The following is a 45167-nucleotide window of genomic DNA, read 5'->3' on the forward strand; positions in this document are numbered from 1 at the left end:
CCGCGCCGCCGCGCGGGACCCCACCCTACACAACGACCACCACCCCCCCGCGGCGGGCGTCGGCCGAGACGCCGCGGGGGGGGGGCCCCCCCCGCCCCCCCCGGGGGGCCCGGCCGCCCCCCGCCCCTCGGGCGGCGGCCGGTGCGGTCAGCTCACCCGGCCGCCCGGCTCTTGGTGTCCTTGGCGACCGGGGCCAGCTGGTCGACCAGGCCCGGGTGCGCGCGCAGCCAGGCGCGGACGGCGTCCTGCTCCTTGCCCTTGCCTGCCCCCTGGATCTGCGACTCCAGGCTCGTGAGCTGCTTCTCGGTCATGGAGAAGTTCTTCAGCCACCTGCCCACCTGGGGGTTGTCCTGGGCGAATCCCTTGCGGGTCAGGGTGTGCACGCCGTCGCCCTTGCCCCAGGCGCCCTGCGGGTCCTTCAGCTTCTTCAGGTCGTAGTCGCTGTAGGCCCAGTGCGGGGACCACAGGGTGACGACGACCGGCTGCTTCTTGGCGTAGGCGCGCTTCAGCTCGGCCAGCATGGCCGGGGTGGAGCCGTCGATCACCTGATAGGTGCCGTCGAGGCCGTACGCCCTGAGGACCTTGCTCTTGAGCAGGCCCATCTCGCCCGCGCTGGGCTCGATGCCGACGATCTTCCCGCCGAACTCGGAGGCGTGCGCCTTGAGGTCGGCCAGCGAGTTCACGTCCTTCACGTACGAGGGCACGGTCAGCTCAAGGGAGGTGGGGCCGAACCAGGAGCCGAGGTCGTCGAGCTGCTTGCCGTACTTCTTCCAGTACTCGGCGTGCGTGGTGGGCAGCCAGGAGTCGGTCTCGACGTCGAGCTGGCCGGTGGCGAGGCCGGTGTAGAGGGGGCCGGCGGCGTACTGGGTGGCGGTGACCTTGAAGCCGCGTTCCTCCAGCATCTCCTTCCAGAGGAAGGTGGAGGCGACGCCCTCGTCCCAGGGGATGTAGCCGATCTTGATCTGCTTGCCCTTGCCGACGTCGGTGCCCGAGGCCTCCGCGGAGCCGGCGGAGGAGCCGAAGATCCCGAGGCCGCCCGCGACGAGGGCGAGCACGACCACCCCGGCGACCGCGACGACCGGCCGCGGGCGGTACGACCACGCGCGCGTGGGGGCCTTGGCGAGTACCCGGCGGCCCTGGGGGGAGAGCTGGGTGCCGAGGGCGCCGGTGATCCGGTCCAGGTAGATGGCGAGGACGACGATGCCGACGCCCGCCTCGAAGCCGTAGCCGATGTCGAGCTGGCCGATGGCCTCGTTCACGGCGCCGCCGAGGCCCCCGGTGCCGACCATGCCGGCGATGACGACCATGGACAGGCCCAGCATGATCACCTGGTTGACGCCGGCCATGATGGTCGGCAGGGCGAGCGGCAGCTGGACGCGGAAGAGGATGTCGCGCGGGGTGGTGCCGAACGCCTCGGCGGCCTCGACCAGGTCGGCGTCGACCTGGCGGATGCCCAGCTCGGTCATGCGGACGCCGGGCGCGAGCGCGAAGATCAGCGTGGCGACGACACCGGCGGCGGTGCCGAGGCCGAAGAAGAGCATGGCCGGGATCAGCAGGACCATCGAGGGCATGGTCTGCAGCAGGTCCAGGACGGGCCGTACGGCGGCGCCCACCGCCTTGGAGCGGGCGGCCCAGATGCCCAGCGGGACGGAGATCACCAGCGCGAGCACGGTCGCCACGAGGACCAGGGCGAGCGTGGACATGGCCTGGTCCCACAGCTGGAGCGAGTCGACCAGCGCGAAACCGGCGAGGGCGAGGACGCCGGCGGCGAGGCCTCGCAGCCACCAGGCGAGGACGGCGAGGATGCCGGCCGTCAGCAGCGGCTGGGGGGCGCCGAGGACGGCGTCGATGCCGTTGTACATGCCCTCCATGACGGCCTTGACGGCGTCGAAGAGCCAGGAGAGGTGGTCGACCAGCCAGTTGACGCCGGAGTCGACCCAGTCGCCGAGGTGGATCCTAGGCACGGCCGGCCACCTTCCCGTCCGGGTTGTCGCAGGGCACGGGATGGTCCGTCTCCTCACCGAGGAAGCCGATCAGCCGCTGCCTGGGCACGACACCGATCACCCGGTTCGACTCGTCCACGACGCTGACGCGGTGGGACAGCCGGGCGCTGATCGCGCACAGCCGTGTGAAGGACGTCCCGCGGGTGGCGGTCTCGCAGCCGCACAGCGGGGCGTCGGCGGTGACGGAGGTGTCCATGAGGGCGCCCGCCGTCAGCACGCGGGAGCGGTCGACGTCCTGGATGAAGGAGGCGACGTAGTCGTTCGCGGGCCGCAGCAGGATGTCCTCGGCGGTGCCGGTCTGCACGATCCGGCCGTCGCGCATCACCGCGATGCGGTCGCCCAGACGCATGGCCTCGTTGAGGTCGTGGGTGATGAAGACGATCGTCTTCTTCAGGGTCTTCTGGAGTTCGAGCAGCTGGTCCTGCATGTCGCGGCGGATCAGCGGGTCCAGGGCGCTGAAGGACTCGTCCATCAGCAGCAGGTCCGCGTCGGTGGCGAGGGCGCGGGCGAGGCCGACGCGCTGCTGCATGCCGCCGGACAGCTCGTCGGGCCAGGACTTCTCCCAGCCGGCCAGGCCGCACAGGGCGAGCGCCTCGTCGGCGCGGCGCTCGCGCTCGGCGCGGGGCACGCCCTGCACGTCCAGGCCGTAGGCGGCGTTGTCACGCACGCTGCGGTGCGGGAAGAGCGCGAAGTGCTGGAAGACCATGCTGATCTTGCGGGAGCGGACCTCGCGCAGTGCGCGGTCGGTGAGTGCGGTCAGGTCCTGGCCGTCGAACCGCACGCTGCCCGCGGTCGGCTCCAGCAGCCCGTTGAGCATGCGCAGCAGGGTGGACTTCCCGGAGCCCGACAGGCCCATGACGACGAAGATCTCGCCCTCGCCGACGCTGAAGGAGGCGTCGATCACAGCGGCGGTGGTGCCGTCGGCCCGTAGTTCCTCCCGGTCGGCGCCCTGTCGCAGGCGCTCCACCGCCTCGTCCGGTCGTCTGCCGAACACCTTGAACAGGTGCTCCGCCTCAAGCCTGGCTGACACGCGTGCCTCTCGGATCGGGGGACAGGGCAGAAGCCGCGCCTCCCCGGTATGAAGATGGTCAAACTTTTAAGTGTTCCACCTCACATGTCCCGTGGGTCACCGGCGTCGCGGCTCGGCCGCGCTGTCAGTGGGGTGCGGCATGATGCGAGCGTGACCGGACGACTCATGCTGCTCGACACCGCATCGCTGTACTTCCGCGCCTACTTCGGCGTCCCGGACTCCGTGAAGGCCCCCGACGGCACGCCGGTGAACGCCGTGCGCGGGCTGCTGGACTTCATCGACCGGCTGGTCAAGGACCACCGGCCGGAGCACCTGGTGGCGTGCATGGACGCCGACTGGCGCCCGCAGTGGCGGGTGGACCTCATCCCCACCTACAAGGCGCACCGGGTCGCCGAGGAGCGCGCGGCCGGGCCGGACGAGGAGGAGGTGCCGGACACCCTGGCCCCGCAGGTGCCGGTCATCGAGGAGGTGCTGGACGCGATCGGGATCGCGCGGGTCGGCGTCGCGGAGTACGAGGCGGACGACGTGATCGGCACGTTCACCGCGCACGCCGAGGGCCCGGTGGACATCGTCACCGGTGACCGCGATCTGTACCAGCTGGTGGACGACGCGCGCGGGATCCGAGTGCTGTACCCGCTGAAGGGCGTCGGCACGCTCCAGCTGACCGACGAGGCGGTGCTGCGCGAGAAGTACGGTGTCGACGGGCGGGGGTACGCGGACCTGGCGCTGCTGCGCGGCGACCCGAGCGACGGCCTGCCGGGCGTGGCCGGGATCGGCGAGAAGACGGCCGCCAAGCTGCTCGCCGAGTTCGGCGACCTGGACGGGATCATGGCCGCGCTGGACGACCCGGCGGCGAGGCTCACGCCGTCGCAGCGCAAGCGGCTCGACGAGGCCCGGCCGTACGTCGCGGTCGCCCCGACGGTGGTGCGGGTGGCCGCCGACGTGCCGCTGCCGGCCGTCGACACGGCGCTGCCGCACGCCCCGCGCGACCCGGCGGCGCTGGAGCGGCTGGCCGTCCGCTGGGGGCTCGGCGGCTCCCTGCAGCGGCTGCTGACGACGCTGGCCGCATGACCTTGACCGGAAATTCCCGGCAAAGGGCGGCCCGTGCGGTCAATCATGAATCACGTGACCCGTGGGTGAGGTGCTAACTTAGGTAAACCTAACCCCTTTGCAGGAGGTCCGTGATGGCAGAGCGCCCGGGACGCAAGCCGCGCAAGACCCGTACCGCCCAGGTGGTCCGCACCGAGCGGCTCACCCCGCACATGCAGCGCGTGGTGCTCGGCGGTGAAGGCCTCGCCGACTTCGCCGCGGACACCTGCACCGACCACTACGTGAAGCTGCTTTTCGGCCCCGCGGGCGTGAGCTATCCGGAGCCGTTCGACCTGGAGCGCATCCGCGAGGAGTTCCCCCGCGAGCAGTGGCCGGTGACCCGGACGTACACCGTGCGCGCCTGGGACCCCGGACTGCGCGAGATGACACTGGACTTCGTCATCCACGGCGACGAGGGCCTGGCCGGTCCCTGGGCCACCCGGGTGCGGCCCGGCGAGACCGTGCGCTTCATGGGTCCCGGCGGTGCCTACGCCCCCGATCCGACGGCCGACTGGCATCTGCTCGCCGGTGACGAGAGCGCGCTGCCGGCGATCGCCCGGGCGCTGGAGTCGCTGCCCGACGGCGCCCGCGCGCACGCCTTCGTGGAGGTGGCCGGCCCGCGGGAGGAGCAGAAGATCGACTCCGCTGCCGCCGTCGTCTGGCTGCACCGCGGGGACCGCCCGGTCGGCGAGGCCCTGCTGGAGGCCGTACGGGGGCTGGACTTCCCCACGGGCCGGCTGCAGGCGTTCGTGCACGGCGAGGCGGGTTTCGTGAAGGAGCTGCGCCGGCTGCTGCGGGTGGAGAAGCAGGTCCCGCGCGAGGACCTGTCGATCTCCGGATACTGGCGCCTGGGCCACGACGAGGACGGCTGGCAGGCCTCCAAGCGGGAGTGGAACGCCCGTGTCGAGGCCGAGCAGGAGAACGGCGCGGCGGCGGCCTGAGTCAGTCCCCGGGCCGAGCCTCGTTGAGCTTGCCGAAGGGGATGTGCACGCTGGGTGTGGTCCGGGACGTGCTGTCCAGGTGGGTCACCTGGTCGTCGAAGAAGACGTGCGGCCGGAGCACCTTCAGCACCGCGCCCTTCTCGATGCCGCCGGGGAAGAAGGCGTCGTTGACCCGCACACCCCACTGCTTCAGGCTCCGTACGGCCCGCTCGTGCGCCGGTGCGTTGCGCGCGGTCACGAGCGAGACGTGCACCCGGCTCGGGTAGTCCGGGTCGCTCCGGCGCCGCTCCTCCTCCCGGCGCTGTATCCGGTTCACCCCGGCGAGGAAGTCGCGCAGCGGGCCGGGGTCGTGCGGGGTCGCCGCGTTGCGGGCCTCGTGCGCGCGGAACTCCTCCAGGCCGCCGGACTGGTACACCTGCTCGGCGGCGTCGCCCGCGAGCACCCCGTCGAAGTCGAAGGCGATGCGCAGTTCCGGGTCGGCGGGGTCGTCCGCGTACGACGAGCCGAGCACATGCCCGGCCGGCAGCCCGGCGGCGACCGCCTCGCGCACGTCGGCGCCGTTCGCGGACAGGAACAGGGACATGTTCAAGGCGGTGACGAACGCGTACGGCGCCCTGCCCTGCATGAACACCGCCCGGCTGATGGGCAGTTGGTGGGCCTGGATCGAGCGCATGACCCTGAGCCCGGTGTCGGGGTCGTTGCGGGAGAGGATGATGACCTCGACGAGCGGGTCGCCCGGCTCGCCGAGGTCGTTCAGCGACAGCAGCCTGCGCAGGAAGGCGAACGCGACCCCCGGCCGGAGCGTGTCGTCGACGTGCGCCTCCTGGTAGGCCCGGTAGGCCTCCTCGCCCTGCTCGCGGAAGACGGCGTCCGACTCCCGCAGGTCGAACAGGGCGCTGGAGGCGACACCGACGACGAGTCGGCCGGCGAGATCGTAGGGCGGCATGCCCCCCATCTTCACACCGGCCGGCGCGCTACGGCCGTCACACCGACCGCTGGTAGGAGCGGAAGGTGCGGATCGACAGCCACACCGCCGCGACCGCGAGCGCGAGCAGCGCCCCGCCCCGGCCGAGCACGGCACCCCAGTCGGGGTGTTCGGACATCGATGAACGGCCCGCGACCATCGCCCAGTTGACGGGGTTGAAGTCGGCGATGTGCCGCATCCAGCCCGGCATCTGCGACGGCGCCATGAAGGCGCTGGAGAGGAAGGTCAGCGGCAGCAGCAGGAAGGTGTTGATGCCGATGATGGACTCCCGTTCACGCACGATCATGCCCAGCGCGTTGGACAGCGCCCCGAAGACCGTGCCGAGCAGGACGGAGGCCAGCACGAGGATCGCGACACCGCCCGCGCCACCGGGGTAGTCCGCACCGCCGGCGAGCCCCAGCAGCACGATGACCACCGACTGGAACGCGGTGACCAGACCGTTGTTGACGACGTTTCCGTTCATCAGCGCGGCCCGGCTGACCGGGGTGGTCAGGAAGCGGTCGAGGGTGCCGCGCTGGATCTCCTCCAGCGTGGTCATCCCGGCCCACATGTTGGAGCTGAGCGCGCTCATCACCACCACGCCCGGCACCAGGTAGCCCAGGTACGAGGTGGTCCCGAAGCCGCCCAGCTGGACGATCTTCTTGAAGAGGCTGCCGAACAGGAACAGCCAGATCACCGGCTGGATCAGGGTGATCACCGCGAAGGCGGGCTGCCGGGTGAAGACCCGCAGCTGACGCTGGGTCATGTACCAGGTCTGGGTGACGGCGGCGCTCATCGCACACCTCCCGCGAGTCCCGCGAGCGCCGTGTCGGCCTCGGCTTCGGCGTAGCGGCGGCCGGCGTGCCGGAGGTAGACGTCGTCCAGCGAGGGCCGGGCGACGGTGGCTGCCGCGACGGTGACCCCGGCCCGGTCCAGCGCGGCGAGCAGGGCGGGTACCGAAGCCGCTCCGTCGTCGGCGCGCACACTGATCCGGCGCTCCTCGTACAGCGCCTCGTGGATGCCGGGCAGTGCGGCGAGGGCGGAGGTGAGCAGCGTGCGGCCGGCCTCTGCGACCGGCTCGCGCAGCTCCATGTGGACGGCGTCGCCGCGCAGTTCGCCCTTGAGGGCGTCGGGGGTGCCCTCGACCACGATCCGGCCGCGGTCCACGATCGCGACGCGCTCGGCGAGCCGGTCGGCCTCCTCCAGATAGTGGGTGGTGAGCAGGATCGTCAGCCCCTCCTCGCCGGCCAGGCGGCCGATCTCCTCCCACATGGCGGTGCGTGCCTCGGGGTCCAGCCCGGTGGTCGGCTCGTCGAGGAAGAGCACCTCGGGCCGGTGCACCAGCCCGAGGGCCACGTCCAGCCGGCGGCGCATGCCGCCCGAGTAGCCCTTGACCGGGCGGCGGGCGGCGTCGGCGAGGGCGAACCGCTCCAGCAGTTCCTCCACCCGGCGGTCGAGCGCGCCGCCGCGCAGGCCGTGGAGCCTGCCCTGGAGTTGGAGGTTCTCCCGGCCCGTGGCGACCGGGTCGGCGCCGGAGTGCTGGGCGACCACGCCGATCGCGCGGCGCACCCGGTCGGGATGACGCAGCACGTCGTGCCCGGCGACCGTGGCGGTGCCGGAGTCGGGCCGGGCCAGGGTGGTGAGGATCTTGACGGTGGTGGACTTGCCGGCGCCGTTGGGGCCGAGGAGTCCGAATACGGTGCCCGGTGCCACGGTGATGTCCATGCCGCGCAGGGCGGTGACGTCACCGGGATAGGTCTTGATCAGTTGGCGCGCCGCGACCGCGGGCGCACGGGTGTCCATGGCGACTGCTCTCCTCTGTGAGCGCGAATGCGAAAGATCCGCGTGCAGAGCGCCGGGCTATCCTGGGTGTGCCGCACCTCGATGGCCCGGAAGCCGCCGCACGGCGGGTCCGTCTCGGGGTTCGAGACCCCGGCGGAGCTGCTGCAACAGCCCTGCCGGGGTCGTTCTTCGAAGCTGGATTCAGGTGAACTCGGCGGGTGCCTCCCCCGTTTCATGGAAGTGGCGCCACGCTTCGACGCCGGGCAGTGAGCCCTTCCTGATCTCGTCCAGGAAGCCGCGGACCCACTCCGCCTGCGCCAGGATCATGTGCAACTGGTACTCGGTCTCGACGAGGAAGAGCCTCGGCAGCGTCTCGTACAGCTTCTCCAGCCCGCCCCGCACGCTCGCGGCCTGGACCTCCAGGGCCCGGAGCCGCTCCTGGAGCAGCCGCACGGCCTCGTCGGGGTGCAGCGCGCCCAGGAGGGACAGGGCGGTCTCGAAGATCGGGTACTCCTTCGCCGGGACGGCGACGAGGTCCGACAACCACTCGGTCATCTCCTGACGGCCGGCCGCGGTGAGCCCGTACACGGTGCGCTCGGGGCGATTGCCCTGCCGCTCCACGTCGGTCACCTCGACGAAGCCGTGCTTCTCCAGGTTCTGCACCACGGTGTAGAGCGAGCCGTAGTTGATCTTCGTGCTGGTGTCCTTCCCCTGGCGGCGCAGGGTCTGGGCGATCTCGTACGGATGCATCGGCTGCTGCCAGAGGGTCACCAGGACGGCGAGCGCCAGCGGATTGCCGAGCCTGCGACGCTTCCCGGCCATGACGACCCCCCTCCTTCCCGAATATCCGCAACCGAACATATCGCGAATGCCTCGCGTCGGTCAACACACACGATGTATCGCGTTCTTCCTCAACCGCCCCGCACGACCGGGTGCGTACTCAGTCGCCCCGCACGCGCGCGTGCAGGTGCATGTCGTGCCAGCCGTCGCGGTGCAGGAGCGCACTGCGCCGGGTGCCCTCCGCGGCGAAGCCGGCCTTCGTCGCCACGCGGCAGGAGGCCTCGTTGGCCGTGGCGTGCGTGAGCTCCAGGCGGTGCAGGCCGATCTCCTCGAAGGCCCACCGGGTCAGGGCGGTGGTGGCCCGGGCCGCGACGCCCCGGCCGCGCGCCGCCGCCACCGTCCAGTAGGCGACCTCCGCCACACCGTCGCCGAGGAGGATCTCCCGCAGCGCGACCCGGCCGAGCAGTACGTCGCTGTCCGCGTCGACGACGGCCCACTGCGCCTCCCGCTCCTCCTCCCATCCCGCGTGCCACTGGGCGATCCAGCCGGCCGCCTCCTCCTCGGAGTCGCACGACTTGATGTGCCACTGGTGCATCACCGGGTCCTGGAAGGCGGCGTGCACGGCGGGGGCGTCCCGCGGCTGCCAGGGACGCAGGCGCAGGCCGTCACCTGCGGGGAGGGCGGGCTGGGGGATGCGGGCGAGGGTTCCGGCGGCTACGACCGGTTGCGTGAGGTACGGCATGATCGGCATCCTGCCGACCCGGCGCCCGTCGGCCCACCCCTTTTCCCCGCGGCCCGCGCGGTGCGCCACCTCGTACCCTTGACCCCGATGAGACGCCGTACCCCGCTCCCGCCCGCCCCGCTCCCCCAGCGCGACGGAATCGATCCCGTACGGGTCCGGCTGCCGTACGGCGGGGCATGGGCCACCGTGCGCGAGCACCTGGTCCAGCGGCTGACCGGCGCCGGGCCCGGGACCGTCGAGGGCATGTTCGCGGCGGGACTGATCGTCGGCGCCGACGGCCGGGCGGTGGCACCGGACGCGCCGTACGAGCCCGGCATGTTCGTGTGGTTCCACCGGGAGCCGCCCGCCGAGGTGCCGGTGCCGTTCCCGGTGGAGGTGGTGTACCGGGACGCGCACATCGTCGTCGCCGACAAGCCGCACTTCCTCGCCACGACCCCGCGCGGCACGCATGTCACCGAGACCGCGCTGGCGCGGCTGCGCCGCGAGCTGGGCCTCCCCGCCCTGACCGCCGCGCACCGCCTGGACCGGCTGACGGCGGGACTGGTGCTGTTCACCGTGCGGCCCGAGGAGCGCGGCGCCTATCAGAACCTGTTCCGGGACCGCCGGGTGCGCAAGGAGTACGAGGCGGTCGCACCGTACGACCCGGCACTGGAGCTGCCCCGGACCGTGCGCAGCCGGATCGTGAAGGAGCGCGGGGTGCAGGCCGCCCGCGAGGCCGAGGGCGAGCCGAACGCCGAGACGTACGTGGAACTGGCAGAGCGCCGGGGCGCCCTGGGCCGCTACCGGCTGGTCCCGGCCACCGGCCAGACCCATCAGCTGCGCGTCCACCTGAACGCCCTCGGCGTCCCCATCCTCCACGACCCGCTGTATCCCGAGGTCACCGCCCCGGTGCCGCCGGACGAGTTCCGGCGGCCCCTGCAACTGCTCGCCCGCCGACTGGAGTTCACGGACCCGGTGACGGGCGTGGAGCACAGGTTCGTGAGCGGGCGGTCACTTCACACCTGGAGCGCCGGAAACACCCCGTGAGGGGCGGGGCCCTGTCCGACCCGCGGCCGCCGCCGCACGGGCGCGAACAGCCACGGCGCGCCCGCAGACGCTGGACAGACGATTCCCGGCACCCTCTGAAGGGTCACTCCCCGCGCCACCACCGAAGCACCCGCCGCCACACACCCCGCGGCCGAACCGACTCAGGCGCCGCAGGCACACGCACAGGCGCGGATACAGACACGGGCTCGCCCTTCGAAGCCGGCGCCGGCTCCCTACGCGGCCTGACCGGCGGAGCCAGGTGCAGTCCGACGTCCTGCTGCGGCTTGGGCTCGAAGCGCACGGGCAGGGACACCAGGTGCCGGGACGCGATGGACGAGCGCCAGCTCAGGTCCTCCTCCGGGCAGTCGAGCTGGACGTCGGGCAGCCGCATCAGCAGCGCGTCCACGCCGACGTCGGCGACGGCGCGGCCGATGTCCTGGCCGGGGCACTCGTGCGGGCCGCCGCCGAAGGCGAGGTGGGAGCGGTTGCCCAGCATGCTCGCGGACAGGTCGGGGCGGATGCGCGGGTCGAGGTTGCCCGGCGCGGGCGCGAAGAGCAGCCCGTCGCCCTTGCGGATGCGCTGCCCGCCCAGCTCGGTGTCCTGCTTGGCGAAGTAGGCGAAGACGGTGCTGAACGGCGGCTCGTCCCACAGGGACTGCTCGATCGCCTCCGGCACGGTCATCTGACCGCCGCTGAGCTGGGCGCGGAAGCCCGGCTCGGTCAGGACCATGCGCAGCGCGTTGGCGAGGAGGTTCGCGGTGGTCTCGTAGGCCGCGAAGAGGACGAGCCGCAGGTGTTCGCGGACCTCGTCGTCGGTGAGGCGGGCCGGGTGGGTGACGAGGTGACTGGTGAAGTCGTCCTCGGGCCGGGCCCGGCGCCGGATGGTGAGCCGGCTCAGCGCCTCCATGACGTAGGTGTGGCTCTGGATCGCGGTCTCGGTGCCCTTCAGGGCGTCCCGCGCGGCCTGCACCATCCGGTCGTTGTACTCCTCGGACATGCCGAGGATCTCGCACATGACGGCCATCGGCAGATGCTCGGCGAACTGGGAGACCAGGTCGGCCCGGCCCCGTTCGCAGAACCTGTTGACCAGCTGCTGGGTGTAGCGGCCGATGTGCCGGCGCAGGCTGCGGTGCTCGATGGTGTCGATGGCCTCGGTGACGGCCGTGCGCAGCCGCTGGTGCTCGTCGCCCTCGGCGTGGGAGCAGATCGGCTGCCAGGCGATGTGCGGCATGAGCGGGTGGTCGGGCTTGACGGTGCCCTCCACGAGCGGGGTCCAGATCCGGCTGTCGCGGGTGAACACCGAGGAGCTGCGGACCATGTGGAGGTTCTCGGCGTGTCCGAGGACCACCCACATCGGCACGTCGTCGTGGAGCAGCGCGGGCGCCACGGGGCCGTGCTCCTCCCGCAGGCGCTCGTAGAGGTCGCCCAGGTCCTCCGCGTCGGGGCCGTAGAGCCGCTGCAGCGCGCCGGGGCCGCGGCCGTGCGCGGGACAGCCGGGCGGGGGGCCGAGGGTGGGATCGGTGCCGGTCAGGGACGGGGATTCAGACGTCACGGTGTCGCTCCGGAACGAAAGGGTGTGGGGGTCGGGGGTGGGATTGAGTCGGAGGTCAGGCAGGGGCGCCGGTCAGGGCCATGGAGTGCAGGAAGCGCATCAGGGTCATGAGCACGTCCTTGCTGGAGGCCCGGCGCCGTACGTCGCACTCGAGGATCGGGATCTCCGGGGCCAGGTCGAGCGCGGTGCGCAGCTCCTCGGTCGCGTAACGCGGCGCGTCCGGGAAGGAGTTGACAGCGACGACGAACGGCACCCCGCGCTCCTCCAGCCGGTCCATGACGTCGAAGCTGACCTCCAGACGCCGCGTGTCGACCAGGACGACCGCGCCCAGCGCGCCTTCGAACAGGCCGTTCCACAGGAACCAGAAGCGCTCCTGGCCGGGGGTGCCGAACAGGTAGAGCACCAGTTCCTCGGTGATGCCGATGCGGCCGAAGTCCATGGCCACGGTGGTGGCCGTCTTCGACTCGGAGCCGTAGTTGTCGTCCACGCCGATACCGGCCTGGGTCATGGTCTCCTCGGTGGTCAGCGGCCTGATCTCGCTGACGGAGCCGACCATGGTGGTCTTGCCGACACCGAAACCGCCCACGATGACGATCTTCACCGCCGCCTGGGTCGTGTGCGGCAGGTGATCCTCGGTGCGTGGGCCGGGGATCGTGTCAGAGCCGTTGAAGTCCATGCATCACCGCTTCGAGGAGTGAACGGTCGGGGAGCGCCTGACGGACGATCGGGGCGCGCACCTGCACCAGTTCGGCCGTGATCAGCTCGGTGATCAGTACGGTCATCGCGCTGAACGGCAGACTCAGATAGGCCGACAGCTCGGCCACGGACAAGGGGGCGGCACACAGCCGCAACACCGCCGCGTGCTCCGGTGAGGCGCCTGGCTGGGGTGCGGAGCGCGCCACGATTAACGTCACGAGGTCGAGTTCGGCACGCGCGCCGTCCTCGGCTTCGGCGAAGGCGTACAGCCGTTCCGGGTTCCTGGGCTCGGCCTGGCCGTCCGCCGCCTGGGGCGTGGGCGGCTTCGGCAGCGGGGGTGGCGGTTGCGGCTGTCGCCGCTTGCGTCGTGGAGGAGTCATACGGTCTGCCCGTTGCGCCGGGGCGGACTGGTGAGATGGGCACCGATCCGGACGACGAGGTCGCGCATCATGCCGCTCATCCGGCCGGGCTCGCAGGTCACGTCGGCGAGTACGGCGAGGTAGGCGTTGTCGCCGGCGTTCATGAGGTAGAAGTAGCCGCCCTCGATCTCGATGACGAGGACCTGCATCTCACCGGCGCCGGGCAGCTCCTGGATGATGGCACCGGCCAGGCTCTGCATGCCCGCGCAGGCGGCGGCCACGCGGTCGGCGGCGTCGGGGTCGCCGCCGTAGCGGGCGATGCGCAGTCCGTCGGCGGAGAGGACCACGATCATCTCGATGCCCGGCACGCCGTCGTTGAGCTGCTTGAGCATCCAGTCGATGTTGCCTCGCTGCTGGATCACTGGAGGTCTCCCTCGTCGTCGGCCGCGGCGCCCTCGGCCGAGCCGTCCGAATAGTCGTTGAGCAGGTGCAGGTACTTTTCCGGGTGGCGCGTGAAGTCGGTCAGCTCGGGCCCGGTGGCGCCCTCGGGCATGCCCTTGCGCAGGCCGTTCCAGAAGTCCTCGATCCCCTGGCCGATCGGCCGCTCCCTGAGCTTCCTGATCTCCGGATCCAGCTCGGGCTCGGGTTCCGCCCTGACCTGCGACCAGATGGTGGGCCTGCCCTCGCGCTCGGCGCGCTCGATCTCGGCCTGTTCGGCGTAGCGCTGGCTGAGCGGGGTCTTCACCTTGCTGCGGCGCTGCGGCAGTCCGCCCGCCGTCCACTCGGTGACGATGGGGACGTCGTCCTCCATGGAGATCCCGGCGGGGATCTTGGGGCTGGTGGGGCGGCGCTTCTTGGGCCTGCGCTTCGGGCCCTCCACCGCGCCGAGTTCGGGCTTGGGGATGCCGGTGGCACCGATGCCGTGGGCGGCGCCCACACCGGGCTCGGTGGTCGTCATGACCCGCGGCACGATGAGGATCGCGCGGACGCCGCCGTAGGCGGAGGCGCGCAGCGACACCTCCATGTCGAACATCTTGCACAGGCGGCCGACGACGGCGAGGCCGAGGCGCGGGTTCTCGCCGAGGTTGTGCGCGTCGTCGCCGTTCTTGGCGTCCTCGATCATCTGCTCGATGCGGATCCGGCCCTCCTCACTGAGGCTGACCCCCGCGTCCTCGATCTCGATGACCACGCCGGTCTGCACCTCGGTGGCGGTGACGTGCACCTTGGTGGCGGGCGGCGAGTAGCGGGTGGCGTTGTCGAGGAGTTCGGCGGCGGCGTGGATGACCGGCTCGACGGCGGTGCCCTTGATGTTGATGTTGACGATGGAGTTCAGCTGGATACGGCGGTACTCCAGGATGCGCGACATGGCGCCGCGCAGGGTGCTGTAGAGGGAGACCGGCAGCGGCCACTGGCGGCCCGGCCGGCCGCCGCCGAGGACGGAGATGGTGTCGGCGAGCCGGCCGATCAGCGAGGTGCCGTGGTCGATGCGCAGCAGGTCGTCGAAGACCTCGGGGCTGCGCCCGTGGTCCTCCTCCATCTCCCGGAGTTCCTTGGCCTGCTGGTGGACGATGGCCTGGACGCGGCGGGCGATGGTCACGAAGGAGCGCTCGGTCGCGTCACGCATCGAGATCTCGTGGTCGGCGCCGCGCAGCGCGACCCGGAACATCTCGCGGTACATGTCGGGCAGCGCCCGCAGCTCGGGGTCGGCGTCGTAGACCTTGGTCATGACGCCGCGCAGCGGTTCACCAGCGCGCAGGTGCAGCAGACCGGTGGGGATGACGTCCGTGGCGAACTTCTCGATCAGCTCGTCCTGCGCGGCGATCCGGTGTTCCAGATACGCGGAGTGACGGGCGTGCTCGGCCTGTTCCTCGCGGAGCCTGCGGCCGCGCCGGGCCGCCTCCGCACCGGTGGCGAGGACCAGGAGCAGGGCCAGGGCCCCCACCGCACCGGTGACGAGCCGGGCGGACTCCGGCGCCAGGGCGACGGCCGCCCCGGTCGCGGCGGCCATCAATATGGCCGGCGGCAACAGCACGCGCGCGTACGGACGTTCACGGCGACCGGGCGGCTTCTGAACACTCACCATGGATGCCTTCTGAGACGAATCGGCTGGGTGTCGGGGGTGCTTGTGGGGGGAAGGTACAGGGAACTGTCGGGATCTATCGCATGTTTGGGAACAAGCGCACGAATTGCCTCAACTCGGTGCGCCGCGGGCGAGCTTAGTCCGACCGGATCATCGCCGTGTCATATTCGGCAAGCACCTGAAATCGCCCCAGCGACAGGAGTACGCTCATCCTCATTTACACATACCGCGTCGATTCGAACACGTGCGGTAACGGAATCTGGGCGCGCGAAAGCAACTCACCGTAACGAGTGAAGGGGCCGCGGAACGCGACCCCTTCACACACCGAGCAAGCCCGGCTAGCCCACCGACGAGTAGGCCACCACTCCACGCAGCAACTGGTCCACCGCCTTGCGCGCGGCCTTCGCCACGGTCGAACCCTCCACGGGCGCCGCCGCAGAGATCTGCCCCAGGACGTCGATCACCTGCTTGCACCACCGCACGAAGTCACCGGCGGGCATCTCCGCCTCGCGCAGCACCTCGTCGAGGCCCTTGCCGGAGGCCCACATGTACGCCGCCCAGGCGAAGCCGAGATCCGGCTCGCGCTGGCCGACGCCCTCCGTCTGGTTGATCCGGAACTCCTCCTCCAGACCGTCCAGCCGGCCCCAGATCCGGACCATCTCGCCCAGCGCGGCCTTCGCCTTGCCCGACGGCAGCTTCGGCGCCAGCGCGTCGTCGCCGACCCGGGCCTCGTAGACCAACGCCGAGACACACGCGGCGAGTTCGGCCGGGGCGAGGCCCTCCCACACGCCCGCGCGCAGGCACTCGCTCGCCAGCAGGTCGAGTTCGCCGTACAGCCGGGCGAGCCGCTTGCCGTGCTCGGTGACCTCGTCGCCGCGCAGGTAGTCCAACTCGGTCAGCAGGGCCACGATCCGGTCGAAGGTCCGCGCGATGGTGTTGGTGCGTCCCTCGATCCGGCGTTCGAGCTGCGAGGTGTCACGGAGCAGCCGGTGGTACCGCTCGGCCCAACGGGCGTGGTCCTCACGGTCGTTGCAGCCGTGGCAGGGATGCGCGCGGATCGCCGTGCGCAGCCGGGCGATCTCGCGGTCGTCGGCGGCCTGCGAGCGCTTCTTGCGGGCCCGCTCCGGCGGGATGTGCCCGGCCTTCGTACGCAGCGCGGAGGCGAGGTCCCGACGGGACTGCGGGGAGCGCGGGTTGAAGCTCTTGGGGATCCGCATGCGGTCCAGCGGCTCGACCGGTACCGGGAAGTCCATCGACGCCAGCCGCTTGACCTGCCGTTCGGCGGTGAGCACCAGCGGGCGCGGACCGTCGTGGTGGTCGTAGTCGCGGTGGCCGTTGGCCCGGCCGGCCGGCAGCCCCGGATCCAGCACGAGAGCGAGACCGGCGTACTTGCCCGTGGGGACGTGGATGACGTCGCCCGGCTTCAGCCTCTCCAGCGCGCTCGCGGCCTCCGCGCGCCGCTGGTTCGCCCCCTGCCGGGCCAGCTCGGTCTCCCGGTCCTTCAGCTCGCGGCGCAGCCGCGCGTACTCCTCGAAGTCGCCGAGGTGGCAGGTCATCGACTCCTTGTAGCCCGCGAGTCCCTCCTCGTTGCGCTGCACCTGGCGGGAGATGCCGACGACCGACTTGTCGGCCTGGAACTGCGCGAAGGAGGTCTCCAGCAGCTCGCGCGAGCGATGCCGGCCGAACTGCTCGACCAGGTTGACCGCCATGTTGTACGACGGCTTGAAGCTGGAGCGCAGCGGGTACGTGCGGGTGCCCGCCAGACCGGCCAGGTGCTCGGGGCTCATGCCGCGCTGCCACAGCACGACGGCGTGGCCCTCGACGTCGATGCCCCGGCGGCCCGCGCGGCCGGTCAGCTGGGTGTACTCGCCCGGGGTGATGTCGGCGTGCTGCTCGCCGTTCCACTTGACGAGCTTCTCCAGCACCACCGAGCGGGCGGGCATGTTGATACCGAGGGCGAGGGTCTCGGTCGCGAAGACGGCCTTGACCAGGCCGCGTACGAACAGCTCCTCCACGACCTCCTTGAAGGTCGGCAGCATGCCCGCGTGGTGCGCGGCGATGCCCCGCTCCAGGCCCTCCAGCCACTCGTAGTAGCCCAGGACGTGCAGGTCCTCGGTCGGGATGGAGGCCGTGCGCTCCTCGACCAGGGCGCGCACCTGCTCCCGCGCCTCCTCGTCGTTGAGCCTCAGGCCCGCGTACAGGCACTGCTGGACGGCGGCCTCGCAGGCGGCGCGGCTGAAGATGAAGGTGATGGCCGGGAGCAGGCCCTCGGAGTCGAGGCGCTCGATGACCTCGGGGCGGCCCGGCGTCCACACCCGCGAGCGCTGCCGGCGCTCGCGCTCCCGGTCGGCCTCGCGCATCGCCCGGCCCCGGCGGCGGTCCTGGTACGACGGTCTCGTGGCCTCCATCCGGGCCAGGCGGACGAGGTCGGGGTTGACGGCCTTCTTGTGGCCCTCGCCCTCCTCGAACAGGTCGTACATCCGGCGCCCGGCGAGCACGTGCTGGAACAGCGGCACCGGCCGGTGCTCGGAGACGATCACCTCGGTGTCGCCGCGGACGGTGTCCAGCCAGTCGCCGAACTCCTCGGCGTTGGAGACGGTCGCCGACAGTGACACCAGCGTCACCGACTCGGGCAGGTGGATGATCACCTCCTCCCAGACGGCGCCGCGGAAGCGGTCGGAGAGGTAGTGCACCTCGTCCATGACCACGTAGCCGAGGCCGAGCAGGGTCTGGGAGCCGGCGTAGAGCATGTTCCGCAGGACCTCGGTGGTCATCACGACCACCGGGGCGTCGGAGTTCACGCTGTTGTCGCCGGTGAGGAGGCCGACCTTGCCAGTGCCGTAGCGACGGCACAGGTCGGCGTACTTCTGGTTCGACAGCGCCTTGATGGGCGTCGTGTAGAAGCACTTCTTGCCCTGCCCCAGGGCGAGGTGGACGGCGAACTCGCCCACGATCGTCTTGCCCGAGCCGGTGGGGGCGGCCACCAGCACGCCCTTCCCCGCTTCGAGCGCCTCGCAGGCCTCGATCTGGAAGGGGTCGAGGCCGAAGTCGTACATCTCGCGGAAGGACGCGAGCGCGGTGGCCTGCTCGGCTGCCCGCCTGCGGGCTGCCGCGTACCGCTCGGCCGGTGAGAGGTCCTCTGTCATCGTGCTTTCGAGCGTACCGGGCCCCGCTGACAACCGGACGATCATTATCCCGATCGTGTGCTCCACGACACGACGCTGCCCCCGTCCACCAGGACGGGGGCAGCGTACGCGGCTCGGTGCGGGTGCGGGATCAGGTCACGTCGTCGTAGCCGTTGACCCGGTCCGGGCCCGGCGGCTCGGGGGCGCGGCTGGCGGTCACGGCCTCGACGTCGCCGATGTCCTCGGGCGTGAGGTCCAGCTCGGAGGCCTCGTCGTCGGAGAGTCCGTCGTCCGCGCGGCGGGCCCGGCGCCGGTCGTTGAACAGCGAGAAGGCCACGGCGATGAAGAACAGCAGCCAGATCGGCGCTGCCAGCGCCAGCATCGAGATCGGGTCGGCGCCGGGCGTCGCCACGGCCGCGAAGGCGGCGATGCCGACGACCATGCCGCGCCACCAGCCGGCCATGCGCTTGCCGGACAGGATGCCGGTGAGGTTGAGCATGACGAGCAGCAGCGGCATCTCGAAGGCGAGGCCGAAGACCACCACCATGCGCGTGACCAGGTCGAGCATGCTGTCCAGCGGCAGCAGGTTCTCCGCGCCCTTGGGCGTGAGATCGATCATCACCTTCGCCGTGGTGGGCAGCACGTGGTACGCCAGGTAGCCGCCGCCGATGAAGAGCGGGAAGCCGAAGCCGACGAACGCGTAGGCGTACTTCTTCTCGTGCCGGTGCAGGCCCGGCGCGACGAACGCCCACAGCTGGTAGAGCCACACCGGTGAGGCCACCACGACACCGGCGGTCAGCGAGGCCTTCAGCGCCAGCGTGAAGGGGGTCAGCAGGCCGCTGACCGTCAGGTGCGCACAGTGGACGTTCTTCGACTTCGCCAACTGCCCGAAGGACTGCGTGCAGCCGACCGAGCGCAGGAGCGGCTCGGTGATGAAGTTGATGATGTCCTGGTAGAAGAAGGCGGACACGATCGTGACGACGACGATCGCCAGGACACCCTTCGCGAGCCGGTTGCGCAGCTCACGCAAGTGATCCGCGAGCGGCATGCGCCCCTCGGGATCCCTCTCCTGCTTGCGGGCAGACTTCAGCAACCCACATCCTCATCTCGTGCAGCGGACCGGGCGCTCCGGTCCTCGCGTCAGCGCTGGGTGGTCGTGTCCGTCGGCTCGTTGACCGGGCGGGAGCTGGTCACGTCACCGGGCGCGGCCTGGATGGTGCGCTGCGCCGCGGACGGCTCCTCGGCGGGCTGGGCGGAGGTGGTGGACGGCTTGCCCTCGTCCTTCATCGCCTTGGCCTCGCTCTTCAGGATGCGCGCGGACTTACCGAGCGAGCGCGCCATGTCCGGAAGCTTCTTGGAGCCGAACACGAGGACGATCACCAGAACCAGGAGCACCAGGTGCCACGGCTCAAGTGCGTTGCGGAACATAAGTCTTCACCTTCTCACTGAGGCGGGGCGGCTGGGCATGTCCGACTGGTCGGACAAGTGTCTGACCATCGTGCTGGCAGCGATCGTAACGCGCAGGGGTGAACGCAGGACAATCCCCGTGCATACTCCCGCTCTCTGCGGACCGCGCCTCGTTGTCCGGGCCGCGACCAGCAGCGTACCTGGCCGGACCGGCATGGTGACAGGGCGAAGTGACCCAAAGCGCACGAGTTGGGCGGTCAGAGCGCGTCCACGGCCCGTGCCGCGTCGGCGGTCGCCCGCTCCAGGTCCTCGGCCGCCCTGCTGATCCGGCGCGCGGAATCGGTGACCTGCTGCCCGAGGCGCCGCGCCGCCAGGAAGACCCGGACGGCGAGCACCCCCAGGACGGCGAGACCCAGGAAACCCAGCGCTACCGCGAACATCGGCCAGAACATGACGTCGAGACTAGACGGTGGAGTGCAGCCGCAGCGTCCTGACCCCACCGCCGGTGAGCAGTTCGACGATGCGCTCCCCCGCGGGCTTGCGCACGGCGGCGCCGCAGTCGGGGCAGGTGAAGGAGTAGAACGTGGTCCGGCTGGACGCCCCGATGGCGAGGCGCAGCGCGCCCGCGGCCAGCTCGAAGCGGCCCCGGCAGTCCGGGCAGCCCGCCTTGAACACCACGGGGGCGACTCTTCTCATCCCGGCGAAGGCGGTTGCCACCGTCATCTCACCAGCACCGGACGTCGGAGACTCGCTCATCGGCCTGCTCCTCTTCGTGGTCGCTCGGGGCGCGGGGGGCGCCGCTGGGGGTGTCCCGGTCTGCCTCTGCCGCGCCGTCGCGGCCGGCCGCCCACGCGGGCGGGGCCGTGTACCGGACCCGGCCCCGCGCCCCTGCGGGGCGCGTCTCACCGCCCCGTGTCGTACGCCGCCAGTGCCTCCGCCGCCGCCCGCCGGGCGCTGTCCGCCAGCTCCGGCGGGGAGACGATCCGGCCGTCGGCGCCGAGCCGCAGGGCGAGGCGGCGCAGGGAGGCCGGGTCGGGGGTGCGCAGAGTGATACGCAGCCCGCCGTCGGGAAGCTCATCGGCGCTGTCGTGCGGGTAGTACTCGGCGACCCAGCGGCCGCCGGGACCGACCTCGATCACGACCTCCGGGTCCTCGGCGGCCGGCTGCACCAGGGCCTCGGAGAGGTCCCGCAGCTCTATCTCGGGCGGCGCGGACGGCTCGTCGAGGATCCGGATCTCGGCGACCCGGTCGAGCCGGAAGGTGCGCCGGGCCTCGGAGCGGCGGCACCAGGCCTCCACGTAGGTGTGTCCGACGCTCACCAGGCGGATCGGGTCGATCTCGCGCTCGGTGACCTCGTCGCGGGCCGGGGAGTAGTAGCGGATCCACAGCCGGCGGCGTTCGGAGATGGCCCGGTCGACGTCGGCGAAGACGCCGCCTTCGGACTCGAAGGTCACCGACAGCCGGGAGCTGGCGCCGGCGGCCTCACCGGCGGCGGCCTCCACCTTGGCGGTGGCCCGCAGCAGGGCCTGGCGGTCGCTCTCGCGCAGGCCGGGCAGCGTGGCGACCGCGCGGGCGGCCACCAGCAGGGCGGTCGCCTCGTCGGCGGCGAGCCGGAGCGGCTCGGCGGCCTCCTCGCCGAGCGCGGCCGGATTGTGCCACCAGATGCGCTCGCCGTCGGTGTCGATGTCCAGCAGATCGCCGCCTCGGAAGCTGGTGCCGCACATGGGCAGAAGATCGAGGTCGGCGACCAGTTCGTCCTCGGTGATGCCGAAGGCGCGGGCGACGTCCGCGATGCGGGCGCCCGGGCGCTCCCGGAGATAGGTGACCAGGGAGAGCATCCGCCGGGTCTGGTCGATGGCGTTCACGGGCCTGACCGGTTTGCCTGCCACAGTCCTGCTCCCCCCTCAGCCCTTGGCCACGGCACGCAGCCGGTCCACGACGTCCGCGCGCAGCTCGGCCGGCTCCAGGACCACCACGTCCGGCCCGAACTCCACCAGCCAGGCGTCCAGCCCGTGCCCGTACGGAATCTCCAACTCGTCCCAGCCGTCGCCGAGTTCCCGGACCGCGGTGGCCTTCGCCCGAAGGGGGTAACCGGCGCCGGAGCGCAGCCGGATCAGGGCCGTGCGGTCGGCGATCTCGCCCGCCCAGCCGGCGACGGTCTCGCGCACGGTGACGACGTCGGGCACGGGAGCGGTGAAGCCCGTGCCGCGCGAGCGGACCCTGCCGGTGATCCGGGAGAGCCGGAAGACGCGCTCGGCCCCCCGGTCGCGGTCGAAGCCGGCCAGGTACCAGTGTCCGCGCCAGCACTCCAGCGCCCACGGCTCCACGGTGCGGACCTCGGGGCGGGCGGCGGAGGCCTTGCGGTACTCGAAGACGACGGGACGGCGGTCGCGGCAGGCCAGCATCAGCGGTTCGAAGGCGGCCTCGTGCACCGGGATGCGGGGTTCGAGCGCGCCGTGCGCCTCGTAGGGGTCGACATCCTCGGGGAGGCCCGCGGCGCGCAGCTTCTGCAGGGCGCCGCTCGCCGCACCGGCGAGGCGCGCCTGCTGCCACACCTTGGCGGCCAGGCCCAGGGCGGCGGCCTCCTCGGCGTCCAGGGTGATGGGCGGCAGGCGGTTGCTGTCGCGGCGGGCGAGGTAGCCGACCTCCCCGTCGAGGTTCTCGACGGTGTCGATGACGAGGCCCAGCTCGCGCAGGTCGTCCTTGTCCCGCTCGAACATGCGGTTGAAGGAGTCGTCGGTGCCCGCGGCGCCCTTGTCCGGCCGGGAGGCCGCGCCCCTCTCCGGCCTGGCGGCCTCGACGTACGCCTCGATGGAGTCGCGCAGCTCACGCTTGCTGAGCGGACGGCGCGCCCCCAGCAGGCACAGCGCGAGGTTCATCAGCCGCTCGGCCTTGGCAATGGCCATCGACGCCCTTCGCCTCCCCTTTTCATGCTTCCGACCGATGACCGTACCGCTCCTCGGTGCGGTGGCAAAAGCGAGGGCCCATGCCCGGGCAGGCATGGGCCCCGAGTGATCGGATCCGATCAGACGGCTCAGACGCCGAGGAGGTCCACCACGAAGATCAGGGTGGAGCCCGCCGGGATGGCGGGGGTCGGGCTCTGGTCGCCGTAGGCGAGGTGGGCCGGGATGGTCAGCTGGCGGCGGCCGCCGACCTTCATGCCCTGCACGCCCCGGTCCCAGCCCTGGATGACGCGGCCGGCGCCGAGCGGGAAGCGGAACGGGCTGTTGCGGTTCCAGCTCGCGTCGAACTCCTCACCCGTCTCGAAGGTCACGCCCACGTAGTGCACGGTGACGGTCTGGCCGGCCTGCGCGACCTCGCCGTCGCCCTCCCAGATGTCCTTGATCTCAAGGTCCTTCGGGGGCTCGCCGCCCGGGAAGTCGATCTCGGGCTTCTCGATGTTCACGTCAAACGCTCCTGCTGTGTACGACACGAATCGCCCCAGTCTTTCATCCCCGCGGCCCGCCCGCCGCGGGCGCCCCGGCGCTACATCGCCGCGAGGATGTCCACCGTGAACACGAGGGTGGAGCCCTTCTTGATGACACCGCCCCGCGGCGGGTTGTCGCCGTAGCCCAGCTCCGGCGGGACGACGACCAGCACCCGGCTGCCGACCTTCTTGCCGGTCAGCCCCTGGGACAGGCCCTTGACCACCTGCTGCATCCGCTGGAGGGAGAACTGGGCGAGCCGGCCCGAGTCGTACGTGCGCTCGAAGGTCTTGCCGCCGTCCCAGACCAGGCCCTGGAACTGGCACAGGACCGTCTGGTCGGCCTTCAGCTCGGCGCCGTCGCCCTCCAGGACGTAGGCGGACACCAGCTTCTTCGGCGGGGCGGTCTTCGGGACGGTGACCTTCGGGACGGCGCCGTCGGTGTTGGTGGCCACCTTCGGCAGGGCCGGGTCGGTCTGGGCGACCTCCTTGCCCTTGACGGAACTCTTGGAGTTGAAGGACTCGATCAGGTCGATGACGAAGACCAGGGTGTCGGTGCCCTTGATGCCCGCCTGCGCGTTGCCCTGCGGGCCGTAGCCCCAGGTGGGCGGGACGGCGATCTCGACGCGGCTGCCGGTCTTCTTGCCCGTGAGCGCGTACCGCCAGCCGTCGATGATGCTGCCCTGGGCCAGCTGCATCACCAGGGGGCTCCCCCGGTCGTAGGAGTTGTCGAAGACCTTGCCGGTGTCCCAGATCTGGCCCAGGTAGTTCGCCCGGATGAACTCGTTCTCGGCGACCGGGCGACCGGTGCCCGGGATCGCCGTCCTGACCGCGAGGTTCTTCGACGGCTCGCCCGTGCCCTTGGCCACGGTCGGCTTCTCGCCGAACTTCGTGCCCGCCGTGATCCCCGGCAGCGGTCCCTCCACGATCTTCGGCGGGGGTGCCGTGGTCGCCGTGGGCGTCGGCGAGGCACTCGCCTTGCTGGAGTCGGACTTGCCGTCACCGCACGCGGAGAGGGTGACCAGTCCCGCGGGTACGGCGGCGAGGAGGAGGGAGCGTCGGCGCACGGAAGGGCCTCGTAATCGGTCGATCTTGTGGATTGGCGTGCGCGCAACTCTACGACGCGAGAAGGGCGCCGTACGGAAAACGTACGGCGCCCGTGTGGCGTTCCTGCATTGCGGTGCGGTGCGGAAACGCTCGACTCTCCGCGCTTCGTCACATTCCGGCGATGAGCTTCTCCACCCGGTCGTCCACGGAACGGAACGGGTCCTTGCACAACACGGTGCGCTGTGCCTGGTCGTTGAGCTTCAGATGGACCCAGTCGACCGTGAAGTCCCTGCGCTGTTCCTGTGCCCGGCGGATGAAGTCGCCGCGCAGACGCGCCCGAGTGGTCTGCGGCGGAACCGACTTGCCCTCGAAGATCTTCAAGTCGTTGCAGACCCGAGCGGCTTGCCCCTTCCTCTCCAGCAGGTAGTACAGGCCGCGGCGGCGGTGGATGTCGTGGTAGGCGAGGTCTATCTGGGCGACCCGCGGGTGCGACATGGTCATGTTGTGCTTGGTGCGGTACCGCTCGATGAGCTTGTACTTCATGACCCAGTCGATCTCGGTGGCGATCCGGTCCAGCTCCTCGGTCTCGATCGCGTCGAGGGTGCGGCCCCACAGCTCCAGGACCTGGGCGACCGTGCCGGTGCGGATGCCGCGGCGGTCGCAGAAGTCCACGGCCTTGTCGAAGTACTCGCGCTGCACCTCCAGCGCGGAGGCCTCCCGGCCGCTGGCCAGGCGCACCTTGCGGCGGCCGGTGATGTCGTGGCTGACCTCGCGGATCGCCCGGATCGGGTTCTCCAGGGTGAGGTCGCGCATCACCGTGCCCGCCTCGATCATGCGCAGCACCAGGTCGGTCGCGCCGACCTTGAGCAGCATGGTCGTCTCGGACATGTTGGAGTCGCCGACGATGACATGCAGCCGGCGGTAGCGCTCGGCGTCCGCGTGCGGCTCGTCGCGCGTGTTGATGATGGGGCGCGAGCGGGTCGTGGCCGAGGAGACCCCTTCCCAGATGTGCTCGGCGCGCTGGCTGACGCAGTACACGGCGCCGCGCGGCGTCTGGAGCACCTTGCCGGCGCCGCACAGCAGCTGCCGGGTGACCAGGAAGGGGATGAGGATGTCCGCGAGCCGGGAGAACTCCCCGTGCCGCGCCACGAGATAGTTCTCGTGGCAGCCGTAGGAGTTGCCCGCCGAGTCGGTGTTGTTCTTGAAGAGGTAGACGTCGCCCGCGATTCCCTCCTCGTGCAGGCGTCGTTCCGCGTCCACCAGGAGTCCTTCGAGAATGCGCTCGCCGGCCTTGTCGTGGGTGACCAGTTCGATCACGTTGTCACATTCGGGTGTCGCGTATTCCGGATGTGAGCCCACGTCGAGATAGAGCCGGGCGCCGTTTCGCAGAAAGACATTGCTGCTGCGGCCCCATGACACGACACGGCGGAAGAGGTACCGCGCCACCTCGTCAGGCGACAGGCGGCGCTGTCCCCTGAACGTGCACGTGACGCCGTACTCGTTCTCCAGCCCGAAAATGCGGCGGTCCATGACTGAACATTACGCCCGATCCCCTGAGCTGAAACGGGGTTCGACAGCACGATTTGGATCATTTTCCGGTGAAGCCGCAACGACCGCACCCCGCGCGGGAGCTGCGAGGACCCGCCCGGTGGCGAGCAGGACCAGCAACGACACGGCGCCGGCGATGCCGGGGACGGCGAAGCCCCAGACCGTGCCCCCGGCCTGGACGACGGGCCCGGTGAGGCCCGTGCCGACCGAGGCGCCCACGGTGAACGTCGTCACGAGCCAGGAGAACGCCTCGGTGACGGTCCCGGCCGGCGCGTGCCGGTCCACGATGATGAACGCGCAGGCGATACAGGGCGCGAGGAACACCCCGGAGACCACCGTGAGCAGCACCATGGGCACCGCGCCCGGCGTCAGCGTCAACGGCAGGTAACAGACCGCCAGAAGCGCCACCAGCACGCGCAGTCGCCGCTCCGGCACACCGGTCCACCGCCGGGCGCCGTAGACGGTGCCGCCGGCGAGCGCGCCGAGGCCGAGCCCGGCCATCATCCAGCCGTAGACCGCGTCACCGCCGTGTCCGTCGGCGTACGACACCGACGCGACCGTGATGGAGCCGAGCGCGATGCCGACGAACAGGAAGGCGCCGAGCAGGGCGAGCAGGCCGGACGAGCGCAGGGCACCGAGCCAGTGTGCCTCGCGCGGGGCCGAGCGCCACGCGCGCGAGGGCGGCGAGACAACGACCCAGAGTGCTCCGAGGACACCCAGGAGGTTCAGCACCAGCAGTGCGGCCCGCTCGTCCCAGAGGGACACGCACAGGGTCACCAGCAGCGGTCCGACGGTGAACATGACCTCCTGCGCGATCGCGTCCATGGCGTACGCGGTGTGCACCTGCTCCTCGCCGCGCACCACGGACGGCCACAGGGCGCGCAGGCCGCCCTCCAGCGGCGGGGCGAACAGTCCGGCCGCCGCCACGGACGCGTAGGCGAGCGACAGCGGATCGGTGCCGCTGAACGCGAAGACGGCCATGGCGGCCGCGGCGAGCAGGGCGGCGGGCAGCTGGACGCGCGGCTGGCCGTACAGGTCCACGAGCCGGCCGAGCAGCGGCTGCCCGACGGCGTTGGCGACGCCGTAGACGGCCGCGAGCACGCCGGCGAGGCTGTAGGTGCCGCCCTCGGCGCGCACGAACAGCACCAGCGCGATCGCGGCCGTCGCGTTGGGCAGTCGGCCCACCAGCGTCCCCGTGAGCAGCCGCAGCGCGTGCCGCGCCCGGAGGATCTCCAGGTATCCCGTGGCCATGTCCGCCTTTCCCGTGGCTCGACCGGGACGCCTCGACGGCCCGAAGTTTTACGTATAACGTGCGCTCTCATACGTACCATGTGCGCTGTTCGGACGTCCAGGCGAGGGAGCAGTCACACGGTGGCACACAGCAGCACGCGCCCGACCAGCCGTGACGTCGCCCAGGCGGCCGGGGTCTCGCAGGCCGCCGTCTCGCTCGTGCTGGGCGACAAGTGGCGCGGCCGGGTCTCCGAGGCCACCGCCGAGCGGGTCCGCGGGGCCGCGCGCGCCCTGGGGTACCGGCCCAACCTCGCCGCCCGCAACCTCCGCCTCGGCCGCACCCGCACGGTCCTGCTCGTCGTCCCCGCCCTGACCACGGAGTTCTTCGCCGGCGTCTACACGGGTGCCGCGCGCGTGGCCGCCGAGCACGGCTTCGGCGTCGTCCTGTACCCCTCCCCCGAGGGCATCGGCCCGGCCCGGGACCCCTTCGCCTCGGCGCAGGCCGCCCTGGACGGCGTCATCGCCTCCTCGATGGCCGCCGACGCGCTCACCGCGATCCGGGGCGACCAGCTGCCCCTGGTCATGCTCGACAGCGACCCGGAGGGCAGCACCGGCGCCGCGACGGTCAACCTGGACATCGCCGACGGTGTCCGGCAGGTCACCGAGCATCTGCTGGGCCTCGGCCACCGCCGGGTGCTGCATCTCGCCGCCGACGTGCCGTCCTGGACCTTCGAACTGCGCGCGCGGGAGCTGGCCGCGCGCATGGCGGCCGTGCCCGGCACCGAGGTGCGCACCGCCCGCGCCCCCATCTCCATCGAGGGCGCCCTGGCCGCCACCGAGGCCGCGCTCACCGCCCCCGGCCCGCGTCCCACCGCCGTGGTGTGCGACGACGACAAGCTCGCCGCCGGGGCCTACAAGGCCGTGCGCCGGTTGGGCCTGCGCATCCCGGACGACATCTCGGTCACCGGCCTCGACGACCTCGCCCTGGCCACCGCGATCGACCCAGAGCTGACGACGGTACGACTCGACGCCGAGCTGTTCGGCGAGCGTGGCATGCGGGCCCTGCTGGCCGTCCTGGAAGGCGCTGTGCCCGAGGGCGGGGACATCCCGGTCCACTTGGTCGTCCGGGGCTCCACGGCGCCGCCACGCGGCGACTGAGCGCCCCGAAGGGGCGCGAGGCTGCGTCCGTCATGCGGCCACGGCGAACCCACGGCCCTCTGCGCGCAGCGTTCAGCGGCTCTCCGGCACCTCGGCCGACGGCGCGAAGCCGGAGCGGCACTGGAGCCGGACGCTGCGTTCCGACGGCCAGACGATCAGGCTCTGCATGCCGTGCTCACGGGCGTGCTCGCGCAGGGCGGCCGGCAGCAGCGGGCGCCGAGGCTACGGCGGGCTACGGGAGAGAGTGCCCCGGCCAGGACAGGCAGTACGGCCGGAGCACCTCGCTGAGCGGGAGAGGGGGCGGGCTACTCCTCCCCGGACTCCTCGCCCTCCCCTGGCTCCTCGGCGCTCTCCGCCTCGGTGGCCGCGCCGTCCGCCTCCAGCAGGCGGGCGAGCTGGCGGCCGACGATGCGCTTGAACTTGCGCTTCTGCGGACGCGTGCGGTCCAGCACCGCGACCTCCAGGCGCTCGGCGGGGATCTCCCGCTGGGTGCCGTTGGGCTCGCGGGACAGGGCCTTGACGGCGAGCTTCAGCCCCTCGGCCAGGGTCATGCCCTCCCGGTGCTCGCGGTCCAGGTAGGTGCTGATCTGCTCCGCGTTGCCGCCGACCGCGACCGAGCCGTGCTCGTCCACGATCGAGCCGTCGTGCGGCAGCCGGTAGATCTGGTCGCCCTCGGGGGTCTCCCCCACCTCGGCGACGACGAGCTCCACCTCGTACGGCTTCTCGGCGGCCGAGGAGAAGATCGTGCCCAGCGTCTGGGCATAGACGTTGGCGAGGCCGCGGGCGGTGACGTCGTCGCGGTCGTAGGTGTAGCCGCGCAGGTCGGCGTAGCGGACGCCGCCGATGCGCAGGTTCTCGTACTCGTTGTACTTGCCGGCGGCCGCGAAGCCGATCCGGTCGTAGATCTCGCTGAACTTGTGCAGCGCGCGGGACGGGTTCTCACCGACGAACACGATGCCGTCGGCGTACTGCAGCACGACCAGGCTGCGGCCGCGGGCGATGCCCTTGCGGGCGTACTCGGCCCGGTCGGCCATGGCCTGCTGGGGTGAGACATAGAACGGCGTCGACACCGGTTATCCGTCCCTTTCTGTCATGGTCACTGGATCACCTTGATAAGAACCGGGGTCCGCTGCTTCAGAGCAGGGCGGCCTTGGGGCCGTCGGGCTCCTCCAGGCGGCGCTGGAGCACCGCGCGGGAGAGCTCGGAGGCCTCGTCCTCGCTGAGCCGGCGGAAGCCGTCCTCGGTGATCACGGTGATGATCGGGTAGATCCGGCGGGCGACATCGGGACCGCCGGTCGCCGAGTCGTCGTCTGCCGCGTCGTAGAGGGCCTGGACCACCAAAGTGGTGGCCTGCTCCTCGGTGAGGTCGTCACGGAACAGCTTCTTCATCGCACCGCGCGCGAAGATCGAGCCGGAGCCCGTCGCCGCGAAGTTGTGCTCCTCGCTGCGCCCGCCCGTGACGTCGTAGGAGAAGATCCGTCCCTTCTCGCGGTCCACGTCGTAGCCGGCGAAGAGGGGGACCACGGCGAGGCCCTGCATGGCCATGCCGAGGTTGGAGCGGATCATCGTCGACAGCCGGTTGGCCTTGCCCTCCAGGGAGAGCTGGGCGCCCTCGACCTTCTCGAAGTGCTCCAGCTCCAGCTGGAAGAGCTTGACCATCTCGACGGCCAGACCGGCGGTGCCGGCGATGCCCACCGCGGAGTACTCGTCCGCCGGGAAGACCTTCTCGATGTCCCGCTGGGCGATGACGTTGCCCATCGTGGCCCGGCGGTCACCGGCGAGCACCACGCCGCCGGGGAACGTCACGGCCACGATGGTCGTACCGTGCGGCGCCTCCAGCACGCCCTGTGTGGGCGGCAGCCGGCGGTTGCCCGGCAGCAGCTCGGGCTGGTGCTCGGAGAGGAAGTCCATGAACGAAGAAGAGCCTGGCGTCAGGAAGGCTGCTGGTAGACGCCCGGTGCCACGAGTATTGGCTTCCACAAGTTTCCTTCCAACTAAGCGATATAGCACGGACCCTACCCGGGTCCCGGCGGTGATCCACATGCCCGGCCGAAGCCGGTACGGGAAACGAAGACTGCCCGCGGCCCGGACTTGTCCGGCCGCGAGCAGCGCTTCGTCGTCCGCTCATCGGCCACTCACGACTCCCCCACCCTCGAACCTTTGATTCGAAGGCAAGGACGGGCTACTGTCCGCCCTTTTGCACGAAGGAGCGCACGAAGTCCTCGGCGTTCTCCTCCAGGACGTCGTCGATCTCGTCCAGGACGGAGTCCACGTCGTCGGACAGCTTCTCGTGGCGCTCCTTGAGGTCCTCGGAGGCCTGCGCGTCCTGCGCCTGCTCCTCGACTTCCTCGGTGGAGCGTGTGGCCTTCTGCTGGCCGCCGCCGGTGTCCTTCGTTGCCATAACCCTCACCCCGCTCAGTTCGCCTGCCGATCGGTGATGATCAGACCCTACAAGCCGGGTCCGACATCGGCCCCGCAGTTTCCACAACGTGCGGGGGCCACCTCGATGATTCCCGGGCGGGCGCATTTCCACCCTGCCCACCCGGTGCGGTCCGGGTACCCCGCCGGCCGTGCTCAGCCGCCCGACAGGACCCTGACCAGGTCTTCCGCCGTGCGGCAGCGGTCCAGCAGCTCCTTGACGTGATTTCGCGTTCCGCGTAGTGGTTCCAGGGTTGGGACGCGCTGCAGCGAGTCCCGGCCCGGCAGGTCGAAGATGACCGAGTCCCAGCTCGCGGCGGCCACGTCGTCCGCGTACTGCTCCAGGCAGCGGCCGCGGAAGTACGCGCGCGTGTCCTCCGGCGGCTTCGTACGGGCCCGCTCCACCTCGGCCTCGTCCAGCAGCCGCTTCACGCGTCCCCGGGCCGCCAGCCGGTTGTACAGGCCCTTCTCGGCGCGCACGTCGGCGTACTGGAGGTCGACCAGATGCAGCCGGGCCGCGTCCCAGTCGAGGCCGTCCCGGCGGCGGTAGCCCTCCATCAGCTCCCGCTTGGCGACCCAGTCCAGCTCGCCGGCCAGGCTCATGGGATCGTTCTCCAGCCGGTTGAGCGTGTCCTCCCAGCGGGTCAGGACGTCCTTCGTCTGCTCGTCCGCGTCGGCGCCGTAGCGCTCCTCCACGTACTTGCGGGACAGCTCGTAGTACTCCATCTGCAGCTGGACCGCGGTGAGTGTGCGGCCGCTGCGCAGCGTGACCAGGCGCTTGAGGCCGGGGTCGTGCGAGACCTGGTGGAGGGTGCGCACGGGCTGGTCGACCGCGAGGTCCACCGCGATGAAGCCGTCCTCGATCATCGACAGCACCAGGGCGGTCGTCCCCAGCTTCAGATAGGTCGAGATCTCCGAGAGGTTCGCGTCGCCGATGATCACATGCAGTCGCCGGTACTTCTCGGCGTCCGCGTGCGGCTCGTCGCGGGTGTTGATGATCGGGCGCTTGAGGGTCGTCTCCAGGCCGACCTCGACCTCGAAGTAGTCCGCGCGCTGGCTCAGCTGGAAGCCGTGCTCGTGCCCGTCCTGGCCGATGCCGACGCGGCCCGCCCCGGCGAAGACCTGACGGGAGACGAAGAAGGGCGTCAGGTGCCGCACGATGTCCGAGAAGGGGGTTTCCCGCTTCATCAGGTAGTTCTCGTGCGTGCCGTAGGAGGCGCCCTTGTTGTCGGTGTTGTTCTTGTAGAGGTGGATCGGCTGGGCGCCGGGCAGCTGCGCGGCCCGCTCGGCGGCTTCGGCCATGATCCGCTCGCCGGCCTTGTCCCACAGGACGGCGTCGCGCGGGTTGGTCACCTCGGGGGCGCTGTACTCGGGGTGGGCGTGGTCGACGTACAGCCGTGCGCCGTTGGTGAGGATCACGTTGGCGAGGCCGATGTCCTCGTCGGTGAGCTGGCTGGCGTCGGCGGCCTCCCTGGCGAGGTCGAAGCCCCGCGCGTCCCGCAGCGGATTCTCCTCCTCGAAGTCCCAGCGGGCCCGGCGGGCCCGGTGCATCGCCGCCGCGTAGGCGTTGACGATCTGGGACGAGGTGAGCATGGCATTGGCGTTGGGGTGGCCGGGGACGGAGATCCCGTACTCCGTCTCGATGCCCATTACTCGCCGTACGGTCATGCGGCCCTCCTTGCCCGGCGGCACCCTCGGTCGTGGGCGCCGCTCACGTGCCACCGGAGCCCCGGTGCGTGCGCGGTGCCCGTCCCCGCACGGCGCGACTCGGCGGCAGGAACGAGCCTAGAACGCCTTTGCGCTGGTGGGGAGATCATTTGCGTCATTGCCTGCTCCGGTCGTGGCCGGTCGTGGCCGGAAAAACAGAGGGCTGCGGGTACCCGCCGAGGGCACCCGCAGCCGCCCTGTCTTTACAGGTACTGACCGGTGTTCGCCACCGTGTCGATGGAGCGTCCGGTGTCCGCGCCCTGCTTTCCGGTGATGAGCGTACGGATGTACACGATCCGCTCGCCCTTCTTTCCGGAGATCCGGGCCCAGTCGTCCGGGTTGGTGGTGTTGGGCAGGTCCTCGTTCTCCTTGAACTCGTCCACACAGGCCTGGAGCAGGTGGGAGACGCGAAGGCCCTTCTGGCTCTTCTCCAGGAAGTCCTTGATCGCCATCTTCTTGGCGCGGCCCACGATGTTCTCGATCATGGCGCCGGAGTTGAAGTCCTTGAAGTAGAGGACTTCCTTGTCGCCGTTGGCGTAGGTGACCTCCAGGAAGCGGTTCTCCTCGGACTCGGCGTACATCTGCTCGACCGCCGTCTGGATCATGCTCTGGACGGTGGTGGCCTTGTCGCCGCCGTGCTCGCCGAGGTCGTCGGCGTGCAGCGGCAGGCGCTCGGTGAGGTACTTGCCGAAGATGTCCTTGGCCGCCTCGGCGTCCGGACGCTCGATCTTGATCTTCACATCGAGCCGGCCGGGGCGCAGGATGGCGGGGTCGATCATGTCCTCGCGGTTGGAGGCGCCGATCACGACCACGTTCTGCAGGCCCTCCACGCCGTCGATCTCGGCGAGCAGCTGCGGGACGATGGTGTTCTCCACGTCCGAGCTGACGCCGGAGCCACGGGTGCGGAAGAGGGACTCCATCTCGTCGAAGAAGACGATGACCGGGGTGCCCTCGCTGGCCTTCTCGCGTGCGCGCTGGAAGACGAGGCGGATCTGCCGCTCGGTCTCGCCGACGTACTTGTTGAGCAGCTCGGGACCCTTGATGTTCAGGAAGAAGCTCTTGCCGGCGGCCTGGCCGGTGACCTCGGCGACCTTCTTGGCCAGCGAGTTCGCGACGGCCTTGGCGATGAGCGTCTTGCCGCAGCCGGGCGGGCCGTAGAGCAGCACGCCCTTGGGCGGGCGCAGCTCGTGCTCCTTGAACAGGTCCGGGTAGAGGTACGGCAGCTCGACCGCGTCGCGGATGGCCTCGATCTGGTTGCCGAGGCCGCCGATCTGGTCGTAGCCGATGTCCGGGACCTCTTCGAGGACGAGTTCTTCGACCTCGCTCTTGGGCACGACCTCGTAGACGTAGCCGGAGCGGGGTTCGAGCAGCAGGGCGTCGCCGGCGCGGATGGTGACGTCCAGGAGCGGCTCGGCGAGCCGCACCACCCGCTCCTCGTCGGTGTGTCCCAGGACGAGGGCGCGCTCGCCGTCCTCCAGGATCTCCTTGAGGGTCACGATGTCGCCGACGCGCTCGAACTCCATGGCCTCGACCACGTTGAGCGCTTCGTTGAGCATGACTTCCTGGCCGCGCCGCAGGTCGTCGAGGTCGACGCCCGGGCTCACGTTCACCCGGAGCTTGCGGCCGCCGGTGAAGATGTCGGCGGTGCCGTCCTCGTTCGCCTGCAGGAAGACTCCGAAGCCGGCCGGCGGCTGGGCGAGCCGGTCGACCTCTTCCTTGAGGGCCACGATCTGGTCGCGGGCCTCGCGGAGGGTGTTGGCCAGCCGTTCGTTCTGGGCGGACACGCCGGCCAGGTTGGTCTGCAGCTCGACGATCCGCTCTTCGAGAATCCTCGTGTGTCGCGGAGAGTCGGCGAGCTTGCGTCGCAGGACGGCGATCTCCTGCTCAAGGTAGGCGATCTGCCCGGCCGGGTCGTCGGACCCTCGTCCCGGGCGGATGCCGCGGTTCATGTCGTCGTCGTGGGCTGCCACGGTCCTCACCTCCTCCAAGGGGAGCTGGACGCTTCCAGACCCTACCTGGGTGGGTGTCGATTGAAACCCCTAGATCACCAAGACTGTCAAGGTGTGTCGTCGGTCACCCGGTGCGCTCTCCCTCGCACGGAGGGGATACCCACTCAACGTGATGGGGAAGCAGCTTGTTCCAGGCATCGCGTGGTCGAATTCCTTCAAAGCTGGCCGGAGTTGTCCGCTCCGGGCCGGTCGGGCCGTATGCGGGCAGCCCGCAGTACGCTCGCGCGGCCATCACGCAGAGCGACGGTACGGGCGGACGGTGTCACCGCCGGTGCGGCCTGAAGTGGCCGTTCCCCTGGCCGGGACTCCCCTGTCCTGGTCGGGCGCTCGTACCCGGGCACGATCGGGCGGAAACCATGTCACCGGCGGAAGGAGGCCCGAAAGCGCCGGAGGTAGGGTCGAGGGGTCTTCAACAGCCGCTGGAGCGGACCCGGCTGGCGCCCGCGCCGCCCGGACCGCCCGGCGAACCGGAACGGCAGGAGAGGTGACCGTGCAGCAGGAGGCCCCGGGCGGCGAGGCGCTGGAGGTCTGGATCGACCAGGACCTGTGTACCGGCGACGGGATCTGCGCCCAGTACGCCCCCGAGGTGTTCGAGCTGGACATCGACGGGCTCGCCTATGTCAAGGGCGCGGACGACGAGCTGCTGCAGAGCGCGGGCGCGACGACGCCGGTGCCGCTGCCGCTGCTCGCGGACGTGGTGGACTCGGCGAAGGAGTGTCCGGGCGAGTGCATCCATGTGCGACGTGTTTCGGACAGGGTCGAGGTGTACGGGCCCGACGCGGACTGAGTCCCCGCCGGGCCCGTGTACCGCCACGGCGCGGGTCAGACGCTGTGGGCGTCGGCGGGCGTGGAGCGGACGAACGCGTTGCCGCTCCACCTCCAGCTGACCTGGGTCTTCACGTCCGGGCAGCAGTTGGGCACGGAGGCCGAGGAGTAGCCGAGCAGGGTGGCGCCGACCGTACCCGCGCGCAGGGAGAAGCCGGTGACGGTGAGCCGGTCCCGGGGGCTCACGAGGGTGGCGACGACCCGCGGCCTGCCGCCGTCGGACGGGCGGGTGACGACGTAGACCCCGTCCGGCGGGGTACCCATGGCGGTGTCGCAGTGCACCACCGCGACCGTCTCCGGTCTGCCGTCGCCGTCCAGGTCTCCACTGGCCTGCTTCGCGACCACCGCCTTCACCGGACCGCAGTCCAGCGGGAAGGCCACGCCGGTGGTGCCGGGCGGTGCGACGGCCGCGTGGGCGGTCTTGGGCTGGGTGCCGGTGGCGGCCGTGGCGGAGCCGGGCTGCACGACGGAGGAGAGCGCCATGACCCCGGCGACGGCCGTGGCGGTGGCGACCCAGTGGATGGGCCTGGTCTGGGTGTGGGCGAGCTCCGGAACGGCGGATTGCTGCACGAGGAGTGTCTCCTGTGAGGGCTGTGCCGGTGGGGGTGGCCTGCATGGTGCCACACGTCACAGTGCGGGGGAACGGCGGGGTCCGGGATTGCCGTGGGCGCGGCACCCGCGCGCGCGTGGGCGGTGCGCACCGCGGGGCCGGCACTCCTGGCACCGCGTCAACGCACAGGCGCCGTGCCCGAGTTCCCGCCGGAGCGGGGAACTCGGGCACGGCGCCCTCGCGTTGAGCTGATGCGCGGTGCTGCGCGCGGTCGGTCAGCGGCCGGCGCCGCCGTCGGCGTTCGGCCCGGCGTAGTCCTCGCCGTACGCGCCCTTGGCGGGGCGGCGGCGGCGCATGGGCGGCTCGACGCCGTCCGCGAGGCGGCGGGCGGTGAGCAGGAAGCCGGTGTGGCCGATCATCCGGTGGTCCGGGCGGACCGCCAGGCCCTCGATGTGCCAGTTGCGGATCATGGTCTCCCAGGCGGTCGGCTCGTTGAAGCAGCCGATCTCCCGGATGGACTCCACGGTCCGGGCGAGCTGGGTGGTGGTGGCCACGTAAGCGCACAGGATGCCGCCGGGGACGAGCGCCTTGGAGACGGCCTCCAGGCACTCCCAGGGGGCGAGCATGTCGAGGATGACGCGGTCGACGTCGGTGTCGGAGAGGTTGTCCTGCAGGTCGCCGACGGTGAGCTGCCAGGCGGGGTGCGGGCCGCCGAAGTAGCGCTCCACGTTCGCCCGCGCGATCTCGGCGAAGTCCTCGCGGCGCTCGTAGGAGTGCAGCATGCCCTGGTCGCCGATGGCGCGCAGCAGGAAGCTGCTGAGCGAGCCGGAGCCGACACCGGCCTCCACGACGCGCGCGCCGGGGAAGATGTCGGCGAAGGCGAGGATCTGCCCCGCGTCCTTCGGGTAGACGACGGCTGCCCCGCGGGGCATGGACAGGACGTAGTCGGGGAGCAGGGGGCGCAGCGCGAGGTAGGCCACGTTGCCGGTGGTGCGGACAACGCTGCCCTCGGGAGCGCCGATCAGTTCGTCGTGCGGGAAGGAGCCCTTGTGGGTGTGGAAGTTCTTCCCTGCTTCGAGCGTGAACGTGTAGTGGCGGCCCTTGGGGTCGGTCAGCTGTACCTGGTCCCCGACCTTGAAGGGCCCGCGCCTGCGGGCGGCACCGGTCGGTTCGGACATGTGACCAGACTACCGGCCCCGGCGGGGCCCGCCGACCACTAGGCGGACGGGCGGGCCATCGCCTTCACGAAGGCGCGCTCGACGTCCGCCGCCGACAGGACGCCGTAGATCTCGCCGGTCTCCTCGACGACCAGGTACTCGGTGGCCGGGGTGGCCCGCAGGACGTCGAGGAGGTCCTCGCCGGCCAGCTCGGCGGAGACGCGCATGCCCTCGGTGAGGTCCTGGGCGAGGCCGCTGACCGCGACCCAGGGGCGGCGGTGTTCGGGTACGCCGACGATGGCGGCCTCGCGGACCAGGGAGACCGGGTTGCCGTGGGCGTCCACCACGACCAGGGCCCGGGCGCCGGCCGCGTTGGCGCGGCGCAGGGCCTCCGAGAGCGGGGTGTCGGTCTCGACCGGCACGGCACGCCGGGTGAGGGTACGGGCGCGCAGCTCGGGGAGGTGCTCGCGCAGCCGGGCCATGCGCAGGCTGTTGCCGGCGCCGGTCCAGATGATGGCGGCGAGGATGGCGGCGAGCAGGGCGTCGGTGACGGTGTCCATGCCGCCCGCCTGGGTGCCGTCGCCGCCGAGCGCGCCGGACTGGTTGAGCAGCGGCAGCCCGATCAGGACGGCGACGGCGAGCGCGCGGCCGACCCAGGCGGCGGCGACGGTGCCGCTCATCGGCCGGTCGGTGATCTTCCAGACGACGGCGCGGAGCATGCGGCCGCCGTCGAGGGGCAGGCCGGGCAGGAGGTTGAAGACCGCCACGATCAGGTTGGAGATCATCAGCCCGGCGAGCAGGACACCGGGGACGGAGCGGGGCTCGAAGGGCCGCATCGCGAGGTAGAACACCCCGGAGAGGACGAGGGAGAGCAGGGGCCCGACGAAGGCCAGCACGAACTCGCGGCCCGGGGTCTCGGCCTCCTTCTCGATCTCGGAGACACCGCCGAAGAACTGCAGCTGGATGCGGCGGACCGGGAGCTTGAAGCGGATCGCGGCGACCGTGTGGGCCAGTTCGTGGACCAGGACGGAGGCGTAGAACGCGACCGCGAAGAACAGGGAGACCAGGTAGCGGGCGGCGCCCAGCTCGGGCAGCACGCGGTCGAGCTGGCCGCCGAAGACCCAGGTGATCAGCGCGGCGACGAGGAACCAGCTGGGCGCCACGTACACCGGCACCCCGAAGGGCCGCCCCATGAGGATGCCCCCGCCCGGCTCCTTGGGCCGCGGCTGCGGCGGCTCCCCCTTGGCGATACCGGAGTGGGCGAGGGAGCGGTGTTCGGAGCGGTCCGCGTGGGGGGACCGGTCGGTGGGGGCAGCGGGGTGGTCGGTGGGGGTGCTCGGCGGGTCGGCGACACCGGCGGGGTCGGCCGGGGCGCTGCCGGGGGCGGGGCGGCTGCCGTCGGGACCGGTGCCGGTGCCCCCGGACCGGGCTTCGGCCCCACCAGTGCCCGCGTCCGCGGCGTCTTCGCCCCGGGGGGCGCTGTCCCCGGCGGGTTCCGGTGCGCCCTCGGTGGGGGCGGTCGCAGGAGGGTGGGGGTCCGGGAGCCGGTCGGCGGGGTCGGTCGTCGGGGCCGTAGGACCCGCGGGGTGCTCGGCCGGCTCGTCGTTGCCGGGCCGCGGCTGCCCGCTCCCGCCGCTCACGTCCACGGTGTCCCCTCGTTCGAAGCGTCTTCCGCACCTGCCGGCCGAAAGGTTCTGAGGTCGATGGTATGCGGCCGTGGTGGCGTGTTCCGCCCCGGCACCCCTTGACTTCGCCCCGTGGTCGCGTTGACTTCGCCCCGTGGTCGCGGGGCGGCGCGGACGGCGACCGGGTCACTGTCAGTGGCGGGCCGTAAGGTCTGTGGGCATGGACAGCAGCTTCGAGGACACGGCGGCCGCACCCGTCGCCATGGCGCCCACCTCCCTGTCGCCCTCCCGGGCCGGCGATTTCATGCAGTGTCCGCTGCTGTACCGGTTCCGGGTGATCGACCGGCTGCCGGAGAAGCCGAGCGAGGCGGCGACGAGAGGCACGCTGGTGCACGCCGTGCTGGAGCGGCTGTTCGACGCGCCGGCGGTGGAGCGCACCGCGCCGCGGGCCAAGTCGCTCATCCCGGGCCAGTGGGACCGGCTGCGGGAGAGCCGGCCGGAGGTGACGGAGCTGTTCGCCGACGACCCGGAGGGCGAGCGGCTGGCGCGCTGGCTCGGGGAGGCCGAGCGGCTGGTGGAGCGCTGGTTCACGCTGGAGGATCCGACGCGCCTGGAGCCCGCCGAGCGGGAGCTGTTCGTCGAGGCCGAGCTGGAGTCGGGGCTGCGGCTGCGCGGGATCATCGACCGCGTGGACGTCGCGCCGACCGGTGAGGTGCGGATCGTCGACTACAAGACGGGCAAGGCGCCCAGGCCCGAGTACGCCGAGGGCGCGCTGTTCCAGATGAAGTTCTACGCCCTGGTGGTGTGGCGGCTGAAGCAGGTCGTGCCGCGCCGGCTGCAGCTCGTCTACCTCGGCAGCGGGGACGTGCTGACGTACGACCCGGTTCCCGCGGACCTGGAGCGTGTGGAGCGCAAGCTGCACGCGTTGTGGGAGGCCATCCGGCAGGCCACGGAGACCGGCCAGTGGCGGCCCCGCCCGACCAAGCTGTGCGGCTGGTGCGATCACCAGGCGCACTGCCCGGAGTTCGGGGGCACTCCCCCGCCCTATCCGCTGCCGGTGAGGGCGGCGGGCCCGGAGGCCGGGGCGCAGGGCAGAATGGGCCCGGACTAGCGAAGGAGTGTCACGTGGCCATCCGTGTCCTACTGGTCGACGACCAGCCCCTGCTGCGTACGGGTTTCCGGATGATCCTGGAGGCCGAGCAGGACCTCGCGGTCGTGGGCGAGGCCGGTGACGGCCTGCAGGCCCTCGATCAGGTGCGGGCCCTGCAGCCGGACGTCGTGCTGATGGACATCCGTATGCCGCGGATGGACGGTGTGGAGGCGACCCGGCAGATCACCGGTCCCGACCGGTCCGGACCGGCGAAGGTGCTCGTGCTGACCACGTTCGACCTCGACGAGTACGTGGTCGAGGCGCTGCGCGCCGGAGCCAGCGGCTTCCTGCTGAAGGACGCCCCGGCCAACGAGCTGGTGCAGGCGATCCGCGTGGTCGCGGCCGGCGAGGCGATGCTGGCGCCGAGCATCACGCGCCGGCTGCTGGACAAGTACGCCACGCATCTGCCCTCCGGCGAGGAGCCCGTGCCGGACACCCTGCACACCCTCACCGACCGTGAGGTGGAGGTGCTGAAGCTGGTGGCGCGCGGGCTGTCCAACGCGGAGATCGCCGCCGATCTGTTCGTCAGCGAGACGACGGTCAAGACGCACGTCGGGCATGTGCTCACCAAGCTGGGCCTGAGGGACCGGGTGCAGGCCGCGGTGTACGCGTACGAGAGCGGGCTCGTGCGTCCTGGCGCGCAGTAGGCGGCCCGGACACGGCGAAGGGCGCCGCCGCCTCCGCGGGAGAGGGCGGCGCCCTTCGCGTCCGTACCGCTCAGCCCTTGCTGAGTTCCCAGAACCGGAACACCGTCGAGGCGTCCAGGCAGTACTCCAGCCCGTAGGCCCCGTCACGGGCCACCGCGTACTGCTTGGCCTGCCAGACGGGCAGGACGGGCAGTTCGGCGGCGACGATGTCCTGGAGCGTGCCGAAGTCCTTGTCGGTGGCGGCGCGGTCTCTCTGCGCGGCGGTCTTCGGGATGAGCGTGCCGGTGATGGCGCCGTTGCTGTAGTTGTTGTCCAGCACGTTGCCCTTGCCGAAGAAGGGGGCCGTGAAGTTGTCCGCGTCCGGGTAGTCCGGTACCCAGCCCTTCACATACACGCCGTACTTGCCGGCGGCGATGTCCTTCTCGTACTGGTCGAAGGCGACCGACCTGACGTCGGCGTCGAACAGGCCGCTGGCGTTGAGCTGTCCGGCGATGGCCTTCAACTCGTCGTCGGTGGCGGGGCCGTAGCGCGACGGCGTGGACCACAGGGTGATCTTGACCTTGCCGGTGATGCCGGCGGCGCGCAGGGCCTCGGCGGCCCTGGCCCGGGAGGGGCGGGCGCCGTAGGTGTCGAAGAAGGCCGTGTTGTGGCCGACGATGCCCGCCGGGATGATCGAGTACAGCGGGGTCGCGGTGCCCTGGTAGACATTCTTGATGAGGGCATCGCGGTCGACGAGGTAGGCCATGGCCTTGCGGACGCCGAGCTTGCCGGCGACCGGGTCCTTCATGTTGAAGACCAGGTGCTGGACCTCGGCGCTGCTGCCCTCGATGACGTTGACGCCCTTGCTGCCGCCCTGCTTGTCGAGGCCGGCGATGTCGGAGGCGGAGAGGCCTCGGTAGGCGAGGTCGACGCCGCCGTCGAGGAGGGCCTTCTTCAGGGCGGCGCGGTCGCCGTGGAAGAACTTCAGGGTGACACCGGAGTTCTTGACCTTCGCGGTGCCCTTGTAGCGGGTGTTGACCGAGAAGACCGCCTTGTCCTGGCCGAAGGAGTCCAGCTTGTAGGGGCCCGAGCCGACGGCCTTGTGGTCGGTGCGCAAGGAGTTCGCGGCGTACTGGCGGTGGTCCACGATGGAGCCGGCGCCGGAGGCGAGCTTGCTGGGGAAGGTGGCGTCGGGGACCTTCAGACGGAAGACGACCGTCTTCGCGTCCGGGGTGTCGACCGAGCCGAGCATCGGGAACATGATCGCGGGCCCGGACGAGTCGTTGATCTTCAGCATGCGGTCGAAGGAGAACTTCACGTCCTGCGAGGTGAGGGCGTCACCGTTGCTGAACGTCAGGCCGTCCTTCAGTTCGCACCGGTAGACCATGGCCCGTCCGTCGGTGAAGCCGCACTGCTTCGCCAGTTCGGGCTGGGGCTCGGTGCCTCCCTTCGGGAAACTGAGCAGCGACTGGAAGACGTTGTCGAACAACAGCCAGGAACCGGGGTCGTAGCCGGATGCGGGGTCCGTGGCGAGGACGTCGTCGGACATCCCCATCACCACGGAAGAGCCGGTACCCCCGGAATCACCGCTCTCCGATCCGCAGCCGGTCAAAAGGCCGGAGGCCAGTCCCGCCACGATGGGCAGAACTGGCCACTGGTTGCGCATGTTCACTGCATGTGCCTTGTCGTCGGTTCCGTCACCCCGGGGCCGCCGTCCTGGCCCCGGGGCCCGGGGCAGCCGTCCCTGGCCCCCGGATGAGGAGAGCCGTCAGCCGCTCACACCGCGGCCCAGCTCCCACAGCTGAAGTGTCGAGGACGAGTTGAGGGCATAGGAGACACCCGTGATGTCGTCCCGTGCGGCGACGTACTGCTTGCCCTGCCACAGCGGCAGGATCGGGACGTCGTCGGCGACGATGTCCTGGATCTGGGTCAGGCTCTTGGAGGCGCTGAGCCGGTCGGCCTCGCGGCGGGAGGCGGGGATCAGCGTGTGCTCGATGGTGGTGTTGGAGTACGGCGAGCCGAGGGTGTTGTTCTCGTCGAGGAACGGCGCGAGGAAGTTGTCGGCGTCGGGGAAGTCGGGGAACCAGCCCATGCCGTAGACGTCGTACTGGCCCTTCTTCTCGGCGGGCCGGAACTCGGTCCAGGGGTGGCCCTGGACCGAGGCGTCGAACAGGCCGCTGTCGTTGAGCTGCTTCTGCAGGATGTCGAACTCCTGCTTCGTCGCCGAGCCGTAGTGGTCGGTGGTGTAGTGCAGCGTCAGCTTCACCGGGGTGGTGATGCCCGCCCGCGTCAGCAGGTCCTTCGCCTTGGCCACGCTGGGGTTGCCGTACTTGTTGAAGAACGAGTTGGAGTGGCCGGTGATGGTCGCCGGGACGAGCGAGTACAGCGGCTCGGCCTGGGTGCCGTAGACCTTGGAGACCAGTTCGCCGCGGTTGATCAGCTGGGCCATGGCCTGGCGGACGGCCTTCGACTTCACGCTGGGCGCGTCGGTGTTGAAGGCCAGGTAGCGGATCTCCAGGCCCGGCATGTCGACCAGCTCGACCTTGGCGGAGCCGCCCGAGTCCAGCTTCTGGATCTGCGCGGGGTCCATGGTGCGGGTCATGACGTCGATCTCGCCCTTGCCGATCGCCGTGCCCATGGCGGCGGCGGAGTCGTAGGAGCGCATCACGACCTTGTTGTTGTTCACCGTCACGGCGCCCTTGTACGAGGGGTTCTTCGTGAAGGTGGCGCTGACGACCTCGTTGTCCTTGACGTCGGCCTGGAAGGTGTAGGGGCCGGAGCCGTCCACCGAGAAGCCGTCGCGCAGCTTGTCCTTGTCGTAGTTCTTCGGGTCGACGATGCCCGCGACCGGAGTGGACAGCTTGTACGGGAAGGTGGCGTCGGCCGTCTTGAGGTGGAAGATGACCTGCCGGTCGCCCTGGGTCTCGACCGTCTGGATGGTGTTCAGCAGGGAGGCGACACCGCTGTCGGCCTTGATGCGCAGCGCCCGCTCGATGGAGTACTTGACGTCCTCGGCGGTCACCGCGTCGCCGTTGGCGAACTTCAGGCCGTCGCGCAGCGTGCAGGCGTAGCGCTCGCTGCCGCTGTCGGTGAAGCCGCAGCTCTCGGCGGCGTCCGGGACGGGGTCGCCCTCGCCCTTCGGCTGGGCCATCAGCGTCTGCTGGGTCTGACGCAGGACGTTCCAGGTGCCGACGTCGTAGGCGTAGGCGGGGTCGAGGGGCGCTGGGGCGTCCTTCGTGGCGGTGAACCGGTCCGTGGTGCCGACGACGATGGCGTCGCCGCTCTTGCCCCCGCCGCCGGATCCGCCGCACGCGGCGAGAACCGGGGTGAGCAGGCCGGCCACCGCCGGCAGCACCAAAGTCTTGCGGTTCATGCGGGAGTTTCTCCAGAGCTGTTCGGTTCCGGGTATCCGGCACGCGGGGTGGTGCGGCGGAAACGCGGGGGATGCGGCGATGTTCTCGCGATGAGATTAGTCCGCGCCCGCAGCGGGGTTCACGGCCGCGCGAGTTGACCCGCCATCACGCAGCGGAACCGGCCGTGGACGCACAGAAAACCCGACAGCGACAGGATTCGTGCAGCTTTCCATCAATCGGGACACAAGGAACCACCGATTCCCCCCGGCCGGGACCGTTCAGCACACTCGGGCAACGCTGTCGAGGCCCGCCAGGGTGGGGAACGTCACACTCCAACTGTGTGGCCGATCAGTGGAATTCGGCCGCGGAGGCCTGGGTGAATTCCTCTCGCGGGTACTTCCCCGGATATTCGTCCAGCGGGGCAATGGGGTTTGTACGGTGGGTGAACAGTCAGCCCATTTCCGTCATCAGGCCGCGCAGAAATGCCAGGTCGACCTCTTCCAGGGAGGTCACGACGGTGCGCCCGGCGGCCCGGGCGATGGGGGCGACGGACGGTACGGCGACCACACGGCAGCCCGCGGCCTCGGCCGCGGCGACCCCCGTCGCGGTGTCCTCGACGACCGCGCAGCGGGCCGGCTCGGCGCCGAGCCCGGCCGCGGCGAGCAGATAGGGGTCGGGGTAGGGCTTGGTGCGCGAGACCTCGTCACCGGCGATGGACAGGGTGAAGTGCTGCGGGCCGAGGATGTCCAGCACGCGGTCGATGATGCGCCGGTGGGAGGCCGAGACCAGGGCCGTGGGCACGGCCTGCTCGTGCAGTTCGGCGAGCAGCCTGGCGGCGCCCGGCATCAGCGGCAGGGCGCGGCCGATGCGGTCCTCGAAGCCCTCGTTGAGCAGCACGCTGAGTTCGGCGAGGGTGATGTCGGCGCCGGTGGCCTCGATGAGGAAGCCGGCGCTGCGGGTCATGGGTCCGCCGACCACGACGTGCCGCCAGGCCTCGTCCAGGGTGTGGCCGAGCGCGCTGAAGACCTCGACCTCGACGTCCCACCAGAATCCCTCGGTGTCCACCAGGGTGCCGTCCATGTCGAGGAGCACCGCCTGCAGATCCGAGTCCTGGGCCGTACGGGTTCGCAGGGCGGGGACCGGGCGGGGGACCGTACTGGTCATCCACGCACCTCCTTGAGGGACGAGCAGGCCGGTTCCCGTGCGGGAACCGGCCTGCGATGGGCCGACAAGTGTACGTCCTGCGCGACCGGAACGCCTCGTTTACCACTCGGGTCAGGGGGTACCCCGGCAAACACCCCCGGCGCAGGCCAGAGGGCCTGAGGCGTGCGCCCGGCCGACGCCCCCACGGCACGGGAAACCGCGCCGCACGGCCCCCGGCCGGCAGGGGCCGCCGCTCACCGGGCGTTGAAGTACTTCGCCTCGGGGTGGTGGATCACGATGGCGTCCGTGGACTGCTCGGGGTGCAGCTGGAACTCCTCGGACAGGTGGACCCCGATCCGCTCGGGCTGGAGCAGCTCGGCGATCTTGGCGCGGTCCTCCAGGTTCGGGCAGGCGCCGTAGCCGAGGGAGAAGCGCGCGCCGCGGTACCTCAGGGCGAACATGTCCTCGATGTCGGCCGGGTCCTCACCGGCGAAGCCCAGCTCGGCGCGGACGCGGGCGTGCCAGAACTCGGCGAGTGCCTCGGCCAACTGCACGGACAGGCCGTGGAGTTCGAGGTAGTCGCGGTAGGCGTTGGCCTCGAACAGCCTGGCGGTCTCCTCA

At 71.0% G+C, this 45167-nt stretch carries 42 protein-coding genes; 7 read left to right on the forward strand and 35 right to left on the reverse strand.

Annotated elements, in window-relative coordinates:
* Positions 1–152: 152 nt before the first annotated feature.
* Positions 153–1964 carry an ABC transporter permease/substrate binding protein gene (locus ACZ60X_RS24645; RefSeq protein ID WP_469602270.1) on the reverse strand — a complete coding sequence of 604 codons (1812 nt, stop codon included), beginning with the start codon at positions 1962–1964 and terminating at the stop codon, positions 153–155.
* Positions 1957–3033: a quaternary amine ABC transporter ATP-binding protein gene (locus ACZ60X_RS24650; RefSeq protein ID WP_469602273.1), complete on the reverse strand. Its 1077-nt coding sequence runs from the start codon at positions 3031–3033 to the stop codon at positions 1957–1959. Before ACZ60X_RS24650 ends, ACZ60X_RS24645 begins: the two co-directional genes overlap by 8 nt.
* Before the next feature lie 165 nt (positions 3034–3198).
* Between ACZ60X_RS24650 and ACZ60X_RS24655 the strand changes: the two genes are divergently transcribed.
* Both ACZ60X_RS24655 and ACZ60X_RS24660 read left to right on the forward strand, forming a co-directional pair.
* Positions 3199–4104: a 5'-3' exonuclease gene (locus ACZ60X_RS24655; RefSeq protein ID WP_469602397.1), complete on the forward strand. Its 906-nt coding sequence runs from the start codon at positions 3199–3201 to the stop codon at positions 4102–4104.
* Between the two features lie 113 nt (positions 4105–4217).
* Entirely contained in the window at positions 4218–5063 is an 846-nt protein-coding gene (locus ACZ60X_RS24660) for a siderophore-interacting protein (protein WP_469602276.1), read from the forward strand.
* A 1-nt stretch (position 5064) separates the two neighbouring features.
* On the opposite strand, the gene ACZ60X_RS24665 is transcribed toward ACZ60X_RS24660, so the two are convergent.
* The 5 genes from ACZ60X_RS24665 to ACZ60X_RS24685 form a co-directional block, all read right to left on the reverse strand.
* Positions 5065–6009: a 5'-nucleotidase gene (locus ACZ60X_RS24665; protein WP_469602278.1), complete on the reverse strand. Its 945-nt coding sequence runs from the start codon at positions 6007–6009 to the stop codon at positions 5065–5067.
* 37 nt (positions 6010–6046) lie between these two features.
* On the reverse strand, positions 6047–6823 hold the full coding sequence (locus ACZ60X_RS24670; RefSeq protein ID WP_469602281.1) for an ABC transporter permease: 777 nt from the start codon (positions 6821–6823) through the stop codon (positions 6047–6049).
* Complete coding sequence (locus ACZ60X_RS24675) at positions 6820–7830, reverse strand: ATP-binding cassette domain-containing protein (protein ID WP_469602285.1); 1011 nt, start codon at positions 7828–7830, stop codon at positions 6820–6822. Before ACZ60X_RS24675 ends, ACZ60X_RS24670 begins: the two co-directional genes overlap by 4 nt.
* Before the next feature lie 180 nt (positions 7831–8010).
* Positions 8011–8631: a PadR family transcriptional regulator gene (locus ACZ60X_RS24680; protein WP_469602288.1), complete on the reverse strand. Its 621-nt coding sequence runs from the start codon at positions 8629–8631 to the stop codon at positions 8011–8013.
* Positions 8632–8749: 118 nt separating this feature from the next.
* Entirely contained in the window at positions 8750–9331 is a 582-nt protein-coding gene (locus ACZ60X_RS24685; protein ID WP_469602291.1) for a GNAT family N-acetyltransferase, read from the reverse strand.
* Positions 9332–9418: 87 nt separating this feature from the next.
* On the opposite strand from ACZ60X_RS24685, the gene ACZ60X_RS24690 reads away from it, so the two are divergent.
* Positions 9419–10357: a pseudouridine synthase gene (locus ACZ60X_RS24690; protein WP_469602294.1), complete on the forward strand. Its 939-nt coding sequence runs from the start codon at positions 9419–9421 to the stop codon at positions 10355–10357.
* A 103-nt stretch (positions 10358–10460) separates the two neighbouring features.
* Here ACZ60X_RS24690 and ACZ60X_RS24695 read toward each other — a convergent pair whose 3' ends face one another.
* The 16 genes from ACZ60X_RS24695 to ACZ60X_RS24770 form a co-directional block, all read right to left on the reverse strand.
* On the reverse strand, positions 10461–11909 hold the full coding sequence (locus ACZ60X_RS24695; protein WP_469602296.1) for a cytochrome P450: 1449 nt from the start codon (positions 11907–11909) through the stop codon (positions 10461–10463).
* Between the two features lie 55 nt (positions 11910–11964).
* Positions 11965–12585, reverse strand: coding sequence for a GTP-binding protein (locus ACZ60X_RS24700; RefSeq protein WP_469602298.1), 621 nt, complete (start codon positions 12583–12585; stop codon positions 11965–11967).
* A complete protein-coding gene (locus ACZ60X_RS24705; RefSeq protein ID WP_469602301.1) occupies positions 12566–12985 on the reverse strand; it encodes a DUF742 domain-containing protein in 420 nt (139 codons plus the stop codon). The genes ACZ60X_RS24700 and ACZ60X_RS24705 overlap by 20 nt, the downstream gene beginning before the upstream one ends.
* A complete protein-coding gene (locus ACZ60X_RS24710) occupies positions 12982–13386 on the reverse strand; it encodes a roadblock/LC7 domain-containing protein (RefSeq protein ID WP_469602304.1) in 405 nt (134 codons plus the stop codon). The genes ACZ60X_RS24705 and ACZ60X_RS24710 overlap by 4 nt, the downstream gene beginning before the upstream one ends.
* Positions 13383–15047, reverse strand: a complete 1665-nt coding sequence (locus ACZ60X_RS24715; RefSeq protein ID WP_469602306.1) for a sensor histidine kinase — start codon at positions 15045–15047, stop codon at positions 13383–13385. Before ACZ60X_RS24715 ends, ACZ60X_RS24710 begins: the two co-directional genes overlap by 4 nt.
* A 335-nt stretch (positions 15048–15382) precedes the next feature.
* Entirely contained in the window at positions 15383–18235 is a 2853-nt protein-coding gene (locus ACZ60X_RS24720; RefSeq protein ID WP_469602309.1) for a DEAD/DEAH box helicase, read from the reverse strand.
* A gap of 85 nt (positions 18236–18320) precedes the next feature.
* Positions 18321–19262, reverse strand: coding sequence for a twin-arginine translocase subunit TatC (gene tatC, locus ACZ60X_RS24725; RefSeq protein WP_469602312.1), 942 nt, complete (start codon positions 19260–19262; stop codon positions 18321–18323).
* A gap of 47 nt (positions 19263–19309) precedes the next feature.
* Entirely contained in the window at positions 19310–19597 is a 288-nt protein-coding gene (gene tatA / locus ACZ60X_RS24730) for a Sec-independent protein translocase subunit TatA (RefSeq protein WP_469602315.1), read from the reverse strand.
* 236 nt (positions 19598–19833) lie between these two features.
* Complete coding sequence (locus ACZ60X_RS24735) at positions 19834–20028, reverse strand: hypothetical protein (protein WP_469602317.1); 195 nt, start codon at positions 20026–20028, stop codon at positions 19834–19836.
* 10 nt (positions 20029–20038) lie between these two features.
* Entirely contained in the window at positions 20039–20332 is a 294-nt protein-coding gene (locus ACZ60X_RS24740) for a hypothetical protein (protein ID WP_469602320.1), read from the reverse strand.
* A gap of 146 nt (positions 20333–20478) precedes the next feature.
* Positions 20479–21465 carry a helix-turn-helix transcriptional regulator gene (locus ACZ60X_RS24745; RefSeq protein WP_469602323.1) on the reverse strand — a complete coding sequence of 329 codons (987 nt, stop codon included), beginning with the start codon at positions 21463–21465 and terminating at the stop codon, positions 20479–20481.
* Between the two features lie 15 nt (positions 21466–21480).
* Positions 21481–22482 carry a helix-turn-helix transcriptional regulator gene (locus tag ACZ60X_RS24750; RefSeq protein WP_469602327.1) on the reverse strand — a complete coding sequence of 334 codons (1002 nt, stop codon included), beginning with the start codon at positions 22480–22482 and terminating at the stop codon, positions 21481–21483.
* A gap of 128 nt (positions 22483–22610) precedes the next feature.
* Positions 22611–22982: an FKBP-type peptidyl-prolyl cis-trans isomerase gene (locus ACZ60X_RS24755; protein ID WP_469602329.1), complete on the reverse strand. Its 372-nt coding sequence runs from the start codon at positions 22980–22982 to the stop codon at positions 22611–22613.
* An 80-nt stretch (positions 22983–23062) separates the two neighbouring features.
* Positions 23063–24067, reverse strand: a complete 1005-nt coding sequence (locus ACZ60X_RS24760) for an FKBP-type peptidyl-prolyl cis-trans isomerase (protein ID WP_469602332.1) — start codon at positions 24065–24067, stop codon at positions 23063–23065.
* Between the two features lie 148 nt (positions 24068–24215).
* Complete coding sequence (gene pafA, locus ACZ60X_RS24765) at positions 24216–25577, reverse strand: Pup--protein ligase (protein ID WP_469602335.1); 1362 nt, start codon at positions 25575–25577, stop codon at positions 24216–24218.
* Positions 25578–25586: 9 nt separating this feature from the next.
* The gene (locus tag ACZ60X_RS24770; protein ID WP_469602337.1) at positions 25587–26846 is read right to left on the reverse strand and encodes an MFS transporter; all 1260 of its coding nucleotides are present in this window, start codon (positions 26844–26846) and stop codon (positions 25587–25589) included.
* A 120-nt stretch (positions 26847–26966) separates the two neighbouring features.
* On the opposite strand from ACZ60X_RS24770, the gene ACZ60X_RS24775 reads away from it, so the two are divergent.
* Positions 26967–27983, forward strand: a complete 1017-nt coding sequence (locus tag ACZ60X_RS24775; RefSeq protein ID WP_469602340.1) for a LacI family DNA-binding transcriptional regulator — start codon at positions 26967–26969, stop codon at positions 27981–27983.
* A 305-nt stretch (positions 27984–28288) separates the two neighbouring features.
* On the opposite strand, the gene prcA is transcribed toward ACZ60X_RS24775, so the two are convergent.
* The 5 genes from prcA to arc form a co-directional block, all read right to left on the reverse strand.
* Entirely contained in the window at positions 28289–29053 is a 765-nt protein-coding gene (prcA, locus tag ACZ60X_RS24780; protein ID WP_469602343.1) for a proteasome subunit alpha, read from the reverse strand.
* Positions 29054–29117: 64 nt separating this feature from the next.
* Positions 29118–29963, reverse strand: a complete 846-nt coding sequence (prcB, locus tag ACZ60X_RS24785; protein ID WP_469602346.1) for a proteasome subunit beta — start codon at positions 29961–29963, stop codon at positions 29118–29120.
* A gap of 202 nt (positions 29964–30165) precedes the next feature.
* Positions 30166–30384, reverse strand: a complete 219-nt coding sequence (locus tag ACZ60X_RS24790; RefSeq protein WP_030608326.1) for a ubiquitin-like protein Pup — start codon at positions 30382–30384, stop codon at positions 30166–30168.
* A 173-nt stretch (positions 30385–30557) separates the two neighbouring features.
* Positions 30558–32069, reverse strand: a complete 1512-nt coding sequence (gene dop / locus ACZ60X_RS24795; protein ID WP_469602349.1) for a depupylase/deamidase Dop — start codon at positions 32067–32069, stop codon at positions 30558–30560.
* A 242-nt stretch (positions 32070–32311) separates the two neighbouring features.
* Complete coding sequence (gene arc / locus ACZ60X_RS24800; RefSeq protein ID WP_469602352.1) at positions 32312–34078, reverse strand: proteasome ATPase; 1767 nt, start codon at positions 34076–34078, stop codon at positions 32312–32314.
* A gap of 523 nt (positions 34079–34601) precedes the next feature.
* On the opposite strand from arc, the gene ACZ60X_RS24805 reads away from it, so the two are divergent.
* On the forward strand, positions 34602–34904 hold the full coding sequence (locus tag ACZ60X_RS24805; protein WP_469602355.1) for a ferredoxin: 303 nt from the start codon (positions 34602–34604) through the stop codon (positions 34902–34904).
* Between the two features lie 35 nt (positions 34905–34939).
* Here ACZ60X_RS24805 and ACZ60X_RS24810 read toward each other — a convergent pair whose 3' ends face one another.
* The 3 genes from ACZ60X_RS24810 to ACZ60X_RS24820 form a co-directional block, all read right to left on the reverse strand.
* Entirely contained in the window at positions 34940–35512 is a 573-nt protein-coding gene (locus ACZ60X_RS24810; RefSeq protein ID WP_469602357.1) for a hypothetical protein, read from the reverse strand.
* A gap of 255 nt (positions 35513–35767) precedes the next feature.
* On the reverse strand, positions 35768–36670 hold the full coding sequence (locus ACZ60X_RS24815; protein WP_469602359.1) for a tRNA (adenine-N1)-methyltransferase: 903 nt from the start codon (positions 36668–36670) through the stop codon (positions 35768–35770).
* 38 nt (positions 36671–36708) lie between these two features.
* Positions 36709–38295, reverse strand: a complete 1587-nt coding sequence (locus tag ACZ60X_RS24820; RefSeq protein WP_469602362.1) for a site-2 protease family protein — start codon at positions 38293–38295, stop codon at positions 36709–36711.
* A 199-nt stretch (positions 38296–38494) separates the two neighbouring features.
* Between ACZ60X_RS24820 and ACZ60X_RS24825 the strand changes: the two genes are divergently transcribed.
* Together ACZ60X_RS24825 and ACZ60X_RS24830 are read left to right on the forward strand one after the other, a co-directional pair.
* Positions 38495–39385: a RecB family exonuclease gene (locus ACZ60X_RS24825; RefSeq protein ID WP_469602365.1), complete on the forward strand. Its 891-nt coding sequence runs from the start codon at positions 38495–38497 to the stop codon at positions 39383–39385.
* 14 nt (positions 39386–39399) lie between these two features.
* Entirely contained in the window at positions 39400–40071 is a 672-nt protein-coding gene (locus tag ACZ60X_RS24830; RefSeq protein WP_071375780.1) for a response regulator, read from the forward strand.
* A 70-nt stretch (positions 40072–40141) separates the two neighbouring features.
* Here the strand turns inward: ACZ60X_RS24830 and ACZ60X_RS24835 are convergent, their stop codons facing one another.
* The 4 genes from ACZ60X_RS24835 to ACZ60X_RS24850 form a co-directional block, all read right to left on the reverse strand.
* The gene (locus tag ACZ60X_RS24835; protein WP_469602368.1) at positions 40142–41722 is read right to left on the reverse strand and encodes an ABC transporter substrate-binding protein; all 1581 of its coding nucleotides are present in this window, start codon (positions 41720–41722) and stop codon (positions 40142–40144) included.
* Between the two features lie 96 nt (positions 41723–41818).
* Complete coding sequence (locus ACZ60X_RS24840; protein ID WP_469602371.1) at positions 41819–43423, reverse strand: ABC transporter substrate-binding protein; 1605 nt, start codon at positions 43421–43423, stop codon at positions 41819–41821.
* Positions 43424–43853: 430 nt separating this feature from the next.
* Positions 43854–44567: an HAD family hydrolase gene (locus tag ACZ60X_RS24845; protein WP_469602374.1), complete on the reverse strand. Its 714-nt coding sequence runs from the start codon at positions 44565–44567 to the stop codon at positions 43854–43856.
* A 233-nt stretch (positions 44568–44800) separates the two neighbouring features.
* Positions 44801–45167: vitamin B12 dependent-methionine synthase activation domain-containing protein (locus ACZ60X_RS24850; RefSeq protein ID WP_469602376.1), on the reverse strand; the 367-nt coding region annotated here is incomplete at its 5' end.

The organism is Streptomyces sp. NPDC104106, assembly GCF_055584345.1.

What these genes read in the sequence shown, in the direction of transcription:
- ACZ60X_RS24655 (WP_469602397.1), top strand. Translation starts at nt 3,199, where the DNA reads ATGCTGCTCGACACCGCATCGCTGTACTTCCGCGCCTACTTCGGCGTC.
- ACZ60X_RS24660 (WP_469602276.1), top strand. Translation starts at nt 4,218, where the DNA reads ATGGCAGAGCGCCCGGGACGCAAGCCGCGCAAGACCCGTACCGCCCAG.
- ACZ60X_RS24665 (WP_469602278.1), bottom strand. Translation starts at nt 6,009, where the DNA reads ATGCCGCCCTACGATCTCGCCGGCCGACTCGTCGTCGGTGTCGCCTCC.
- ACZ60X_RS24670 (WP_469602281.1), bottom strand. Translation starts at nt 6,823, where the DNA reads ATGAGCGCCGCCGTCACCCAGACCTGGTACATGACCCAGCGTCAGCTG.
- ACZ60X_RS24675 (WP_469602285.1), bottom strand. Translation starts at nt 7,830, where the DNA reads ATGGACACCCGTGCGCCCGCGGTCGCGGCGCGCCAACTGATCAAGACC.
- ACZ60X_RS24680 (WP_469602288.1), bottom strand. Translation starts at nt 8,631, where the DNA reads ATGGCCGGGAAGCGTCGCAGGCTCGGCAATCCGCTGGCGCTCGCCGTC.
- ACZ60X_RS24685 (WP_469602291.1), bottom strand. Translation starts at nt 9,331, where the DNA reads ATGCCGTACCTCACGCAACCGGTCGTAGCCGCCGGAACCCTCGCCCGC.
- ACZ60X_RS24690 (WP_469602294.1), top strand. Translation starts at nt 9,419, where the DNA reads ATGAGACGCCGTACCCCGCTCCCGCCCGCCCCGCTCCCCCAGCGCGAC.
- ACZ60X_RS24700 (WP_469602298.1), bottom strand. Translation starts at nt 12,585, where the DNA reads ATGGACTTCAACGGCTCTGACACGATCCCCGGCCCACGCACCGAGGAT.
- ACZ60X_RS24705 (WP_469602301.1), bottom strand. Translation starts at nt 12,985, where the DNA reads ATGACTCCTCCACGACGCAAGCGGCGACAGCCGCAACCGCCACCCCCG.
- ACZ60X_RS24715 (WP_469602306.1), bottom strand. Translation starts at nt 15,047, where the DNA reads ATGGTGAGTGTTCAGAAGCCGCCCGGTCGCCGTGAACGTCCGTACGCG.
- ACZ60X_RS24720 (WP_469602309.1), bottom strand. Translation starts at nt 18,235, where the DNA reads ATGATCGTCCGGTTGTCAGCGGGGCCCGGTACGCTCGAAAGCACGATG.
- tatA (WP_469602315.1), bottom strand. Translation starts at nt 19,597, where the DNA reads ATGTTCCGCAACGCACTTGAGCCGTGGCACCTGGTGCTCCTGGTTCTG.
- ACZ60X_RS24735 (WP_469602317.1), bottom strand. Translation starts at nt 20,028, where the DNA reads ATGTTCTGGCCGATGTTCGCGGTAGCGCTGGGTTTCCTGGGTCTCGCC.
- ACZ60X_RS24740 (WP_469602320.1), bottom strand. Translation starts at nt 20,332, where the DNA reads ATGAGCGAGTCTCCGACGTCCGGTGCTGGTGAGATGACGGTGGCAACC.
- ACZ60X_RS24750 (WP_469602327.1), bottom strand. Translation starts at nt 22,482, where the DNA reads ATGGCCATTGCCAAGGCCGAGCGGCTGATGAACCTCGCGCTGTGCCTG.
- pafA (WP_469602335.1), bottom strand. Translation starts at nt 25,577, where the DNA reads ATGGACCGCCGCATTTTCGGGCTGGAGAACGAGTACGGCGTCACGTGC.
- ACZ60X_RS24770 (WP_469602337.1), bottom strand. Translation starts at nt 26,846, where the DNA reads ATGGCCACGGGATACCTGGAGATCCTCCGGGCGCGGCACGCGCTGCGG.
- ACZ60X_RS24790 (WP_030608326.1), bottom strand. Translation starts at nt 30,384, where the DNA reads ATGGCAACGAAGGACACCGGCGGCGGCCAGCAGAAGGCCACACGCTCC.
- dop (WP_469602349.1), bottom strand. Translation starts at nt 32,069, where the DNA reads ATGACCGTACGGCGAGTAATGGGCATCGAGACGGAGTACGGGATCTCC.
- ACZ60X_RS24815 (WP_469602359.1), bottom strand. Translation starts at nt 36,670, where the DNA reads ATGTCCGAACCGACCGGTGCCGCCCGCAGGCGCGGGCCCTTCAAGGTC.
- ACZ60X_RS24825 (WP_469602365.1), top strand. Translation starts at nt 38,495, where the DNA reads ATGGACAGCAGCTTCGAGGACACGGCGGCCGCACCCGTCGCCATGGCG.
- ACZ60X_RS24840 (WP_469602371.1), bottom strand. Translation starts at nt 43,423, where the DNA reads ATGAACCGCAAGACTTTGGTGCTGCCGGCGGTGGCCGGCCTGCTCACC.
- ACZ60X_RS24845 (WP_469602374.1), bottom strand. Translation starts at nt 44,567, where the DNA reads ATGACCAGTACGGTCCCCCGCCCGGTCCCCGCCCTGCGAACCCGTACG.